Here is a 55,655-nt window from a genome sequence, read left to right as displayed (position 1 = left end):
GAGGGGGTCGCGGCGGTTGATCTGCGTGCCGGTTTCCTTCTCGTAGCCGCGCACGAAGGCGTCGCTGGCCTCCTCGGCCCAGCGCGCGGCCCGCCGGCGGCGCTCCTCGGTGCTGCCGCCGCCCTCCTCCGCCATCACCGCGACGGAGGCCGCGTAGTCGATTGAGCGGAGCATGCCCACGACGTCGCGCAGCGGGGCGTCGGGGACGCTCCGCTCGGCGGCGGGGCGCAGCGGCTCGCCCTCGAAGTCCAGTACCGTCCAGCCGCGGTCCGCGGACCACAGGACCTGGCCGAGGTGGTAATCGGCGTGGATCCGCTGCAGGTCGGGCAGGGACTGCAGGGCCTCCACCCGGCGGACCAGGTCCTGGACGTCGGCGTCGTAGCCGCCGACGTCGGGGCCTGCCTCGCTCCAGGCCCAGCGGATCCGGTCGGCCAGCGAGTGCAGGAAGGCCCGCCGCTCCGCCGCGTCAGGGGCGTGCGTGTCGAAGGCCCGGGCCAGCTGCCGGTGGATCCGCCCGGTGACGGCGCCCAGCTCCTCGGCCTGGCCGGTGAAGTCCCGCCCCTCCAGGGCGGCAGCGGAGGCCAGCCGCCAGGCATCGCGGCTGCCGGGGATGAATTCGCGCAGCACGGCCAGCTGGCCGGACACCCAATCCCCGCCCTGTGGGTCCTGCCAGCTGCCGGTGACCCAGCCGAGAGTCTCCGGAACATCGCGGGAACCGGTCTCGGTAAGCCGGGCTCCGACCACCACGTCGGGGCTCTCCCCGGCGGCAAGGACCCGGAAGAACTTGAGGATCAGCTCCCCGCGGTCGGTGCCGACCACCACTGAGGTGTTGGACTGCTCGCCGCGCAGCACCTTGGTGGGCAGCGGACTGACGAACGGCGGCCAGTCGGGGAAGCCGGCCTCGGCCACTCCGCTGGTGCGCTCATCGGCAGTTCCGGACTGGGAGCGCATCAGTTCCAGCCAGGCCGTGACCAGCACCGGATCGGCGGTGCCGTCATACAGCCAGCGCTCCCCCAGCGTCGCATGGGTGGCCCGGCCGATGAGGTGCTCCTCAAGCTCCGGGACGCTCTCCGCGTAAACCGTCACCGGCACGGACACCACGTCGGTGCCCTCGGCGGACTGCAGCGCGATCAGGTGCACCTCGAGTCCGGCCACACCCGCCGGGTCCTCCAGGCGCACCCCGCCCACGCGGCTGAGCGTCAGCTCACGCCCCCTGCCCGGAAACCACCGCTGCCGAGGCAGCCACGCAGTAAGCAGTTCGGGCAGGGCGGGCGTGAGCTGGCTCATTTCTTCGAGGCCTCCGATACGGTCACCAGCGGAATTGCTTCGGTATGCGGGGACGCCATGTTCGACTTGGCCGAACGCAGCCGCAGCCAGAAGAAGTCATGGCTGCCCAGAGTGATCGTCAGCGTGCCGTCCTCACCGAATGCCGGGAACGGCATCCCGCCAAAGGCATCCCGCAGGCCGCGGCCGGCGAACTCCGGCAGGTTGACCGTGGTGGCCACCGGGTGCTGGGAGAGGTTGAAGATGCAGAACATCGTCTCGCCGGGCTCGCCCTCGGGATTGTCGTCGGGCAGCTCCCGCAGGAAGGCGAGCACCGACTCCGCGTCGGTGGGCACGTTCCGGTAGCTGCCGAGCCCGAACGCCGGGTGGGTCCGCCGCACCATGATCATCTGCCGCACCCACTGCAGCAGCGAGCTCGAACTCGCCAGCTGGGCCTCCACGTTGACGTGGTTGTAGTGGTAGACCAGCGACTGGACCACCGGCAGGTACAGCTTGCCCGGATCGGCGGTGGAGAACCCGGCGTTGCGGTCGGGGTTCCACTGCATGGGGGTACGGGAGGCATCCCGGTCCTCCAGCCAGATGTTGTCGCCCATGCCGATCTCGTCGCCGTAGTACAGGAACGGACTTCCCGGCAGCGACAGCAGCAGCGCGTGGATCAGCTCGATCTCGGCCCTGGAGTTGTCCAGCAGCGGAGCCAGCCGCCGCCGGATGCCGATGTTCGCCCGCATCCGGGGATCCGGGGCATACCAGCCCAGCATCGCCTGGCGTTCCTCGTTGGTGACCATTTCAAGGGTCAGCTCATCGTGGTTGCGCAGGAAGGTGCCCCACTGGCTGCCCGTCGGGATCGCCGGGGTTTCCTCCATGGTCTGCACGATCGGCGCGGCCTTCTGGTCCCTGAGGGCGTAGAACAGCCGCGGCATGATCGGGAAGTGGAAGCACATGTGGCATTCCGGTCCGGTCTCGTCGCCGAAATACTCCACCACTTCATGCGGCATCTGGTTCGCCTCGGCGATGATGACCCGGCCCGGGTAGTTCTCATCGACCATGGTCCGCAGGTCCTTGAGGAACCGGTGCGTGGCGGGCAGGTTCTCGCAGTTGGTTCCGTCCTCTTCGAAGAGGTAGGGGATGGCATCCGCCCGGAATCCGTCGATGCCCTGGTCCAGCCAGAAGCGGACGACGTCGAACACCGCCTCGACGACCTTGGGGTTCTCAAAGTTCAGATCGGGCTGGTGGCTGAAGAACCGGTGCCAGTAGAACTGCCGGCGCACGGGATCGAACGCCCAGTTGGATTCCTCGGTGTCGACGAAGATGATCCGGGCGTCCTTGTACTTCTCGTCGGTGTCGGACCAGACATAGAAGTCGCCGTAGGGCCCGTCGGGATCGTTGCGGGATTCCTCGAACCAGGGGTGCTTGTCCGAGGTGTGGTTCAGGGGCAGGTCGATGATCACCCGGACGCCGCGGGCGTGGGCCTCGGCCACCAGCCGCTTGAAGTCGCTGATGGTGCCGAACTCATCCAGCACGTCGTAGTAGTCGGAAATGTCGTAGCCGCCGTCGCGCAGCGGCGACTTGAAGAACGGCGGAAGCCACAGGCAGTCCACGCCGAGCCACTGCAGGTAGTCCAGCTGGGATATCAGGCCGCTGAAGTCCCCGTTTCCGTCTCCGTTGGAGTCACGGAAACCGCGGACAAGGACTTCGTAGAAGACGGCCTTGCGGTACCAGTTCGGATCATTGGTCAGGCCCGGTGCGTGCAGCTGGAACGGGTTGGGCACTAGGAGCTCCTCCGTACGGACAGGATGTGGGCGGGTTCGTAGTGCGCGTCAAGGCGCACATAGTTGTATTGTCCCCACCTCCAGCTGTTGCCGCTGATCAGGTCGTCCACCCAGAAGGTTCCGTCTTCGTTGAAGTCCTCCGGATCCAGGTGCAGGGAATCCAGGTCCAGGGTCACCGTGCACTCGCGTGCGCTGTGCGGGTCCGTGTTGACGACGATGATCAGCGTGTCCTTGCTGGTCGGATCGCCCGGGCGGGTCTGCTTGTGCTTCGAGTATGCGACGGTCGCCTCGTCGGTGGTGGACTGCACCGTGAGGTTCTGCAGGTCCCCCAGCGCCGGATGCAGCCGCCGGATCTCGTTGAGCCGGGTGAGGTAGGGCGCGAGGCTGCGGCCCTCGGCCTCCGCCAGCGCGAAGTCCCGCTGCTTGTACTCGAACTTTTCGTTGTCGATGTACTCCTCCGCGCCCGGCCGGGCCACGTGCTCGTACAGCTCGTAGCCGGCGTACACGCCCCACAGCGGGCTCGCGGTGGCGGCCAGGACGGCACGGATCTTGAAGGCGGGCGGGCCGCCGTACTGCAGGAACTCGGTCAGGATGTCCGGAGTGTTGACGAAGAAGTTCGGACGGAAGAACGCCGAGCTTTCATGCGAGACCTCGTTGAAGTACTCCTCGAGCTCGCCGCGGGTGTTCCGCCAGGTGAAGTAGGTGTAGGACTGCTGGAACCCCGCCATCCCGAGGGCGTGCATCATCGGCGGCCGGGTGAAGGCCTCGGCAAGGAACACGACGTCGGGGTGCTGCTCGTTGACGGTGCCGATCAGCCACTCCCAGAAGCGCAGCGGCTTGGTGTGGGGATTGTCCACCCGGAAGATCTTCACCCCGTGGTCGATCCACATCAGCACGATCCGCAGGATTTCCCGGGACAGGCCCTCGTAGTCGTTGTCGAAGTTCAGCGGATAGATGTCCTGGTACTTCTTGGGGGGATTCTCCGCATAGGCGATCGTGCCGTCGACGCGCGTGGTGAACCACTCCGGATGCTCGGTGACCCAGGGGTGGTCCGGGGAGGCCTGCAGCGCCAGGTCCAGTGCCACCTCAAGGCCCAGTTCCCGGGCCCGCGAGACGAAGTGGTCAAAGTCCTCGAAGGTGCCCAGATCGGGATGGATCGCGTCGTGTCCGCCTTCGGGTGCGCCGATCGCCCACGGAGATCCCGGATCCTGCGCGCCGGCCACGAGCGTGTTGTTCGGCCCCTTGCGGTGCGCGGTTCCGATCGGGTGCACGGGCGGCAGGTAGATAACGTCGAACCCCATAGCCGCCACCCGATCCAGGGAGCGTGCGGCGGAACGGAAGGTGCCGCTGGTCCACTCGCGGGTGGCCGGGTCCAGCACGGCGCCCTCGGAGCGGGGGAAGAACTCGTACCAGGAGCCGCGTCCGGCGCGCTCACGCTCCACCTTGATCGGGAACCGCGGCGAGCTGGTCACCAGGTCCCGGATCGGATTGCGTTCCAGCACCTCGGTGACGGCGGGCGCGGCGGCCGCGGCAAACCGCTGGTCCACCGGCAGCGCCGTGTCGGCGAGCGCCGCGGCGGCCTGGGCCAGCACACGGGCCTCCTCCGGGGGCCGCTCCGCTGCCGCGGCTTCGAAGATCACGGCGCCTTCCGCCAGCATCAGCTCGACGTCGATGCCGGCGGCGATCTTCACCTCGGCGTTGTGGTGCCAGGTGCCGTAGACATCGGCCCAGCCTTCGACGGCGAAAGTCCAGTTCCCCTCGCTGGTGGGGCGCATCAGCCCTTCCCACCGGTCCAGCCCGATGCCCTTGGGCTTCAGCCGGGTCCGGGCGGCCAGGTTCCCGTCCGGACCGTACAGCGCCACGCTGGCTCCGACCAGGTCGTGGCCCTCGCGGAACACGGTGGCTCCGACCACCAGGTCCTCCCCGGGGATGGCCTTGGCCGGAAAACGGCCGCACTCCACCACGGGGGACACATTCATCACGGGAATCCGGCCGAACCGGAGTTCCCTGGCGGTCTGATCACGGGCTGGCGAGGCACTATGAGCGGTCACAGACAAGACGTTAGCGACAAACAGGCCGAAATGCTAAGCCAGCGTACTTTCGCCACTTGGGCCCTGATCTGCGGCAATGTGAACGGATCGGCAGGATTAACCCGGAGTTAACGCTTTCGCCCTCCAGACCCGGCGTGCCGTGCGCTAGCCTTTCCGGGGTGAAGGCCATACGCAGATTCACCGTACGCACTGTCCTGCCGCAGAGCATTGCCCCGCTCTCGAAACTCGCGGCCAACCTGCGCTGGTCCTGGCACCGGCCCACTGCGGAGCTGTTCCGGGACCTCGACCCGCAGGGCTGGGCGGCGAGCGGGCACGATCCGCTGAAGTTCCTGGGGTCCCTGAGCAGGGAAAGCCTGGAACGGATGGCCCGCGATTCGGGGCTGGCCGGGCGGATCCAGGAGCTCGGCCAGGACCTGGACCGCTATCTCACGGCGCCGCGCTGGTATCAGTCCCTCGGCGAGGACGCTCCGCGTTCCATCGCCTATTTCTCCCCCGAGTACGGCATCAGCGCCGTGCTGCCGCAGTACTCCGGCGGCCTCGGCATCCTGGCCGGCGACCATCTGAAATCCGCCTCCGATCTGGGGGTGCCGCTGGTCGGCGTCGGCCTGCTCTACCAGGCCGGCTACTTCAAGCAGTCGCTCTCGCGGGACGGCTGGCAGCAGGAAACCTACCCGGTGCTCGACCCCAACGGGCTGCCCCTGACGCTGCTGCGCGAGGAGGACGGGACGCCGGCCCGGATCAGCCTGCCGCTGCCGAACTCGCGGCGGCTGATGGCGCAGATCTGGCGCGCCGACGTCGGCCGGGTACCGCTGCTCCTGCTGGACTCCGACGTCTCCGGGAACGACGACGCGGCGCGCGGGGTCACCGACCGGCTGTACGGCGGCGGCGGCGACCATCGGCTGCAGCAGGAGCTGCTGCTGGGCATGGGCGGGGTGAAGGCGCTGCGCACCTTCCAGCGGCTGACCGGCGCGCCGGCTCCCGAGGTGTTCCACAGCAATGAGGGCCACGCCGGGTTCCTCGGGGTGGAGCGGATCCGCGAGCTGATGGATGCGGGCATGAGCTGGGACGAGGCGCTGACCGTCACCCGCGCCTCCACGGTGTTCACCACGCACACCCCCGTGCCGGCCGGCATCGACCGGTTCGAGCAGGCACAGATCCGCCACTTCTTCGCCGCCGGACTGGCGCAGTCGGTGCCCACCGACAAGATCCTCGCCCTCGGAGCCGAGAACTATGACGGCGGGGATTCCTCCAAGTTCAACATGGCGGTCATGGGGCTCCGCCTGGCCCAGCGGGCGAACGGTGTGGCGAAGCTGCACGGCGAGGTCTCCCGACGCATGTTCGCCGGGCTGTGGCCCGGCTTTGATGCCTCCGAGGTGCCCATCACCTCGGTCACCAACGGCGTCCACGTGCCCACCTGGGTGGACCCCGAGCTGACCGCCCTGGCCGCGGAGAAGTTCGGCGTCGCCGCCGTCCACGACCGCGACTGGGGGCGGGCCTACGAAATCTCCGACGACGACCTGTGGGCGCTGCGGCGCCGGCTGCGCCAGAACCTCATTGACGACGTGCGCCGCAGGGTCCGTGCCGCCTGGCGCAAGCGCGGATCCGCGGACGCGGAACTGGGCTGGACCGATTCGGTGCTCGATCCGGACGTGCTGACCATCGGATTCGCACGCCGCGTGCCGACGTACAAGCGGCTGACGCTGATGCTGCGGGACCCGGCACGGCTGAAGAAGCTGCTGCTGCACCCCACGCATCCCGTCCAGATCGTCATCGCCGGCAAGTCCCACCCCGCCGACGAGCAGGGCAAACGGATGATCCAGGACCTGGTGCAGTTCACCGATGACCCCGCCATCCGGCACCGGATCGTGTTCCTTCCCAACTACGACATCGCCATGGCCCGGACCCTCTTCCCCGGCTGCGACGTGTGGCTCAACAACCCGCTGCGCCCGCTGGAGGCCTCCGGCACCTCCGGCATGAAGGCAGCCATCAACGGGGGCCTGAACCTGTCGGTGCTCGACGGCTGGTGGGATGAGATGTACGACGGCGACAACGGGTGGGCGATCCCCTCGGCCAACCCGACCGACGGGCCCGAGACCCGGGAGGTCTACAGCCCTGACCAGCGGGACGACATTGAGGCCGCCGCGCTGTACGACCTGCTGGAGAACCAGGTGACCCGCCTGTTCTACGGGGGCACCCCGCCCATGGAGGCCGGCGCGGCCGGCCCCTCCGACCCCAGCCCGGAAGGGCCTCCGCGCGAATGGCTGGAAATGGTCAAGCACACGCTGGCGGAGCTGGGGCCCAGCGTCTCCGCGAACCGGATGCTGCGGGACTACGTCAACCGGCTCTACCGGCCCGCCTGCTCCTCCGGCCGTGCCGCCGCCGCGGACAACCACCAGGCGGCCAGGGAGCTCGCGGCGTGGATCGTGCGGGTCCGGGACGGCTGGTCGGGTGTCAGCGTGGAGCATGTGGACTCGATCGGCATCACCGACGAGCCGCAGATCGGCGACCAGCTGACCGTCCAGGCCTACGTCAACCTCGGGTCGCTGCGCCCCTCCGACGTCAGCGTTGAGGTGGTCTACGGCAGGGCCCTGGAGAACGACCAGCTCGCCGACCACTCCGTGCTTGAACTTGAGGAAGCCCAGGATCTGGGCTCGGGCCGGCATCTGTTCTCCGGGGTGATCTCCATTGAGCAGGCCGGACCGTTCGGCTATACCGTCCGGGTGCTCCCGGACCATGCGGGGCTCGCGTCCAAAGCCGAGCTGGGCCTGGTGGCCAACGCCTGACCTCTCCGGTCCCCGCATTTGCCTGCTCCCGGGCCCTGTTACGGGTTTCCCCAGGTGCCATGGCCTCTTGTCCGGTGCTGCGCGTCCGGCGACGAGTAGGATCGTCGCCAGACTAACCGGAGGGAATTATGCCTGAGCGAAGCGCTGGTCCTGAGTTGTCCGACCTGGACCTTGCCCTGGTCAACGTCCTTCAGGTGGCGCCCAGGATTGCCTGGGGCGATGCCGGAGAGATCCTCGGCGTACACCCGACAACGCTGGCTGCCCGGTGGGAGCGGCTGCGGGACTCGGGCACCGTCTGGCTGACTGCCCAGCCCAAGACCACCACCACTCCCCCGGGGCTGGCGTTCGTCGCGCTCGTCTGCCTGCCGGGCCGCCAGGACGAGGCGATCAGGGCCCTCTCCGCCATCCCCCAGGTCGTCGCCCTGGACATCTGTTCGGGGGACCCCGACCTCAGCCTGCTGGTCGCCGCCGAGAACTTCGCCGCGCTGACCCAGCTGCTGGAAGAGCGCATCGCGTCCGCTCCGGGTGTCCGGCATGCCACGATTGGGCTCTGCACCCGGCTCCACACGGGTAACCGGCAATGGACATTGGACGTGCTGTCACCGGAGCAGCTGGCCCGCGCCGCGGCGGTGGCGGCCTCGACGCAGCCGGCCGTCCCCGGGCAGGCCGTTGCCCTGCAGGAGGAACATCTCCCCGTGGTGGAGGTCCTCCTGCGGGACGGCCGGGCCACCGCCGCCGATGTGGCACGGGCAACCGGGCTGCACCCGGCCACGGCCCGCCGTTACCTGCAGAAGGTCCTGGCCAGCGGAGAGTTCCAGATCCGCTGCGACCTTTCCCAGCCGTTGACGGGCATGCCCGTCAACGTGCAGTGGGCTGCCCGGCTGGACGCCGCCGACCATGAAGCCGCAGCAGCCCTCCTCGCCAAGGACCAGCGCACGCAGGTCGTGGCCTCGCTCACCGGACGGGCGAATTTCCTGGTGATCATGTGGATGCAGTCCCCGTCGGATGCCCTGGATGTCGAGCAATCGATCCAGGAACGGGTGCCCGGCATCAGGTTCCTCGAATCGATGGTCACCCTCCGGCCGGTCAAGCGCCTCTGCCGGGTGTTGGACCAAAACGGCGTGGCCGTGGAACAGCTCGTACCCAGGATCCCGCCGGTCCAGCTTCCCGTGCCGGCCCCTTGATCTTGACGCAGCGTCACGTCCTAGGCTGAACCGGTGGAAGGGAGGCCGGGAGTGGACTGGACCATTCAGGAGGTGGCACGCAGAACCGGCGTCACCTCCCGCACGCTCCGCCATTACCATGCGGTCGGCCTGCTGCTCCCGGCACGGGTGGCCGGCAACGGGCACCGGCGCTACGGCCGCGGGGAGCTGTTGCGGCTGCAGCGGATCCTGCTGCTGCGCGGGCTGGGCCTGGGGCTGCCACAGATCCGCCGCATCCTGGACGGGCAGCAGGACGACGCCGCCGCGCTGGCCGAGCATCTGACGCCGGGCGGAAGGAGGGCTTCCACGCCGAGCACGCCGCTCTGCAGGACGCCTGGGATGACCTGCAGCGCCGCGGCCTGGCGCCGGACAGCGCCGAAAGCCAGGAACTCGCCGCCCGCCACGCGCAGTGGATCGGGGCGGGAACCGGTAACCGGCAGCCAGACCCGCAGATGCTCATCGGCTTGGCGGAAATGTACGTATCCGACGAACGGTTCGGGGCGAACTACACCCGCGAATTCGAGGCCGGTGCCCGGTACGTGCGGGACGCACTGGTATACCGGGCGCGAACCCTGCCCGGCCTAGCCTGAGGCTCCGCCGCTGAGCTTGTAGACCGTGAAGGAGTTTCCCGGCACCCTCTCCCGGTCGCCGCCGGCCAGCCGCGAGCCCCGGCGGTCAGCGGCGGACGCCGTGCAGAACAGCGGCTCGTAGCGGCGGCCGGGCCCGAGGTCCGCACCGGAGGAGCGCAGGGCCGCGGCGTCGGGCAGGGCGATCTGCTGTTCCTGGAGATGCCCGTTCAGCACCAGGAGCCCGGCCAGTTCGCCGCTGGCCGCGGCGATGACCAGCTGCAGCACCCGGTTGTCCGGGTCTTCCCACTTTTCCGGCACCATCGGCTGCCCGTCCGCGTCAAACCACAGCAGGTGCGAGGACCCGCTGTCCTCGGGGAAACGGAACGGCTGCGTCCGCAGGTACTGCTCCCGGAGCCGCAGCAGCCTGCGGGTGTCCCTGAGCAGCTCCTGCCCTTCCTCGTCCAGGTTCCAGTCCACCCAGGAAACCTCATTGTCCTGGCTGTACGCGTTGTTGTTACCGTGCTGGGTCCGGCCGAACTCATCGCCGGCGGTAAGCATGGGCACGCCGACGGAAAAGGCCAGGGTCGCCATGACGTTGCGGGCGGTCTGCAGGCGGCGCTGCCGAATCTCCGGGTCCTCCGACGGGCCTTCGACGCCGTGGTTCCAGCTTCGGTTGGAGTCGCTGCCGTCGCGGTTGCCTTCGCCGTTGGCTTCGTTGTGCTTGCCGTTGTAGCTGGTCAGGTCCCGCAGGGTGAACCCGTCATGCGCCGTGACGAAGTTCAGCGACGCCAGCGGCGTGCGGCCGGAATTCGCGAACAGGTCCGCCGAACCGGCGAGGGCCCCGGCGATGCGGGCCACCGATCCGCCGCGCCCGCCGCCGGACAGCGCTCCCTGGTCGGCAATCCAGAAGTCGCGGACGCTGTCCCGGAACCGGTCGTTCCAGTCCGCCCACCCGGGCGGAAAGTTGCCGGTCTGCCAGCCGTCGGGTCCGATATCCCAGGGCTCGGAGATCAGCTTGACCGACTGGAGCGTCTCGTCGGCGGCGCAGGCGACCAGGAAGGGGTGCCGGCGGTCGTAGCGATGGTCGGCGCCCCGGGCCAGGGCGGGTGCCAGGTCGAACCGGAAGCCGTCCACGTGGTACTCGTTCACCCAGTACCGGAGGGAATCGAGAGCCAGCTGCACCACACGCGGCTCACTGAAGTCCAGCGTGTTGCCGCAGCCGGTGACATCGAAGTACCGGCCCTCATGGTCGTGGCGGTAGTAGGCGGACTCCCCCAAACCGCGGAAGCTCAGCGCCGGCTCGCCTTGTTTTCCTTCGGCGGTGTGGTTGTAGACGACGTCCAGGATCACCTCGAGGCCGGCGCGGTGCAGGTCCCGGACCATGGCCTTGACCTCGTCCTGCACGCCCTGGGCGCCCCGGCGTCGGGCTTCCTCGGTGGCATACGCGGCGTGCGGCGCGAAGAAGCCGGCGGTGTTGTATCCCCAGTAGTTGGTCAGGCCCAGTTCCTTCAGGTGCGGTTCATCCGTGTGGAAGTGGATGGGCAGCAGTTCGACGGCGGTGACGCCCAGGTCCCGCAGGTACCGGGTCACGGCCGGATGGGCCAGCCCGGCGTAGGTGCCGCGCAGTTCCGGGGGCACCTCGGGGTGCAGCATGGTCAGGCCTTTGACGTGGGCCTCGTAGATGACGCTGCTGCGCCACGGCACGTGCGGCCTGGGGGCGCCGTCCCAGTCGAACTTCGGGGACGTGTGCACCGAGAACAGCAGCGGGCTGCCGTCGGGGCCGGGCGCGGTTTCGATTCCCCGGGCATAGGGGTCGATCAGCAGCTGGAAGGAGCCGGGCTCCCCCGGCAGGTCCTGCCCCTGGGGCCAGAACCCGTACCGCGCGCCGTACCGCAGTCCGGGCACGGGGGCGTGGTGGATGCCCGCGTGACCGTCCGCGAGGTGGCGGCGGTGCCAGCGGCCGTCAGCCTCCCAGAACACGTCGACGGCCACCAGGCCGGGCGCGAACACCGAGACGTTGGTGCCGCCGTCGGGCAGCTGCGGCAGGCCGCTGCGTACGCCCAGCGGAAAGGGCAGGGAGGATCCGCGCGGGTAGTCCGCGCGGATCGGTTCGCCAACCGTTGGTTCCGCCATGCTGCCTCTCGCCGCTAGTGTGGCCGGCCCGCCACGGTCAGGCCGTGCGCTGCCGTGCTACCTCGTACAGGGTGATGCCCACGGCCATCGAGGCGTTCAGGGACTCCATGGCCGAGTCGATGGGAATGGACACGATCTGGTCGCAGTTCTCGCGGACCAGGCGGGACAGGCCCTTGCCCTCGGAGCCGACGACGATGCAGATGGGTTCCTTCGCCAGGGCCAGGTCCGGCAGCGAGACGTCGCCGCCGCCGTCCAGGCCCAGGACGAACATGCCCATCTTCTTGAACGTGTTCAGGGTGTTGTTCAGGTTTCCGGCGCGGGCCACCGGCACGCGGACCGCGGCGCCGGCGCTGGTCTTCCAGGCGGAGGCGGTCATGCCCACGGAGCGGCGCTCCGGGATGACGACGCCGCTGCCGCTGAAGGCGGAGGTGGAACGGATGATCGCGCCCAGGTTGCGCGGGTCGGTGATCCCGTCCAGCGCCACGAACAGCGGGGCATGGGCGACGTGGCCCTTCTTCCAGGCCGTCAGTGCGGCCTCGGCCAGGTCGATCGGGTCGGCGTAGTCGTAGGGCGGGATCTGGAGGACCAGGCCCTGGTGCACGGCCTCATTGGTCATCCGGTCCAGTTCGGGCTTGTGCGCCTCGAGCACGGGAAGGCCCCGCTCGGAGGCGATCTTCAGCGCCTCACGGACCCGGTCATCCATGTCGATGCGCACGCCGACGTAGAGCGCCTTGGCCGGGATCTCGGCCCGCAGCGCCTCGAGGACGGAGTTGCGGCCGGTGACGACCTCCTCAGCGACCTTGCCGCGGACGTTGGTGCCCTGGCGTCCGCCGGCGTGCTTGGCAGCGCTGCGGTCGGAGAGCTGCTTGGCGCGGTAAGCCTTGTGGTACGGCCGATCCTCAGCCTTGGGGGTGGGTCCCTTGCCTTCCAGGGCCTTGCGGCCGTGGCCGCCGGTGCCCGTGGTGGGTCCCTTTTTGTTCTTGCGCACAGCGCCGGGACGTCCCTTGTTGGCCATGAATTCACCTTAGGTAGAGAAAAAAGCAGTACTTCCAGTTTACGCAGCCTGCCCGGCGGCCGGAGCGCGGCGGGTGGCGGCCGGCCCGCAGGCCCCGGAAGGGCCCGATCCACCGGCTCCGTGCGGGGGCTCAGGAGGCGTCGATGCTCCAGGTGGCGCCGTCAGCGGTGTCCTCGACCACGATCCCGGCGGCGGAGAGCGCGTCGCGGATGGCGTCCGCCCGGGCCCAGTCCCGCTGGCTGCGGGCCTCGGCCCGTTCCTGGAGGCGCGCCTGCACCAGTGTGTCGAGCGCAGCCCGTTCCGGGCCGCCTGTGCCCGCCGCGGCCGATCCCGCGTCGTCCAGGCCCAAAACCATGGTCATGGCCAGCACGGCGTGCAGGGCCGATTCCGCTTCCTGGGCCTCCCCCGCAGCCAGCGCGGTGTTGCCGGCCCGGACCGTCTCGTGCAGCACGGCCAGGGCCTGCGGCACGTTGAGGTCATCATCCATGGCTTCGGCGAAGCCCGCCGGCATGGAGCGCTGGATGTCCAGGACAAAACCGTGATCGTCGGTTCCATAAACCTTGGCCCGGGCCTTGGCGATGAACCCGTCAATGCGTTCGACGGCGGCCGCCGCCTCCTGAAGGGAGGTGGGCCGGTAGTCCAGGGTGGAGCGGTAGTGCGCCTGGCCGAGGTAGTAGCGGACCACCCGAGGAGAGGCCTGCGCCAGCATTTCCGCAGGACTGATGGTGTTGCCGATCGACTTGGACATCTTCTCGCCTTCGAAGGTGACCATGCCGTTGTGCATCCAGAAGTTGGCGAACCCGTGGCCGGCGGCCTGGGACTGCGCCATTTCGTTCTCGTGGTGCGGGAAGCGCAGGTCCAGCCCGCCGCCGTGGATGTCGAACTCGGTTCCCAGGTACCTGGTCACCATGGCCGAGCACTCCAGGTGCCAGCCCGGCCGGCCCCGTCCCCAGGGGCTGTCCCAGGCGGCCGTCTCCGGCTCGCCCTCCTTGTGGCCCTTCCACAGCGCGAAGTCCCGGGGATCGCGCTTGCCGCGCGGGTCGGCGTCGGGCGCTGCCTGCATGTCGTCAATGTTCTGGCGGGTCAGGGAGCCGTACTTGTCCCAGGAGCGGACGTCGAAGTAGACGTCTCCGGAGCCGTCCGGAGCCGGGTAGGCGTGTCCGCGGTCGATCAACCGCTGGATGAGCGCGTGCATTTCCGGGATGTGGCCGGTGGCGCGCGGTTCGTAGGTGGGCCGCTGGACGCCGAGCGTGTCGTAGGCCTTGGCGAATTCCTGCTCGAACCGGTAGGCCAGCGCCCACCACGGTTCATCCGGGACGACGCCGGGAGCCTCGGCGGCGCCGATGGATTCGGCGGACTTGGCGAGGATCTTGTCGTCAATGTCCGTCACGTTGCGCACCACGGTGACGCGGTAGCCGCGGAAACGCAGCCAGCGGGTCAGCTGGTCGAAGGCGATCGCGGAGCGGATGTGGCCCACATGGGGCATCCCCTGCACGGTGGCGCCGCAGTAGTAGAGGCCGACGTTGCCCTCCACCAGCGGGGTGAAGTCCCGAACCTGCGCGGTTGCCGTGTCATAGAATCTCAAGCTCACCGCTCTAGGCTAGCAACTGAGAGTTGCACCCAAGGTGCCTGCCGGTGGAAGCGGTCAGGCGGCCGTCCGGCGGTCCCGCCGTCCGGCGTCAGCCCCGGGCGACGACCAACGCGGTGGCGACGGCGGCGATGCCCTCGCCGCGTCCGGGAAACCCGAGCCCGTCGGTGGTGGTGGCGGAGACGCTGACCGGCGCGCCTGCCGCCTCGCTGAGCACCGCTTCGGCTGCCGCCCGGCGCGGCGCGAACTTCGGCCGGTTGCCGATCAGCTGCACCGCGATGTTGCCGATCTCGAAGCCTGCCTCGCGGACGATCCGTGCGGCCTCGCCCAGCAGCTGCAGCCCCGATGCCCCGGCATACTCCGGCCGGTCGGTGCCGAAGTGGGTGCCCAGGTCTCCCAGACCGGCGGCTGAGAAGAGGGCGTCGGCGGCGGCGTGGGCCACAGGGTCGCCGTCGGAGTGCCCGGCCAGGCCGCGCTCCCCTTCCCAGAGGAGGCCTGCGACCCAGAGCGGGCGGGGCGCGTCGTCGGCGGCGAACGCATGGACGTCGACGCCGATGCCGGTTCGGGGCAGCATGCTCATCAGGACTCCTGGTCGGGCGTGGAAGGCTTCGGGCCGGACTGGCTTCCGGCGGTGGGCAGGCCGCGGGCGAGCAGCGCCTCGGCAAGCAGCAGGTCCAGCGGCGTGGTGATCTTCAGCGACTCCTCCGCGCCGGGAACCAGGTGCACGGCGGCGCCCAGCGCTTCCACGAGCATGGCGTCATCGGTGGCCGCCTGCGGATCCGGCCCGACACCGGCGTGGGCCCGGCGCAGCAGCGCGGCGTCGAAACCCTGCGGCGTCTGGACTGCGCGCAGCCGGGACCGGTCCGGGGTGGCCGCAACGCGCTCCAGCCGGTCGGGGGCAGGACTCCCGGCTCCGGCGGAGCTGTGGGCACCCTGGTCGTTCGGGGACGGGGCGGCGGCCGGGGCGGCCTGCTTGACGGTGTCGACCACGGGAACCGCCGGGATCACCGCTGCGGCGCCGGCGGCCAGTGCGGCGGCCACCCGCTTGAAGACCTGCGGGGGCGTCAGCGCGCGGGCGGCGTCGTGCACCAGGACCGCGTCGAGGTCCTGCGGGAGGGCTGCCAGTGCGGCGTTGACGGATTCCGAGCGCGTCGCTCCGCCGTCCACAACGGCGACGGGGACGTCGAACCCGGCCTCCGCGCAGACCTCGCGGAGCACGGTATCACCGGCGGGAACCGCGACGGCGACGGCGGAGGCGATCCCCGACTCGAGCACCCCGGCCAGGGCGCGGGCCAGCATGGGGACGCCGGCGACCGGTACCTGGGCCTTGGGGACGCCGTAACCGAGGCGCTGCCCGGACCCGCCGGCGACCACGATCACGCCGATGCGCTGGGCAGATGCTGTGGAAGACACGCCCTCCAGCCTACCGCCGCGCGATCTTCTCCCGCCCCCGAACGCACGGAAGGCCGGTCCGCAGTGGACCGGCCTTCCGTCGTGCAGTTGCTCCTAGCTGGCCAGGACTTCGTCCAGGACAGCCGCAGCGTGGTCTTCGTCAGTCTTTTCCGCCAGGGCCAGCTCGGAGATCAGGATCTGCCGTGCCTTGGCAAGCATCCGCTTCTCGCCTGCGGACAGGCCGCGGTCGTGGTCGCGGCGCCAAAGGTCGCGAACCACCTCCGCAACCTTGACGACGTCACCGGAAGCGAGCTTCTCCAGGTTCGCCTTGTAACGCCGCGACCAGTTGGTCGGTTCCTCCGTGAGCTCGGCACGAAGGACGTCGAAAACGTGCTCGAGGCCTTCCTTGCCCACGACATCCCGTACACCTACGAGGTCGACGTTCTCAGCCGGTACTTCAATGGTCAGATCACCCTGGGCCACCTTGAGCTTGAGATACATTTTCTCTTCGCCCTTGATGGTTCGCATCTTGATCTCTTCGATCTTCGCAGCACCGTGGTGAGGGTAAACTACTGTTTCGCCAACCTCAAAAACCATGTGGATTTTCCCCTTTCCCGCGACCAAGTCTAGCATGCAGGCGACACGCCGAGAAGAGTTTTCGCAGGTCAGGTAGGTCCTCCCGCTGTTACTAGGTATTATTCCGCTTCCCGCGCCGGTTTTCCCCCCTCCGCAGGCGCCCCGGGCACGGATCCGTACCACCCCTTCCTGCCCCGCGGAAAGGGCCGCCCTGGCCGCCTTTCCGCCGCACCTCCGCGCGCCGTCGATGCCGCCCCGCGCCGTCATCGACGCCGGGGAAGCGGCAGCGGAGTCCACGATTCCGGCGCCGAGCCGATAGGCTATGGGCAAACGGAAGCCCCCGGTCTCCTCGACCGCAACACCCCAGGAGTTTGTGCTGTGAGATTCACACTGAAGAGCCGCACGCAGCGCGCCGCTGCCGTCGGCGTCGTCGCGCTGTCCATGCTGGCCGCGTCCGGCTGCAGCGCCGTGAACGATCAGGCAACCACCCAGCCGTACTCCCCCTCCGACGGCATCGTCGAGAACCTGGGCGACCTGCAGCTGCGCAACATCATGGTTGCCAGCAACGGCGACGGCGATCCCGGGCGCCTGCTCGGCACCCTGGTCAACGGCGGCACCGAAACGGTGACCCTGGACCTCGAAGTCGGCGAGTCCGACCTGTCCTGGACCATCCCGGCCGGCGGCAAGGTCGTGTTCGAGGACGCACCCGAAGCCGAAGTTATGGTCGCCTCGGTCGAGGTCCTCCCCGGCACCGGCCTCAAGGGCCAGGCCGACATCGGCTCCGAAAGCACCGAGCTGAACATCCCGGTGGTCAATGCCTCGCTCGAGGAGTACGCCGACTACGTGCCCTCCCCCACGCCCGAGGTCACCGAGCCCACCGACCTGGGCACGGCCACCATGGAGCCCACCGAGACGGGCGACCAGACCGGCATCGACACCGGCACGGCCGACCAGGGCTAACCGAACCGAAGACCACAGCCCAAAGGGGCGCCGCCGGATTCCTCCGGCGGCGCCCCTTTTGGATGTGCAGCGGCCGGGACGGCGTGCCGGGCGGGCTAGGGCTCGAACTTGTAGCCCAGCCCGCGGACAGTGACCAGGTGCCGTGGGGAGCCCGGGTCCGGCTCGACCTTGGCCCGCAGCCGCTTCACATGCACGTCGAGGGTCTTCGTGTCGCCGACGTAGTCGGCGCCCCACACCCGTTCGATCAGCTGGCCGCGGGTCAGCACCCGCCCGGCGTTGCGCAGCAGCATCTCCAGCAGCTCGAATTCCTTCAGCGGCAGCTGGACGGGTTGGCCGTCGATGCTCACCACGTGGCGGTCCACGTCCATCCGCACCGGGCCGGCCTGCACCGCGGCGGGCAGGAACTCGGCGGCGTCGCTGCGCCGGCGGAGGACGGCGCGGATCCGGGCCAGCAGCTCCCGGGAGGAATACGGCTTGGTGACGTAGTCGTCCGCCCCCAGCTCCAGGCCGACCACCTTGTCGACCTCGGCGTCGCGGGCGGTCAGCATGATGACCGGGACGTCCGAGCGCAGCCTCAGCTGCCGGCACACCTCCGTGCCGGACAGCCCGGGCAGCATCAGGTCCAGCAGCACCAGGTCCGCGCCGCTGCGGTCGAACTCGGCGACGGCTTCGAGGCCGTCCTCGACCACCGTGACGTCAAACCCTTCGCGCCCCAGGAGGTAGGACAGCGGGTCGCTGAAGGACTCCTCGTCCTCCACGATCAGGATCCTGCTCAAGCATCCGCTCCTTGCCGGCGGCCGGTGTGCGGGCCGCCCTCACCGCCGGGGACCTCTTCCTCGGCGTCCATTTCAGGCAGCCGGACGGTGAAGGTCGAACCCTGTCCCGGCTGGGACCACAGGCTCACCTCGCCGCCGTGATTGGCCACCACGTGCTTCACAATGCTCAGTCCCAGGCCGGTTCCACCGGTGTGCCGCGAGCGCGCCTCGTCAATACGGTAGAAACGCTCAAACACCCGCTCCTGCTCTTCGGGCGCGATTCCCGGCCCCTGGTCGGTGACGGTGACCTGGGCCAGCCCGTCCCGGGAACGCAGGCCCACCCCCACCCGGCTGCCCTCCGGCGAATACCGGACGGCGTTGTCGATCAGGTTGCGGAAGGCCGTCGTCAGCATCGGCGCATCGGCGTAGACCTTGCCGGACACCTCGCCCCCGGCCACCACGGTGATGCCCTTGAGTTCGGCCGAGAGCCGGTTGGCCTCGATCGCATCCGCCACCACCCGGTTCACGTCCACCGGTTCCGCACGGTCCACCACGTCGGCGCCCTGCAGCCGGGACAGCTGGATGATGTCCTGCACAAGGGCGCTCAGGCGCCGGGACTCACGCCCCAGCTTCCCGGCGAACCGGCGGACCGCCTCCTCGTCGCCGGCGGCATCCGCGAGAGCCTCGGCCAGCAGGGAGACCGCACCGACCGGCGTCTTCAGCTCATGCGAGACGTTGGCCACGAAATCGTTCCGGACCTCCTCGGTGCGGACGGCGGCGGTGCGGTCCTCCACCAGGATCAGCACGTACTCCTCCCCCAGCATCGCCACGCGCACCTGCAGAATGGTGTCGCCGTGGCCCGGAACGGTGCCGCGGGCGAGCTCCAGGCGGCGCTCCTCGATCACCCCGTCCCGGCGGACCAGCGCGGTCAGCTCCAGCAGGTCGGGGTTGGTCACCGTGTGCCCGCGCACCAGCCCGAAGGCATACGCGCCGGGACTGGCGCGGACCACGCCGTCGATGGCGTCCACCACGATGTACCCGCGGCCGACGACGGACAGGACCTCGGCCGCACCTTCGGGGAGCGTCGGTTCCGGCACGTCGGCCAGGTCCCGGCGCCGTCGCTCGCTGGTGATGTAGCCGAGCATGCCGAAAACGCCGACGGCCAGGCCGAGGATGCCCGCGATCAGGCCCAGCAAGACAGGATTCACGCTTCCAGCTTAGGCCGCACCGCCCGGTCCCGGTCCGGTGCGCGGTGGCATCGGACCAAACGTTAAACTAACGTTCATCTTGAGAGACCCCGCGGTTCACCTGCAGCTGCGATCCTGCCCATAGGCCCGGAACGCGGCCTGCGGCCCGGCCGCGAGCGGATAGCCCCACCGAAAGGACGCAGCAAGTGCGGAAGGTATTTCAGGCCGAACTCCACCAGATCGGCGAGGAGCTGACCCAGATCTCGCAGCTGGTTGCCGAAGCCATGCAGAAAGCTGTGATGGCGTTCGAGGAGGCTGATACCGAGCTGGCCCAGGAGGTGATCGCCGCTGATGCGAGGATCGATTTCCTGCAGAACGACCTCGACGAGCGCGCCATTGACGTCCTTGCCCTGCAGGGGCCGGTGGCCAGCGACCTGCGCATGATCGTCGGTTCGCTGCGCATGAGCGCTTCACTGGAGCGGATGGGCGACCTCGCCCGGCACATCGCCCAGCTCACCCGGCTGCGCTACCCGGCCAACGTGGTTCCCGACAATCTCGCCGGCACCTTCCGGGAGATGGCCCGCCTGGACATCCGGATCGCCGAGCTGCTCTCCGAGCTGCTCGACACGCGCAACCTGGAGCTGAGCAAGGAAATCTATGCGGCGAACACCCGCATCAACGAACTGCATGCCGGTGTCTTCAAGGCGGTTGCCTCCGCCGACTGGGATGTGTCCGCGGTGAGCACCGTGGACATCACCCTCGCCAGCCGTTACTTCGAGCGGTTTGCGGACCACGGCGTCTCGGTGACGCGCAAGGTCAACTACCTCGTGACCGGTGAGTGGCAGGCTACTGCCGAGAGCGGCGCCTAGCAGCGCTCCCGGGCAGACTGCCCGGAACGGCGAAGGGGGAGGACACCGGACGGTGTCCTCCCCCTTCGCCGTTCGGCAGGGCCTGTCCTACTTGCGGCCCTGGTTGGCGACCGCCTGGATGGAGGCGGCGGCGGCCTCGGGATCGAGGTAGGTGCCGCCGGGCTTGACCGGCACCAGGTTCTCGTCCAGTTCGTACACCAGCGGGATTCCGGTGGGAATGTTCAGGGCGGCAATGTCGGTGTCGCTGATGCCGTCCAGGTGCTTCACCAGCGCCCGCAGGGAGTTGCCGTGCGCGGCGACGAGCACCGTCTTGCCGGCCCGGATGTCCTCGGTGATATCGGACTCCCAGTACGGCAGGAACCGCTCGAGCACGTCCTTGAGGCATTCCGTGCGCGGCACGTCGCCGCCCAGGTCCGCGTAGCGCGGATCGTGGGCCTGGGAGAAGTCGCTGTCGTCCGGCAGCGGCGGCGGCGGGGTGTCGTAGGAGCGGCGCCACTCCATGAACTGCTCCTCGCCGTATTCGGCCAGGGTCTGGGCCTTGTCCTTGCCCTGCAGCGCCCCGTAGTGGCGCTCATTGAGCCGCCAGCTGCGCTTGACGTCGATCCAGATGCGGTCCGCCGCGCCCAGCGCCAGGTTGGCGGTGTTGATGGCGCGCTTCAGGCGGGAGGTGTAAACGATGTCCGGCAGCAGACCAGCCTCCACCAGCAGCTCGCCGCCGCGGAGGGCCTCCGCCCGGCCCAGGTCGGTCAGATCCACATCCACCCAGCCGGTGAACAGGTTCTTCTCATTCCATTCGCTCTGGCCGTGGCGCAGAAGGATCAGTTTGTAGGTCATATCAGCATCGTAACGGAGCGCACAGGCCCGTCGGGAGGCGGAACCGTAACCTGGGCCCGTGAACGGAGCACTCGCTGCACGACACTAAAATTGATCCGTGCCAAAGCCGTCCAGACCCGTCGGAAGCCTGACCCGGGGAACCACCCACCCCAACCGCCTGCGCCGGGTGGACCGCTGGCTGGCCGGCCCGCACGGATGGCGGCTGCGCCGCGCCGTCGACCCGCTGATCGTGGACCTGGGCTACGGCGCCTCCCCCGCCACCGCCGTCGAGCTGCATGCCCGGCTCGGTGCCGTCCGCGCCGACGTCGACGTGGTGGGCATTGAAATCGACCCGGAACGGGTACGGACCGCCAAACCGCTGGAACGCGCGGGACTGAGCTTCCGCCAGGGCGGCTTCGAGCTGCCGCTGGACGGGCGCCGGCCGGTGATGGTGCGGGCCTTCAATGTGCTGCGCCAGTACGACGAGAGCGAATACGCCGCGCACTGGGACCTGGTGCGGTCCCGGCTGGCACCGGGCGGCATCTTCGTGGACGGCACCTGCGACGAGATCGGCCGGCGGGCCACCTGGGCCGAGATCGGCCCGGACGGACCCCTGTCGCTGAGCATTTCGGTGCGGTTCTCCGCGTTCGAACGCCCGTCCGACGTCGCCGAGCGGCTCCCGAAGGCGCTGATCCACCGCAATGTCCCCGGCGAGCGGGTGCATGCGTTCCTGCAGGCGATGGACCAGGCGTGGCTGGCCAGCGCGCCGCTCGCCGCGTACGGGAGCCGGCAGCGCTGGCTGGGCATGTGCCGCGCGCTGCAGGCACAGGGGTGGCCGCTGCTGACAGGGCCGGCCCGCTGGCGGCTGGGCGAGATCACGGTGGCGTGGAGCGCCGTCGCCCCGGGCTGATTCCACCGGCGGCGCAGGGATCGGACCGTGGGGCCCGGTGTTACCAGGGGCCGTACGGCCCGGCACCCCGGCGGGGCTCGTTCAGGGCGGGGCGGACGTCCGCGAGGTAGACGCAGGCCGCAATCACGGCGGCCAGCTGGAACAGGAGCAGGCCGACGCCGCCGCTCAGGGCGCCCAGCACGCCGACCGCCGCGGCACCGGCGGTCAGGGCCGTCCAGAACGTCTTGGTGCGCTTGAATGCCCGTTCGAAGTCGGACGGACGGCGGCGGACGCAGTCGATGAACGCCCACAGCTCAATGCCCAGGGCCACGAAGGCCAGCGCTCGGTACAGCTGGTTCTGAACTTCAAGAACGAGTTCCACAGGGATCAGCCTACCGTGCCAGCGCCTGCTCGAGGTCAGCCCAGAGGTCCTCCACGTGCTCGATGCCCACCGAGAGGCGCAGGAGGTTCTCCGGAACCGTTTTCGGCTCTCCCGGCTGGCGGCGGCGGCGTTCAATGAGCGACTCCACGCCGCCCAGCGACGTGGCCGGCACCCACAGCGACACGGCCTCCGTCACCTTCTCCGCGGCGGCGGCGCCGGCGGCCACCTCGATGCAGACGATGCCGCCGAATCCGTCCATCTGGGCCGCAGCCCGGCCGTGCCCGGGATCCTCCGGCAGCCCCGGATACCGCACCGCGGCCACGGCGGGGTGGGCGGCCAGCCGGCGGGCCAGCTCGCCGGCGTTCTCCTGGGAGCGCTGCATGCGCAGTGCCAGGGTCCGCAGTCCGCGCAGCGCCAGCCAGACCTCGAAGGGACCGGCGACGGCGCCGTGCAGGGTGCGGTGGGCGGCCAGCCGGGCGCGCAGCGCCTCGTCCGAGGTCACGGCGGCGCCCAGCACGACGTCGGAATGCCCGGACAGGTACTTGGTCACGGAGTGCACGACGACGTCGGCGCCCAGCTCCAGCGGGCGGGTGACCAGCGGGGTCGCGAAGGTGTTGTCCGCGACCACCAGCGCTCCGGCGGCATGCGCGGCGTCGGCCAGAACACGGATCTCCGCCACCTCGAGCATGGGGTTGGTGGGGCTCTCGATCCAGAGCAGGTCCGCGCCCTCGAGTGCGGCCACGGCGGCGGGCGTGTCGGCAATGTCGACCGTGCGCAGCGTGAACCGGCCGGCCTCGGCCTGCTCGGCGGCGAGCGCCAGCGACCCGGCATAGCTGTGGCGGGGCATGACCAGCACTCCGCCGGCGGGCACCAGGGACAGCGCGGCGGCGATTGCGGCCAGGCCGGAGGAAAAGACGAGCGCCGGCTCCCGCGCGGATTCCAGCCGGGCGAGGGCTTCCTCGAAGGGATCCCAGGTGGGGTTGGAGTAGCGGCCGTAGATCCGGTCCCCGGGGGCGGCGGGCCCGGTGCCGCGGTAGGTGGAGGTCAGCACGATCGGCGGGTTCACCGCCGCATCCTGTTCGGGAGCCGGCCGGCCGGCGGCGACCACCACCGTTTCCGGGGACAGGACGCCGTGGGGGGATGTGGTCTCTGCGCTCATGGGCCCAGCGTATCGGCCGGCGGGGGCCGCGTCCCTCCGCCGGCCCGGGCCACGGCGCAGCGCCGCGGAGTGTGACGCGCCGCCCGGCGTCGAACCGTTAGACGAAGCTGCCGCCCGGGGTCGGATCGGGGTTCCGCGGGCGGGTCAGCGCCACGACGGCCAGCACCAGGGCGAGCAGGGCGGCGAAGGCCATGGACGCGCCGTCGAACCAGCGGTCGGCGAGGTAGCCCAGACCCCCGCCGGCGCAGAAGCCGAGCAGGACGAGGAAGAACACCCCGGACCAGAACAGGTTCGGCTCCCCGTTGATGCCCTTCTTGGACAGGGCCGACTGCATGAGGAAGTTGAAGGCCATCTGCACCACGAAGGTCACGGCGACAGCCCCGTAGAGCATCCCGTGGTTCTTATGGAAGGCGTTGCCCACGCCGCCGGCCACGAAGCTGACGCCGAAGGCGATCCAGCGCGGATCCGCGTCGGTCAGGGCCGCCAGCAGGGTCAGGAGAACGAGCAGGCCGAAGATCGCGAACAGCATGGCCGGCGTGAAGGACCGGCCGCTGCGCAGGAAAGCGGTCATCAGGATCCCGGACAGCGCCGATCCGAGGCCGAAGCAGACCACCGACACGATCGCGGGCGTGAACCGCTCCCAGTCTCCCTCCACCAGGTAATAGCCGCTGGAGACCACGTTCCCCGACTGGACCGTGGCGAAGGTGCCGGCATGCCCGAAGGTCCAGGCATTGAGCAGGCCGGCCAGGAAGGCCAGCAGGAATCCGATGAACGGTTCCTCCATCAGCGGCAAGCGGATGACTTCCGGATGCTTGCGCACATACTGCACATCCGAGGGCTGGTGAGCGGAGGCACTCATGGGCGGCTCCTTCTGAAAGCGCCGGGAGGCGTGGCTGCGGCCTGCCCGTCCAACGCTAGGGGCCGGCAGCCCGCCTGTATATCGGTCCCGCATCCCGGCGCGCCCGCACGGCGGGATGCAGCCCCAGCCCGCTGTCAGGGGAACTGGGTAGGCTAGGCGGGTGAGCACTTCCAGACCTTCCGCCCGCGGACTCTTCATTGCCTTCGAGGGCGGCGACGGCGCCGGGAAGTCCACCCAGGCGGGCCTGCTGGCCGCCGCGCTGCAGGCGCAGGACCGCGTTGTCCTGCGCACCCGCGAGCCGGGCGGCACGCCGATCGGCGAGAAACTGCGTTCGCTCGTGCTCGAACACGGCCAGGGCGACATCGACGCGCGCACCGAGGCGCTGCTGTTCGCCGCGTCCCGCGCGGCCCACGTCCGGCAGGTCATCGCCCCCGCCCTGGCGCGCGGCGAGGTGGTGATCTGCGACCGGTTCATCGACAGCTCCGTCGCCTACCAGGGCGCCGGGCGCAGCCTCGGCACCGACGTCGTCCGCCGGCTCAACGAGTGGGGCACCGACGGGCTGCTGCCGGACCTGACCATCCTGCTCGACGTCGATCCCCGCACCGGCCGCACGCGGCGCACCTCGGGCCAGGCAACCGAAGACCGCATGGAATCCGAGCCCGACGAGTTCCACCGCAGCATCCGGCAGGCCTTCCTGGAGCTGGCCGGGCGGGATCCCGCCCGGTACCTGGTGCTGGACGCCGCCCTGCCGCAGCAGGACCTGGCCGGGCGGATCGCAGCGCGGGTCGCGGAGCTGCCGGCATGAGCGTCTGGGACGACCTGCAGGGCCAGGACCCCGTGGTCGACCAGCTGCGCAGGGCGGCGGCGCAGGAGCGGCCCAACCATGCGTGGCTGTTCACCGGCCCGCCCGGATCGGGGCGCTCCAACGCCGCGCGTGCCTTTGCCGCCGCCCTGCTGTGCGAGCAGGAAGACCCAGCGGCGCGGGGCTGCGGCAGCTGCCGCGCCTGCCGGACGGCGCTGGCCGGCTCACACGCCGACGTGACGTCCGTGACCACGGAGAAGGTCACCATCAGCATCGACGAGGCCCGCGACCTGGTCCGCCGGGCCCAGGACCGCCCGTCCACGGGACGCTGGCGGGTCATCATCGTGGAGGATGCCGACCGCATGCAGGAGCGCAGCACCAACGTGCTGCTCAAGGCCATCGAGGAACCGCCGCCCCGGACCGTCTGGCTGCTGTGTGCGCCCAGCCCCGGCGATGTGCTGGTGACCATCCGGTCCCGCTGCCGGGCCGTGGGCCTGCGCCTGCCCCCGGCGGACGACGTCGCCGATCTGCTGGTGCGCCGGGACGGAATCGATCCGGAGCTCGCGCGGCAGGCGGCCCGCGCCGCCCAGTCCCACATCGGCATCGCCAAGCGGCTGGCCACTGACAGCGGAGCCCGGGAGCGCCGCGACCGGATTGTCCGGCTGCCGCTGTCGCTGCGCAGCGTTCCCGGGGCAATGAAGGCCGCCGCGGACCTGGTCGCGCTGGCCGAGGCGGAGGCGCAGGCCTCCTTCGAGGAACGCGACGCCGCCGAACGAGACGCGCTCCTGTCCTCCCTCGGCGTCGAGCCCGGCGGCACGGTCCCGGCCGCGCTGCGCAGCCAGGTCAAGCGCCTCGAGGAGGACCAGGCGCGGCGGGCCAAGCGTTCGAAGAACGACTACTTTGACCGTGCCCTCACCGACCTGCTTTCCTTCTACCGCGACGTGCTGCTGCTCCAGCTGGACGCCGGCGGCACCGACCTGGTCAACGCCGGGCTGCGCGCCGAGCTGGAGGAGTTCGCCGGCAAGGGCTCGCCGGAGCAGACGCTCGCCCGCATGGAGGAGATCAACGCCGTGCGGCGCCGTCTGGTCACCACCAACGTCCAACCGCTGCTGGCCATCGAGGCCATGGCGCTGAGCCTGCTCTGACGCCGCATCCCGACCTGTCCCGACCGCCGGAGGAACCGCGCATGACCTTGTACCCCCGTTTACGACGCAGGGCCGCCGGCGCTGCCCTCGCCGTGGCGCTGCTGGCCTCCGCGGGCTGTGCCGTCGCCCCCGCCGGCAGCCCGGGGGACGCACCCCGGCCCGGCGATCCCGCCGCCGTGGGGGACGTACCGGATGAGCTGCGGGACTACTACAGCCAGGACGTCGACTGGGCCGACTGCGGAGAGTTCCGCTGCGCCACGGTGGAGGTTCCGCTGAGCTATGACGAGCCGGAAGGCGAACGCATCGACCTGAGCGTCATCATGGCCGAAGCGGACGGCACCCCCCGCGGCACCATCCTCATCAATCCCGGCGGGCCCGGCGGAAGCGGCTACACCACGGTGGAGGAAACCCTCGAGCAGGTCACCACCGACCGGCTGCGGGGCGAGTACAACATCCTCGGCTTCGATCCCCGCGGCGTCGGACGTTCCACCCCGATCGAATGCCTCACCGACGAGGAAATGGACGAGGCGCGCGCCGAGTCCTTCGACCCGGAGACGGAGGAGGGCCTGGCCGCCGCGCAGGCCAGCGCCGCCGAGCTTGCCGACAAGTGCGCCGAGAACACCGGCGCCCTGCTCGGGCACGTGGACACCGGCTCCGCTGCCCGCGACATGGACATCCTCCGCGCGCTGGCCGGCGACCCGGAGCTGAACTACCTGGGCTTCTCCTACGGAACGTTCCTCGGCGCCACCTACGCCGAGCTCTTCCCGGAGCGCGTCGGCCGGCTGGTGCTGGACGCCGGCCTGGATCCCGCCGCCTCCAACGAGGAGATCACCCTCGGGCAGGCCGCGGGCTTCGAACAGGCCATCCGCACCTACGTCGCGGACTGCCAGACGGGCAGCGCCTGCCCGCTTCGCGGCGACGTCGACGACGGCGTCCAGGCGATCGCGGACCTGTTCGCAAAAACCGAGGCCAGCCCGCTGACGGCCGGTGACGGACGGACGGTCACGGCGTCCATGTTCGTCAGCGGGTTCATCCTGCCGCTCTACAACGACGCCAACTGGCCGGTGCTGACCCAGGCCCTGTCCGATGCCCTGGACGGCAATCCCGACCTGATGCTCTACCTCTCCGACCTCAGCGCCGACCGCAACGAGGACGGCAGGTACGAAACGAACAGCACGGTCGCCTTCAACGCCATCAACTGCCTGGACTACCCGATGGAGACTGATCCTGCGCAGATGCGCGAGGATGCCCGGGAGCTGGAGGAGGCCTCGCCGACCCTGGGCAGCTACCTCGGCTACGGAGGGCTGACCTGCGCGGCCTGGCCCCATGAACCCGTCGGGGCCCCGCATGAAATCAATGCCGAGGGCGCCGCGCCGATCCTCGTTGTCGGGACCACCGGAGACCCCGCCACACCGTATGAGTGGTCGGTGGCGTTGGCGGAGCAGCTGGACTCCGGCGTGCTGCTGACGTGGGAAGGCGAGGGGCACACCGCCTACGGGCGCGGCAGCGACTGCATCGCCGACGCCGTGGACGACTACTTCATCGACGGCACGGTGCCCGAGGACGGCACGATCTGCCGGTAACCGCTGAGCGGTCCTTTTGACCGCCCGGGGCGGCTCCGTATAGAGTTGTCCCTTGTGGATTCCGGCCCGTGCCGGATGATGCAGGCCTCCTTAGCTCAGTTGGTAGAGCGTCTCACTCGTAATGAGAAGGTCGCCGGTTCGATTCCGGCAGGAGGCCCCGGCAGGCCCCGAACCCTTGGGTTCGGGGCCTTTTGCGTGCCTTTTGGTGTTGCCCGGTGCAGGCCTTCCTCAAGCCGTCTTGAGCCTTCCTTGAGCAAAAGCTGGGCCAGCCGTGCGCCCGCCCTGCACTTTCCTTGACCCGGCGTCGATATCGTCGTCTCAGCCGCCACAGGCACGAGAACGCAGCAACAGCAGGGGGACTGAGACAGTGAGTGCAGAAGCAGCCGGCAACGGCCTGATGATCAGGCGCTACACCGAGGTGCAGCGCGATTCCTACACTCCTGCCCCGTGCGGCGAATGCGGCAGGCGGCTGGTTCCCAACTGGGCGGACGACACCCGCCCCGGAGAGCTTGGGTCACGGTGGATCATCCGCAGCTACCGCTACCCCGGCCTTCGCTGCAGCAACCACGAACGGCGGCTCCTGGCAGAGTACTTCGGCTCCGTCCAGCCGAAGCAGCCGGTCCACCGGGTTGCGGGCGGACGGCCGGTGGCCCCGGCTCGGGAGCGCTTCACGCTGTTCCGGCTGTTCCCTTCAGGCCGTAAGCAGCGTACGGGCGCCGCGGGCTAAGGCCGGCACCAAGCGGAAAGCCCCGCCGCGTCCTCTGGATGCAGCGGGGCTTTTCGTCGTTTTGGGTGCCGCGGCCCAGCTGACGGACGGGTATCGGCCGGCGTCGGGCCTACTCTGCGGCGGGGCTGCTCTGCGTCGGGCCTGCGTCGGGCCTGCGGGCCGCGGGGCGGGCCGCCGCCAGGAACGCCTTCATGCGCTCCTCGGCGTCGGGGCCGGCCTCGGCGGCGGCAACGTTTGCTTCCTCCACCGCACGGACAACCTCGCTGCGCTGGATTTTCACGCCGCGGGGAGCATCGATGCCGATCCGGATGCCGTCTCCGCGGGTCTCAAGGATCGTGACGACGATGTCGTCACCGATCATGACCTGCTCTCCGGATTTGCGTGTCAGCACCAGCATTGGATCACTCTACCGCCTCACAGCATGACCGAGGAGGAAGGCCCGCCGTCCACCCAGCCGATGGGCAGTCCCAGCCCGTTCACGGTGTGCGGGGTGGCGGTGGCCGCCAGCCCCTCCACGGCCACGGCCGTCACGTCGGCGGTGCGGCGGACCGCGGCCACCCAGGCCGCGGTGTCCTCCGCCTTCCGCCCGGCGTCCACCGCCGCCCAGACCTGGTCCGGGGCGAGCGCGCCGATCAGCGTCGCGTGCCGGGAGAGCTCCTCGCCGCGGCCCAGCCCGTACGCCAGGTAAATGGCGTGGTCGGCCAGCACGCCTGCGGCGCGCGCCGTCGCGGCGCTCCTGCGGTCAGCGGCCCGCCCGTAGGAGGTGTCCTCCAGGGCTCCGGCGCTGCGGATGGCCGCCGCACCTGCGCCCGCAGCGGCGGCCATCGACTCGCAGACCGCCAGCGGATCGGCGCCCAGCCCGACGACGAGCACCAGGTCGCCGGCGCCCGCCAGCGGAACCGGCGGCAGCGGCAGGGCGGCGCGCTCCGCCGCCGGAAGCGGGACCGCGGCGACGGGCGGGGGCACCACGGGCACCGGGTCCGCACCGGTGCTGTGGGTGAGCCGGTCCATCAGGTCAGCAAAGGCATGGCTGTCCGTCGAGACGCTGACCGTGGCGCGCTCCTCGACGGAAGCATTCCGGCGGGGCGCGCCTTCGGCGGCCTCGGCCCGGGCCAGCAGCTCGCTGATCCCCGCTCCGCCCTGCCGCGGGGCCCCGGACGCCGGGTATCCGTCCGGGGGGACGTCCGCGGCGCGCCGTCCGCGGGGCGGCAGCTCCACCGTCACCTCATAGTGGTGGCGTGCCAGGAAACCGCCGATGCCTCCGACGCTGACCTTCTCGGCGGCGATGATCCGGGCGCGGGGGCCGTGTTCGTCGAAGACCCTCTTTTTCAGCGCATCAAGGGACGGCCCCTCAAGCTGAAATCGTCTCGGTTCCACGAACCACTCCCACTGTCTCGATGTTCACGTTTCCTGCGGTCGCCTCCTGATAGGACAGGACCGGAAGGCCCTGGGCCTGGGCGGCGACCAGGCGGCGCACCGCCGGCCGCAGCGCCGGCGCGCAGACCAGGACGGCGCTGGAACCGGTGTTTTCCGCTGTGGCCACTGTAGCCAACAGATTCCGCACCACCGCTTCGATCCGGTTCGGATCCATCAGGATCTGGTTGCCCTGCTCGGAGGGGCGCAGCGCCTCCAGCATCGACTGCTCGAGGGCGGGATCCAGCATGATGACGCGCAGCACCGTGCCGTCCAGATGCGGGGCGGCCAGGGCCGGGCCGAGCGCCTGGCGGGCGGCCTCGATCAGCCCTTCGGGGTCGGTGGACACCTTGGCGCGCAGCAGCAGGGACTCGTAGATGCGCGGTAGGTCGTTGATGGCGACCCGCTCGGCCAGCAGGCCCTGCAGCACCCGCTGCACCTCGGCCAGCGACAGCACGCCCGGCACCAGCTCCTCCACCGCGGACGGGTTGACCTGCTTGACCCCTTCGGTCAGCACCCGGACATCCTCGCGGGAGAGCAGCCGGGCGGCGTTCGCCGTAATCACGGCGGACAGGTGGGTGACCAGGACGGAGACACGGTCGATCACCGTGGCTCCGGCCATTTCCGCCGCATGGCGCATCTCTCCGGGAACCCACTTGCCGGCCAGCCCGAAGACCGGCTCCACCGTGGCGGTGCCCGGGAGGGAATCGAGGAAGTCGCCCAGCGCCAGGACCTTGCCCTGTGGTGCCTCGCCGCGTCCTGCCTCGACGCCGGCAATGCGGATCACGTACGTCGACGGCGGCAGTTCCACGGAATCGCGGGTGCGCACGGGCGGCACCACCACGCCCAGTTCCAGGGCAATCTTCCGACGCAGCGCCTTCACCCTGGCCAGCAGGTCATCCGGTCCCCCGGTCACCACGTCCACGAGGTCCGGGGCCAGGAGGATCTCCAGCGCGTGCACCCGCATCTGCTCGATCAGGTCTTCCGTCGTGTCCCCTGAAGGTGCGGCCGTGCCGGCCTCCGCCGCCCGCTGTTCCTCCTCGACGGCCTGGTCGCGGGCCTTGACCCGCTGCGAGGCGAAGATCAGCAGCCCGCCGACCACGATGAAGGGCAGCTTCGGCATGCCGGGGATCAGGGCCATGACCAGCGCGGCCGCGCCGGCGATCATCAGGGCGTTGCGGGACTGGCTGAGCTGGTCCCCCGCCGTCGAGCCCATGTCGGCCTCGGCGTTGGAGCGGGTGACGATCATGCCGGTCGACACGGCCATCAGCAGGGCGGGAATCTGGGTGACGAGCCCGTCGCCGATGGTCAGGAGGCTGTAGGTGTTCACGGCCTCGCCGACGGACATGCCGCGCTGCAGCATACCGATCGCGATCCCGCCCACGACGTTGATGATGATGATGATCAGTCCGGCGATCGCGTCGCCCTTGACGAACTTGGAGGCGCCGTCCATCGCACCGTAGAAGTCGGCTTCGGCCGAGACCTGCGCGCGGCGCTCCCGGGCCTCGGAGTCGCTGATGAGCCCGGCGTTGAGGTCGGCGTCGATGGCCATCTGCTTGCCGGGCATGGCGTCCAGGGTGAACCGGGCGCCGACCTCGGCCACGCGTTCGGCGCCCTTGGTCACGACGACGAACTGGATGACGACCAGGATCAGGAAGATGACCGCGCCGATGATCAGGGACCCGCCCACCGCCACGTGCCCGAATGCCTCAATGACCTGCCCGGCGTAGCCGTCGCCGAGGACCAGCCGGGTGGAGGCCACGTTCAGGCCGAGCCGGAACAGCGTGGCGACCAGCAGCAGCGAGGGAAACACCGAGAAGTCCAGCGGCTTGCGGACGAACATCGTCGTCAGCAGGATCACCAGGGCCAGCAGGATGTTGATGATGATCAGCACGTCCAGCAGGGCCGCCGGGATCGGGACCACCAGGAGCAGGATGATGCCGATGACGCCCACCGGGACGGCGAGCTTGAGCAGGTTGCGGTTTTTCACGATGCTGCCTTATGTCGGGGTTCGGAGGGAGCGGGCATCAGGCCCGGTGCGGGTTCCATGGTGTGGACGCCGGCTGCCGCGCCGCGCCGCTTCAGCGCCATGACGAAGGCCAGCAGGCGGGCGACGGCGTTGTACAGGTCGGGCGGGATCTCCTGACCCACCTCGCAGGCCGAGTGCAGGGTCCGGGCCAGCGGCACGTCCCGGACCATGGGGACCCGGTGCTTCTCCGCCTCCTCGCGGATGCGGGCGGCGATGATGCCGGCCCCCTTCGCCGTGACCCGCGGGGCGGAGCGGCCGGGTTCGTACTTCAGCGCCACGGCGACGTGCGTGGGGTTCACCACGACGACGTCGGCGTCACCTACGGCGGCGATCATCCGGTTGCGGCTGCCGGCCAGCTGCCGGGCCCGCCGCTGGGAGCGGATCAGCGGGTCGCCTTCGCTGTTCTTGTTTTCGTCCCGGACTTCCTTCTTGGTCATCCGGGTCTTCTTGCGGTTGCGGCGCATCACCACGAGGATGTCGGCCGCGGCGAGGATCAGCCCGGCCGCGACGGCGGCCTGCAGCAGCGACGCGACCCCGCCGCCGGCGGCGTCGAGCAGCGCCGAGACCGGCAGGCCGCCGGCCGTCATCAGCACCGGCATCAGTCCCTGGATGACCATGTACAGCACCAGGCCCAGGGCCGCGGTCTTCAGCAGGGCCTTCGCCCCCTGCCACAGAGCCTGCCCGCCGAAGGTGCGCTTGACGCCCTTGACCAGGTCGAACTGCTGATACTCGCCCTTGAACTTCTTGAAATGGATGCCACCCTGCAGCGCCGCCGCGGCGAGGACGGCGACGGCGACCACGGCCAGCAGCGGCCCGAGGACGCCGAACATGGCCGCGAGGCTGTCCTGGAAGATCCGCAGCGCCGCCTCGGGGTCCGGGGACGCGGCGATCTCCGCGGCCCGGAACAGGCTCTCGGTGCCGGCCTGCGACCCGCGTTCCAGGGTGCCGGGTAGCATCAGCGCGGCTGCGCCGACGCCGATCCAGGCGGTGAGGTCCTGGGACCTGGACAGCTGGCCCTTGGACCGGACCTCCTTCATGCGTTTCGGGGTCGCCTGCTCGCTCCGTTCGCCGGAGTCCTGCTCGGCCATCAGCCGCCCACCCCCGTCACGGCTTCGAAGGCGTCCTGCGCGAGAGCGGACACGATGCGGGGCAGGGCCAGGAACACCACGGAGGCCAGGGTCAGGGTGAGCAGGATCTTCAGCGGGAAGCCGAGCGCGAAGGCGTTCAGCTGCGGCGCGACCCTGGTCAGCAGGCCGAGGCCGGCGTCGGCCAGGAACAGCACCACCAGCAGCGGGCCGGCGATCTGCACGGCGGCGAGGAACATCTGGGTGGCTGCGGCGATCAGAGCCTGGGCCGGTTCGGCCAGGTCCACGCCGCCGCCCAGCGGCAGGGCGGTGAAGCTGCGGACGAGGCCGGCGATGACCAGCTGGTAGCCGTCCGACGCGAACAGCAGGGCCAGGGCGGTGAGCTGGAACAGGCGGGTGAACTGGGCGCCGTTGACCATGGACTGCGGGTCGAAGGCCTGGGCCAGGGAGAAGCCGCCGAAGAGGTCGATCAGGTACCCGGCGGATTGGATCGCCGCGAAGACGACCATGACGAGGAAGCCGAGCAGCCCCCCGACCAGGATCTCCAGCACCAGCGCCGTGAAGTAGTCGGCGGTGCCCTGCATCTCGTAGCCGTCCGCCGCGGCCGGGGCGACGGCGAGGGCCAGGCCGATGCCGAGCATCGCCTTCACCCGGATCGGGAACGCGTTGTAGGAGAAGGGAGGGGCGATGACCAGGAAGGCCACCATCCGCACGGAGGCCAGCATCACCGCTTCGATCCAGGCCTGGTCAAGGGTGATGGACACATTAGCCCCCGCCGAGCAGGGAGGGAATCCTGGCGAACAGCTCCTGGGTGAAGGCCACCATTTCGGAGATCATCCAGTGCCCGCACACCAGCAGGGCGATCGCCACGCCGACCGCCTTGGGCACGAAGGAGAGCGTGACCTCCTGGATCTGGGTGATGGACTGCACCAGGGACACGGCGAAGCCGATGGCCAGGGCGGTGAGCAGCACCGGGGCGGAGAGCTTGGCTGCCACCCACAGACCCTGCAGGCCGATGTCGAGAACGGCGTTGGTATCCATCAGCCGCCCCCGGTGACCTGGTAGCTGTTGATCAGGGACGTGATGATCAGCGACCAGCCGTCCACCAGCACGAAGAGCAGGATCTTGAACGGCAGGGAGATCATGACCGGCGGCAGCATCATCATGCCCATGGACATCAGCGCGGCCGAGACGACCAGGTCGATGACCAGGAACGGGATGAAGATGACGAAGCCGATGATGAACGCCGAGCGCAGTTCCGAAATCATGAACGCCGGAATCAGCGTGGTCAGCGGAACGTCCTGCGGGGACTCCGGGTTCGGCCGGTCTGCGGCGCGGGTCATCAGCGCGATGTCCTCGTCGCGGGTGTGGGCGAGCATGAACTGCTGCAGCGGGCCCGCGCCCGCGTTGAGCGCGCCGTCGAACGTCGTCTCGCCGTTCAGGTACGGCTGGACGGCGATTGTGTTGATCTCCCCCACCACCGGGGCCATGATGAACAGCGACAGGAACAGGGCCAGGCCCGCGAGGACCTGGTTGGGCGGGATGCTGGGCAGCGAGAGCGCGTTGCGGGTGATCGCCAGCACCACGAAGATCTTGGTGAAGCTGGTGAGCATCAGCAGCAGCGCGGGAGCCACCGACAGCAGGGTGATGCCGATCAGCGCGGTGACGGTGGTCGAGGGCCCGCCGTCGGCGCCGAAGATGTCGATCGAGAGACCGCCCTGCCCGGCGTCGGGATCCGCCGGGTCCTGCGGAGGAGCCGGCGGGGCCGGATCGAGGGTCACCGCGTGGCCGGCGGCCGCCCCGGCGAGCTGCGCCGCGAGCAGCACCAGCAGCAGGACTGCGGCGGCAGCGGCGGCGCGCAGCGCCCGGGTGCGGCTGTGCGCCCCGGTCACCGCTGCCGTCCGCGCAGCGCAGCGGCCGACTGCCGCCAGGTCTGCGGGGAGAGAATGGACCCGGCCAGCATGGAGGTGCCCTCCCCCGGTTCGGTCCGGCGCAGGTCACGGCGGCTGGGCAGGGCCTCGGCCGTGCCGCCCGCAGCCGCCAGCGACGCGGCGAACCCGCCGTCGCCGGCCTTCGGACCGTCCGCGTCCGCGGCGTCCATCGGCGTCGCGTTGAGGACGTTGACCGAGGCCTCGGTCACACCGAGCATGAACCGCTGGCCTTCGGCCTCGACCACCACCACCGACGCCTTCGGGCTGATGGCCTGGCGGCTGAGGACCCGGACGGGGGCGGTGTCCCCGGTGCCGCCGGTGCGGGCGGCGACGCGGCGGGACAGCCACCACAGCAGCGCCAGGACAACGCCCAGCGAGACCAGGACCCGAAGTCCCAGTAAGCCGGTCTCCATGGCTACGCGAGCCCTTCGGCGACGTCGAGGATCTTGGTGATGCGCACGGCGTAGTCCTGGTCCAGGACCACGATCTCGCCGTTGGCGATCAACCGGCCGTTGAGCAGGATGTCGGCCGGAGCCCCGGCGGAGCGGTCCAGCTCGATGACCCGGCCGGGTTCGAGGTTCAGCACGTCGCGGACGGCCATCCGGGTGCGGCCGATCTCCACGGTCAGGGCCATTTCGACGTTGCTGATCCGGCCCAGCTTGCCGACCACGGAGGTCTCCGCCGGGGCGGCCGCCGGAACGGCGGAGTCCTCTCGGCTGCGGATGGCGAACCAGCCGGCGGTGCCGCCGGCGGCCGCGCGCAGCTCGTATACGGAGGTGGAGGGGTGCGCGAACAGGGCCGCGGCGTCCTCCACGCGGGTGTCGCCGAGGACGCCGGGGCCCAGGGTTCCGACGGCGGCTTCGATGGCCGGGCGCAGGACATCGGCGGTGGAGACCAGCGCGGAGTCGGTGCCGGCCAGGGTGGAGACCGGCTCCGAGGCGGGCAGCACGAGGGCCACGTCGACGGACGCGGATCCGACGTAGGAGGCCGTGACGGCCTCCTGCAGCGCCTCGGCCGGGATGGCGGCGCCGGAGGCCGGAACGGCCTCGAGTGGAAACTGGGTGGGCAGCAGCTGCACGAGGGAGGACGCGGCTTCGCTGTGCAGGGCCTGGATGGTGCTCATTTAGTGGTTCTCCTCGGTGCTGACGATGACGCCGGCCAGGCGGGATCCGCTGGCTCCTACGGCTGCCTGGGCCACGATGTGCCCGTCGACGGTGACATTGAGCGGACGGTGTCCCGGGTGCAGAAGCCGCAGGACGTCGCCCTCGGCCAGGTTCAGGACCATGCCGGGCTTGACCCGGATCGGTTCCATCTGCAGCGAGACGTCCACCGGGGTCGTGGCAAGGTGCCCCTGGATCAGCTCGGCCGGGGTCGCCTCGGACGAGGACGGCACCACCGGCCCCAGCTGCGGGAGCACGGCCTCGGCCGGAATCGCCACCGACGCGGGCGCCGTCGTCTCCCCCACCACCATCTCGAAGGTCGCCACCAGCATCGGATCGCCGGAAGCGGCGGCCTGGGCGAACTGCGAGTTGTACTGGATCGAGGCCGCCGTCATGGGCGCGGCCAGGAGGCTGCCCAGCGAGTAGTGCAGATCCTCAAGGGCATCGTCCATGATCCGCCCGAGCAGCGCCTGTTCGATGTGCGTGAACTTGCGCTCGGGGATCTCCATGGTCCCGGTGCCGCCGAGCATGTGGCCAACCCACGACAGCGCTGCCGCCATCGGGAACTGGATCACCGCCTTGGCGGACACGTTGGGGATGTCGAAGAGCACCATGCCGGTGTTGTCCGGCAGGCTCGAGGCATACTCGTCGTAGCTGAGTGTCTGCACCTGCTGGCTTGTCACCTGGGACAGCACCCTCACCTTCGCGGTGAGCTGGGTGCCCCATTGCCGGGCAAACGTGTCAAAGGCCATCTCCAGGACCCGCGCATGATCGCGGGCAAGGGTGGTGGGCCTGCTGAAATCGTAAAGCTCCGCCGCATCGGCACCCGATTTCGGGCGCACTGCGGGAGAGTCGTGCTGGTGGACCGTCACGGGCGCCACTATCGGCAGCCGGGCCCCCCGCGTTAGCAGCAGCGCAGGTCAGCCGGATCCCGCCTGCTGTTCCTCCAGCAGCCCGGGAATCAGCTGGCGGACCTGCTCGCTTTCGCCGGAGAGCACGATGATGTCCACCCGGCGGTTCATCGCCAGTTCCTCGGCGGTGGTCCCGCCGGTCAGCGGCCGGGATTCGCCGAGGCCCACGGCCTGGAGCCGGGTGTAGTCCACGCCGCCGGGCTCGGACAGGTAGCGCAGCACGTTCACGGCCCGGGAGGAGGAGAGTTCCCAGTCCAGGGCCTCGTCCGTGAGCTGGCGGACCTGGGCGGTGTGCCCCTCGACGGAGACCCGGTAGTCGGTGGGGGCGAGGATCGGGCCGATGGTGTCCAGGACGGACACCGCGTCAGCGGTCAGGACGGCCCGGTCCGGTTCGAAGAACATTTCGGAGCTGACCAGGCGGATGGTCAGGCCCCGCTCGTCGATTTCGAAGCGGACGTGGCTGGCCATGCCGCGGTCCTCGAGGCCCAGCTCGATGCGTTCCTTGAGCTCGGTGAGCTCTTCGATCTCCTTCGCGGCCGCCTCCACGGCGTCCGGTTCGAGGGTCTCGGTGTCGTCGACCATCTCCGGCGGCACCACGACGCCGACGGCGGTGTCCACCGTCGCGGTCTCGACCTGCCCGAAACCGGTGGCCAGGGAGGACTTCAGCTGCGCGAATTTCTCCTGGTCGACCGTGGACATCGCGTACAGCACGATGAACATGCACATCAGCACGGTGACCATGTCCATGTAGGACGCCATCCACCGTTCGTCCGGGTGCTCTTCCTCTTCCTCCGGGCGGTGCCGGCGCCGCGGGCTCACGCGGCCTGCTGCTCGCTGTCGGCGGACAGCGCATGGGCCGGGACCATGGCGCGCAGCCTTTCGTTGAGCAGGCGCGGCTGGCTGCCCGCCTGGACCGAGAGGATGCCCTCCATGAGCAGGTTCATCTGCTCAAGTTCCAGGTCGCTGAGCCGCTTGAGCCGGTTGCCGAGCGGCAGCCAGATGAAGTTGGCCGAGAGCAGGCCCCACAGGGTGGCGACGAACGCCGCGGCGATCATGTGGCCGAGCTCGTCCGGCTGGGAGAGGTTCTCCAGCACGTGGGTCAGGGACACCACGGTGCCGATGATGCCCACCGTCGGGGCGTAGCCGCCCAGCGTGTTGAAGAACCTGCTGGCCACTTTGTCGGAATTGGCCTTGCTGGCGATTTCGTCCTCAAGGAGGGTGCGCAGCTCTTCGGCGTCGGTGCCGTCGGCGATGTTCTGCAGCGCGGTGCGCAGGAACGGGTCCTGGGTTTCCCCGGCGTCCTGCTCCAGGGACAGCAGGCCTTCGCTGCGGGCCTTTTCGGCGAGCGAGACGACGTTGTCGATCGTCTCCTGGGGCTTGGGGGTGCGGCCCAGGAAGGCGCGCGGCAGGGACTTGAAGGCGTGCAGGGCATCCTTGAGCGTCACGCCCGCGACGCCGACGGCGATGGTGCCCACCAGCACCAGGATCATCGGCGCCGGCAGCAGGATGGAGCTGACGTGCGCACCCTCGAGGAAGATCATGGCGTACAGGGCCCCGAAGGCCAGGACCAGGCCGACGATTGTTGCTGGATCCATTACTTGTTCCTCGGGCGAAGGGGCACGGGACGGCCGGCGGCGTTTCCGGCCGGGTCGGGAGTGGAGCCGACCGGCGGCACCAGGCCGAGCTCGGGTCCGGGCCGGTGGAGGACGGGCGGAACCTCCTGCGCCATCAGGATGATCCGTGAGCGCCACTCGGCAATCCTGGCGATGACTTCGTCCATGGATTCGGTGACGATGTATTTGGCTCCGTCCACCATGACCAGCGTGGTGTCCGGGTTCGCCTGGATCCGCTCGATCAGGTCAGGGTTGATCGCGAACTGTGCGTCGTTCAACCGCGTAAGAACAATCATGGGTCCGTCCCGTGTGGAGGAAGGCCCCCGGCGGGCCTCCGTTCCTACTTTCGGCTCCGGGCCGGTTTTCGTTAGGCCGTTAAGCGGCAGCGGGGCCCGGCATTTGGCCGGACCCCGCTGATGCGCCTGGCGGATCAGCGCTTGAGGTTGGTCAGCTCCTGCAGCACCTCGTCGGAGGTGGTGATGATGCGGGCGTTGGCCTGGAAGCCGCGCTGGGCGACGATCAGGTTGGTGAACTCCTGCGACAGGTCCACGTTGGACATCTCCAGGGCGCCGGACACGAGGCCGCCGACGCCGGCTTCTCCGGGCGCGCCGATCACTGCCTCGCCTGAGTTGGCCGAAGCGGTGTAGGAGGAGTTGCCGGCCTTCTCGAGGCCGGCGGGGTTGGTGAAGCTGGCGAGCACGATGCGGCCGAGGGCGATCTTGTCGCCGTTGCTGAAGCTGCCGACGACGGTGCCGTCCGGGGACAGTGCGAAGGACTCGATGGTGCCAGCGGGTGCGCCGTTGGAGGCGGTGACGGCCATGTTGTTCACCCCGGCGTAGCCGGTGACTGCGGACAGGTCCACGGTGACGCTGACACCGTTCGCGGCGGCGGTCAGCGTCTTGGTGCCCTCAAGGGTGCCGTCGGCGGCCAGTGTCAGGTTCACGGGGGTTCCACCGGCGCCGGTGGCCGTCCAGCCGGTGGCGGTGCGGGTGAAGGTGACCGCCACGTTGGTCTCCCGGCCCTGCGCATCAAAGGCCTTGATGTCGCGGACCAGCTTTTCGCCTTCCGCCGTCTCGGAGGGGATGTTGCCGCCCAGCGACGCGGTGGTGGTGGGCTGGGCCGGGGAGACCGCGCCGTCGGGCAGCATGATGTCGCCGATGGCCGCGCCCTGGTTCACGACTCCGTTATCCGCGCTCCAGCCCTGCAGGATGCTGCCGTCGGTGGTGACGAGGCGGCCGGCGGCGTCGACGTCGAACGCGCCGGCGCGGGTGTACAGGTTCTGGTTGCCCTGCCGGGTGACGAAGAAGCCTTCGCCGGAAATCATCAGGTCGGTTCCCCGGCCGGTGGCCTGGGAGGAGCCCTGGGTGAAGTTCGTGGTGACGCCGGCAACCTGCACGCCGAGGCCGACCTGCGCGGGGTTGCGGCCGCCGGCGTTGGCGGCGGGCGCGGCACCGCCCTGGGTCATCTGGGACAGAGTGTCCTGGAAGACGACGGCGTTGGACTTGAAGCCGGTGGTGTTGACGTTGGCGATGTTGTTGCCGGTCACGTCGAGCATGGTCTGGTGGGAGCGAAGCCCGGAGATGCCCGAGTACAGGGAGCGAAGCATGGCGGGGGCCTTTCTGGTGGCTGAAGTGGGTCAGGCGGTGGCGGACGCGTCTGCGTCCTGGGTGGTGTCCTTGTTGATGCCGGTGACGGCATCGAGCGGAACGTCGACGCCGTCGACGTTGACGGTGGGTACGGGCCCGGCGAAGGAGACGGACCGGGCGGTGCCGGTCACTTCGACGCCGTCGGCGTTGAGGTAGCTGATTTCCTGGTCGATCAGGGCGGCAGCGGAGGTGCGCATCTGCAGCGAGAAGTTCTCCTCGTCCAGCCCGGCCATGGTGGTGAGCTGCTCCATCATGGCCAGCTGGGTGGTCTGGGAGATCATCTGGTTGGTGTCCATCGGGGAACTGGGGTCCTGGTTACGCAGCTGCGTGACCAGCAGATGCATGAAGACCTCGCTGTCCATCACCTGCTTGGGTGCGCGGGCGGGCTGCGTCGGCAGCGTGGTGGCTGCGTTGACCGCTTCAACGGGCATGGGATTCTCCTTCTCAGGCCAGGACATCGATGCCGGCATGGCCCGGCAGCTCGGAAATGGGGGCAGGGGTGGTCCGGGGGTTCGGGGCAGGGCCGCCGCCGGACGCTGCGCCGCCGCGGGCCTCGAAGGCCCGCCGCCCCTCACCGTCGCCGGACCAGCCGCGGGTTTCGGGCTGCTGGTCCTGGCCGGGCTGGCCCGGCGGCCGGTCCTGCTGGGACAGGGTGAGGGACCCGGCCGTTCCAGTGCCCGCGAGGTCACGGCGAAGCTCGCCCAGGATGGCGCGGACCGCTTCCCGGCCCGCCTCGTTGGGGGCGAACAGCTCGATCCGCAGCCCCTCCGGACCCACCTGCGCCCGCACCGTCACCGGCCCCAGGTTCTCCGGGGCGACCTTCAGGATGAGCGTGTGCTCTCCCGGTGCGGCCTGGGCGAGGCGGATGATCGGCTGGCCGATCTGCTGCTGCAGCGGCGTCTGGGCGGCCGGCGGCGCGGCGGCCGGCGGCGCGGCGGCCGGCGTGGCCGCTGCCTGCACGGACGGAGCCGGGCTGGTGCCGGGAAGCGCCGCAGCCGCGGTCGGCGGGAGCGCAGCGGCCGGCTCCGGTGCGGCCTGTGCCGCGGCGGGGTCAGCTGCGGCAGCGCCCGGCGTGCCCTGGGCGGGCGGCGCCGTGGCGCCGGCAGCGGCAGGTACAGCGGACGGCGGGGCAGCGGATTCCGGGGTGGCTGCCGGGGTCGCGGCATCTACCGGGACTCCGGCCGCCTGGATCGTGGCCGCCGGGATGGCAGTTGCGGGTGCAGCGGACGTGGCAGACGCGCCCTCGGCCGGCACAGCGGCGGGCAGCGCCGACGTCGGAAGGGTGTCCCGGCGTCCTGCGGTGCCGGCGCGTACTGAAGCGGAGGCGAGGTCGAGACGGATGCGGTCGGTGATGCGCAGTTCCGGCGCCAAGGCTGCGGCTTCCGGGTCTGCCGCCGGAACCGCGGCCGGACCGATCGCGGGGACCACGTCGAGCTGGATGCGCTCCGTGACCGGCAGTCCCGGAGCGGCTGCTCCGGAGGCGGGCCCGCCGGCTGCGGCCGGGACCGCGCCGGCAGCCGCAGCGGCCGCCGTCGGGCCCGTACCTGCGGTGGCGCCGCGGTGGAGGCCGGCGCGGGCCGGCTCCTCCGGTGCGTGGCCCGTGCCGGGCACGGTGTCTCCGGCCGGCTCCTCCGGCGTGCGGCTTGTCTCGGGAACGGAGCCCTCGGTCGGCCCCTCCGGTGCGGCGGTGAAGGCCGCCGGGCGGAGGTCCTCCGCCGGCTGCCGGGCAGCGTCGGAGCCGGACGCCGGCGCCGGGAGGGCCGCGGCGGCCGGGGTTCCGTCGGCGTCGGCCGCGGCGTTGCTGTCGGCGCCGGCGTTCCGGATGGAACCGGCGTCAGTTTGGGCCGTGCCTGCCAGCTCGGCGGCCAGCGCCGCACCGAACAGCGCACTGTCGCCGGTATCGGCCGAGGCGCCGACGGCGCGGGGGCGGGCGGCCGGCCCGGCCGGGGGAAGCGGGGACGCCGCGTTCAGGCTCATGCGCCGGCTCCGAGCAGGGCGGCCTGGGCCATCCGCGCCGAGGCCACCAGATCGGTGACCGCCGGGGCCGCCGTCGCCGCCTCGGCGGCGGGCAGCACGCGGCGGATGGTGGTCAGGTTGCCGTCGTTTTCCCAGGCATCGCGGATCTGGATGCTCTGTCCCGGCTGGGGCGCGTCCACGGCCTTGCCGCCGCCCAGGTAAATGGCGACATGCCCGCCGTCGTGGCTGAAGAGCAGGTCGCCGGGCTGCGCCTGGGCCATGGACTCGACCTTGGTGCCCACGTTCATCTGGTCCCAGGTCACGCGCGGCAGCGAGTAGCCCAGGTCCTTGAAGACGTTCTGCACGAAGGAGGAGCAGTCCAGGCCCACGGACGGGTCGTTGCCGCCCCAGACGTAGGGCAGCCCGAGGTACTTCTGCACCGCGTCGAGCACCTGTCCCGGCGCTGCCCCGCCCCCGGCGGCCCCGCCCGCGGCGGACGTGCCGGCAGCGGCTGTGCCGCCGGAGAGCGCGCCCAGGGCGGCGGCGAACTCCGCGGAGGACGCGGCGGAGCCGGACGACGTCGACGGCGCGGCCTGGGTGGCCGGTGCGGCCGAGGTGAGCTGGTCGAGGGTGCTGCGAATTTCCTGGATGCGGCCCAGGGCCTCTGGCATGGACATCGGTCAGCCCTCCGCTCTGTTGTGCCGGGTGCCGGCCAGTTCGTCCAGCACCACCTGCTCGGCGCGCAGCTCCTCGGCTGCCGCCAGCCCGGCGTGCCGGTCCTCCAGCTTGCCCAGGACGGCGGCGCGTTCGCGTGCCGCCCGGTACTGTTCCTGGGCGGCGTCGGCTTCGGCCCGCCGGGCCTCCTCCACGGCGCCCAGCTCGGCCAGCATGCTGCGGGCCGACGCACGGGCGGCGGCAATCGCCGTCAGGGTGGCGCGGTCGACGGCGCCGGCGGGCAGGTCGTGCAGCGCCGCGTACGCTTCGGTGCGCGCGTCGTCGGCCTCGCGCAGCCGCCGGTTCGCGGCGGCGAGGCCGCCGGCTGCCTGTTCCTCCTGCAGCCGGCGCACACGCAGCAGCCCGGCCAGCGGGAATTGACGTGCCATTGCTACCCCTCCCCCAGGGTCCGTGTCAGTTGCTGCAGCATCCCCCAGGCCGTTTCGGCCGGAGTCTGTTCATCCATGCCCTGCTGCAGGAAGGCATTGATGTCGTTTTCGTGATCCACCGCGGCGTCCACCATCCGGTTCGATCCGCGCTGGTAGGCGCCGACGTCGATCAGGTCCTGGGCTCCACGGCGGGCGGCGAGCACGCGGCGCAGGGCCGCGGCGGCGCGGGTCCGTTCCGGCGGGTTCACCCGTGAGGCAACCCGGGAGATGGAGCCGAGGGCGTCCACCGAGGGGAAATGCCCCGAAATGGAGAGCCTGCGGTCCAGGACCACGTGCCCGTCCAGGATGGAGCGGGCGGCGTCGGCGATCGGTTCGTTGTGGTCGTCGCCGTCGACCAGCACCGTGTACAGCCCGGTCACCGAGCCTGCCGCTCCGGTGCCGGCGCGCTCGAGCAGCTGGGCAAGCAGCGAGAAGGTCGACGGCGGGTAGCCGCGGGTTGCCGGCGGCTCGCCGACGGACAGGCCGATCTCCCGCTGGGCCATGGCCACCCGGGTCAGGGAATCCATCATCAGCACGACGTCGGCGCCCGCGTCGCGGAAGGACTCGGCGATGCGAGTGGCGGTGAAGGCCGCCCGCAGGCGCATCAGGGCCGGTTCGTCGGAGGTGGACACCACCACGATGGAGCGGGCCAGCCCCTCGGGCCCAAGGTCGTCCTCGAGGAACTCGCGCACTTCACGTCCGCGCTCGCCCACCAGCGCGATCACGGAGACCTGCGCATCGGTGCCGCGGGCGATCATGGACAGCAGCGAGGACTTGCCCACCCCGGAACCCGCGAACAGGCCCATGCGCTGGCCGCGGCCGACGGTGGTGAGGGTGTCCAGCACCCGCACGCCGAGCTGGAGCGGCTCGGTGATGCGCTGGCGCTGCATGGCCGGGGGCGTGTCGTTGTCCAGCGGCACCCGGGCCGCGGCCGCGAGCGGGCCCTTGCCATCAATGGGCCGGCCCAATCCGTCCAGCACCCTGCCGAACAGGCCCTGCCCGGTGGGCACCAGCAGGCTGGAGCCGTGCGCGTGGACGGGCGTGCCGGCGGTGATGCCGGTGAGCCGGCCAAACGGCATGCAGCTGACGGAGCCGCGGGAGGCGGCCATGACCTCGGCGTCCACGCCGGTGTCGGGAGAGCCGATCCGGACCAGTTCCCCGACGCCGCACTCCAGGCCGGTGACCTCGACTCCCAGGCCCAGCACGGAGGAGACCCGGCCCACCCGCTCCGGGGCGGCGGCCCGCAGCGCCGCGGCGAAGGCCTGACCGCCGGGCCGCCAGTCGACGGACGGGCGCACTGCGCCGGACGCGGCGGCGGCAGCGGTTTCGCTGCGCCGGCGTTCGCGCCGGGACACGGCGGTGCCGGCGCTCATGCGCCGTCTCCCAGCAGGGCGCGGCGGGCACGGGCCAGTGCGCTGCCCAGCGTCGCGTCGAGGTAGCCGTCGGGGAACTCCGCGACCGCGTCGCCGCGGGAGAGACCGGCGTCGGGCACCAGGCGCACCCCGGCCCCTTCCGCCGCCGCACCGAGCAGTTCCAGGTCCCGCGGGTGCATCCGTACGCTCTGGATCAGTTCGGGTTCGGCGGTGTCCAGGGCACGCAGCAGGGCCGCCTGCGCGGACGCGTCCGAGGAATCGAGTTCACGGCCGAGTACCGCTTCGGCCAGTTCGAGGGCGGCGACGGCGGCGGCTTCCTGCAGCTGCCGGGCCTGGGGCACGGCCAGGGACCGTACCCGGTCCGCGGCCTGTGCCAGGGCGGCGGCCGCCAGCCCGAAGTCCTCGCGCAGCTGGGCCTGGGCGGCCTCATGCTCGGCCTGCAGCCGGGCGCGCAGCCGCCGGGTCTCGTCCTCGGCGGCACGCAGCCCGGTGGCGTAGCCGGCGGCGTGTCCGGCCGCGCGGGCCCGGTCGCGGGCCTGCGCGGTGTCCTCGTCGCGGTGCAGCGACGGGTAGTCCAGGCGGGTGAAGACGGCGTCAGTAGACATACTCGTCCTCGTCGGCATGGCGGATGGTGATGGCCCCCTGGGCCTCCATCTCGCGGATCACCCGCACGATCGTGGCGCGGGCCTCCTCGACCTGCGACAGGCGGGCCGGACCGGAGTTGGCGACCTCGTCTTCGAGCATGAGCCGGTTGCGCTCGGACACGTTGGTCCGGATGGCTTCCAGCACCGCTTCCGGGGCGCCCTTCATGGCCAGGGCCAGGGTGCCGACGTCAATGCCGCGGAGCACCAGCTGGACGTCGCGGCGCTCCAGCTTGACCAGGTCGGCGAAGGTGAGCATGCGCGAGCGCACTTCCTCCGCCAGCTCGGGGTCCCGTTCCTCGAGGGATTCCAGCAGGGCCCGCTCGGTGGCGGCGTCGGCCCGGTTGATGATGTCCACCAGCGGCTGGATGCCGCCGACGGCGTCGGCGGTATCCCGGGCGGCGCCGACGGCGGTCGCACGGACCTTGAGCGTTTCGGCCACGATCCGGACAGCTTCGGGCGTGGCCCGCGACATGGTGGCGATGCACTGCGCAATGTCGGTCCGGATCCGCTCGGTGAACCCGCCCAGGACGGCGGAGGCGCGCTGCGGGCGCATGTGCGCCAGGACCAGGGCAATGGTCTGCGGCAGTTCGCCCTCCAGCAGCGAGACGACCTGGGCCGGTTCGGCGCGTTCCAGGAACTCGAAGGACTTGCCCGCCATGGAGGAGGCGAGACGGTCCATGACGCCGCTGGCCCGTTCGGTGCCGAAGGAGGCTTCGAGCAGGCCCATCGCGACGTCGCGGCCGCCGTGCGCCCGGAGCCGGCCCTCGACGGTCATGTCATAGAACTCGTTGACGGCGGATTCGGCCAGGGAGGCGTCCACGCGGCGCATCCGCACGATTTCGGCGGCGATCTCCTGCGCCTCGGCTTCGGTCAGCTGCTGCATGACCGTCGCGGCGCGCGCGGTCTCCATCTGCATGAGCACCAGCGCGGCTTTCTGCGTGCCGGTCAGCTTGGGGGCGGCGTCGTCGTTGCGGGACGGCGCCTCGGCCAGGGTGGTTCCGGTGGTTTCGCTCATACCCGGGTCTCATCCATGAGGTTGCGCAGGTAGTCCGCGGTGCGGACCGGATCCTGCGCGGCCAGCGCGTCGAGTTCGGCCCGCTTGCGTTCGATGTCGGTGTCCGGGGGCGTGAGGGCCCGCAGGGCGGCGGTGTCCACGGGCGGTTCGATGGCCGTGGTGGAGGGCGGCGTGCTGCCCATGAGCGCCAGGTTGGTGGCCGGGGCCAGCGGATCCAGTTCGGGCAGTTCGCCGAGGTCGACGGCCTGTCGGTTCTGCCGGCGTGAACGCATGGCGTAGGCGATCAGGGCGAGGATGACGGCCAGCACGATGCCGGCGGCGAGGATGCCGGTGCGCAGCAGTTCCGCGCGCTGGGCTGCCTCTTCGGCGGCTTCCGCCGCGGCCAGGGCCTCCTGCGCCGCCTGCGCGCCGGCGTCGTTGAAGTTGAGCATTTCCACGGTGAGCTGGTCGCCGCGTTCAATGTTGATGCCCGCGGCCGAGGACACCAGGGCGCGCACGTCGGCGACGTTCAGGTCCGCGCCGGCGGCGGCGTTCAGAGCCACCGAGACGGTCTGCCGGGCCAGGGCGCCGGCCGGGATCTCCCGGGTCTCGGTGACCTTGTTGACGGCGTTGTTGCGAGTGCTGGATTCGGACGTGTAGCTGCCGTCCTCGTTCCCGCCGCCGGGCACCGCGATGTTGTCGGGGCCCAGCACTCCTGCCGCCGTGCCGCCGTCGCCGCCGGCGTACTCCTCGGTGGTGGTGGACTCGTTCAGCGCGGGCGTGTTCTCCGGGGAGGTGAAGGTTTCCTCGACCCGGTTCGCGGATTCGTAGCTCATGTCCGCGGCGACGGCCACGGTGGCGTTCCCGGGCCCGACCACCTGGTCCAGCATGGCCTGGACGGAGGCGACGATGCGCTGTTCATATTCGGAGGCCTGCTGGTTGCCGGTGCCGCTGGCGCCCACGCCGACGGCGGACAGGACGTTGCCGCCGGCGTCGATCACGGCCACGTTTTCGGCCGGCATGCCGTCGATGGAGGCGCTGGTCAGGTGCACGATCGCCTGGACCTGGTCGGAGCTGAGGTTCACGCCGTTCTCGGTTTCCACAAACACGCTGGCCGTCGGGTCCCGCTGCTCGGAGACGAAGACGGTGTCCTCCGGCAGGGCCAGCTGCACGCTGGCGGCACGGACGCCCTTGAGGGCGCCGATGGTGCTGGCCAGTTCCCCCTCGAGGGCGCGCTTGTAGGTGACGTTCTGCTGGAACTCCGAGGAGGTCACACCCATGTCGTCCAGCAGCGAGTAGCCGCCCGAGGAGGCGGACGGCAGCCCGGCGCCGGCGGCCTTGAGCCGCTGGTCGTAGACGTTCTCCTCGGGGACGAGGATGGTGCCGCCGCCGCCGACGATCTCGTAGGGCACGCCGTCGGCCTGCAGCTGCTCGACGATCGAGTTCGCGTCCGAGGCCTGCAGCCCGGAGAACAGCGGCGTGTAGGCGGGCCGGGTGAGCCAGCTGCCCAGGGCGACCGCCCCGAGCACCACCGCGGCCACGCCGATCAGGGCGATCGTCTTCTGCGCGACGGAGAAGCCTTTGGCGGTCTCGCCCAGCCGGGTGGTCAGTGAACCCATGCGCGATGCCATCAGGCCTGCATCCTCATGATCTCGTTGAAGGCCTCAACTCCCTTGTTCCGCACCGCCGCGACCAGTTCCAGGGTCATCTGCGTGCGGGCGGAGGCGATCGAGGCGTTGTGGATGTCATCCAAGTCGCCGGTGACGGCCTGGACGGCCAGCGTCTTGGAGTCGGACTGCAGCTGCGAAAGGTTGTCCACCGCTCCGGTGAGGGACGCGGCGAACTCGCTGCCGTCGGTGACGGGCGCCGGGGCGGACGTGTCCTGGAGGTACCCGGTGGGCATGACGCCGGAAACGGCGGGAAGGGCGGGAACGGGCATCAGGAGCGTCCGATCTGCAGAGCTGCTTCGTAGGTGGCCTTGGCGCGGTCGACGACGGCGGCATTGGCCTCGTAGCCCCGCTGCGCCATGATGAGGGCGCCCATCTGCTCCGACATGTCGATGTCGGGATAGCGCACGTAGCCGTCCTCATCCGCGAGCGGATGGTTGGGTTCGTGGACCATGCGGCCCTCCGGATCGCCGTACTCCACGCCGGAGACGTGGACGCCGCTGGTTCCCTCGCCCTCGCGGGCGACGATGTAGCGCGCCTGAAAGGCGGCGCCGTCGGTGGCGGAGACGTTGTTCTGGTTGGCGAGGTTGTCGGAGACCGCGTCCAGCCACTTGCGGTGGGTGGTCAGGCCGGTGGCGGCGATGCCGATCGCGTCGAAGGTCATGACTGCATCCTTAGGGCGGTGCGCAGGGAGTTGGCTTCTCCACCGACGGCCTGCGAGGCGAACTGGAAGCGCAGCACGGTGTCGATGTTGGAGAGCGTTTCGGTATCGAGGTTCACGTTGCTGCCGTCGAGGCGGGTGGGCTCCAGGGAGCGTTCCGTCGTGGGCGCCACGACGCCGTCGCCGGCGCGCACCGACTTGGCCAGCTCGGCCTCGAAACTCACGCGCTGGGCGCGGTAGCCGGGCGTGTTCACATTGGCGATGTTGTTCGCAATGGCGCGCTGACGGGCCGAAAGCCCGTTGAGGGCACTTTGAAGGGCCAGGGACGACACGGAATCGAACACAGCAGAAACCAACCCGCTTCTCACAGAGGGACAAAGCGGCCAATCCGTGGCCTGTTCAGCGAGCGATCCATGCTCGTCCGTGATTATCGGCCCGCAAACCGAGTAGGTAAGCAGATGACGCAGGTATTTTTTGACTTCCGGGCAGGTATCCGTTAGTCAGCCTGCTGAGCATCGAACAGGACGTGGCCCGCCCCGCGGGTCGTCCGGTCGGTCAGCCGGCGACGTCGAGGTAGACGGCGCGCTCCGTGGGTGCGGCGGTGCGCAGCAGTTCGGCCTGTTTGCGCACCACGCGCGCTTCGCGGCGCAGATGCTTCAGGGCCCGCTGCTGCGCCTGGGCCAGGCGCACGGCGCGGGCCGCCAGCTCGGGCGGGAGGGGGCCGAGGTCCAGTGGCGGCTGCCAGCCGCGGGCCACCGCCTCGGCCTGCTCGGCGAGGGTGCTGCCGTCCAGGGACGCCTCGAGGTTGTCCTCGAGCTGGGTCAGCACGGCGTCCCAGCGGGCAAGCTCGGCCGGGTCGGAAGCGGTCCCGCCGTCGGTCGGCATGGGTTCAGCCGACACCGAGGGTACCGCCGCTCGTCGTCGTCGCTCCGGCAGCGGGCTGCTGGGCGGACGCTTCGTGCCAGGCCTGGCGCAACGGCTCGAGCACGTCGATGCACTGCCGGGTCAGGGCGGGGCTGCGGGTGATGTTGGCTTCCACCATGGTGGTGAGCGCGAAGGCGTAGAGGGCCTGCAGGTTGTCGGCGCCGTCCCAGGCGTCCGTCTTCAGGGTTCCGCTGAGCTCGGCGATGATCGCCTGCCCGTGGACCAGGTTCTCCGAAGCGGTGATCCAGTCCCCCGCCTGCTGTGCGAGCTCGGCGCGCCCCAGGTCCAGCAGCAGCCGGTCGTAGAGCATGGTCAGCAGCCGCGCCGGCGACGCCGAAAGCACAGACTGCTTGAGATATTCGGCCCGCTTGGCCTGCATTCCATAGTTCACGACGGTCATTTCTTGCTGCCGGAGTTGTTGAGCGCGGCCAGCTGGCCGGTGAGCCAGTCCTGCTGGCTCTGCAGCTGGCTGAGCTTGACCTCCAGGTTGGTCCAGACGAGCTTGAGCGTGGATTCCCGGGAGGCCAGGCGCCGGTCCCAGTCCTCGATCTGGGTGGTCAGTTCCCGCAGTGTGGATTCCTGGCCCTGGATCCGCTTGGTGAGCATGCCGTCGTACTTGTCGGAGGCCGTGGTGCCGGCGGCGGCAACGCGGTCCGCGACGGCGCGCAGCATGTCCTGCGTCTTGGCCGGATCGGCGGCCAAGGCCTCGGCGAACTTCTCCGCGTTGAACTCGACGGTCCCGTACTTGGTGAGTTCGATGCCGATGGCGGACGGTGAGACACCGTCCAGCGGGCCGGTGGCCGCGTCCATCAGGAGGCGCTTGATGTCCCGGACGCCGGAGTCGCCGGTGAACAGGCCGCCCGTGGCGCCGGTGGTGCCGTTGGTGGTGGTGACGGTGACGGCGCTGTTGCGGTTGATGTAGTCGAAGGCGTCGGCCAGCGACGCGACCAGGTCCTGGGCGACCTTGCTGATCGCGGCATCGTCCCGGCTTACAGCCAGGGTGGCGGTGGCGCCGGCCGGGGCGTCGGCGGCCAGGGTGAGGTCGACTCCGGGCATCAGCCCCGCGAACGTGTTGGTGGAGGAGGTGATGTCCTGCGCGGCGGGCGTGCCGGCCCACAGGGTGATCCGGGCGTCCCGCGCCGCGTGCAGTTCCTGCAGCGGGGTGCCGTCCAGGCTGGCTTCGAAGGCGCCCTCCGTGCCGGTCTTGGTGGCGGTGAACTGGATCCGGTACTGCTGGACGCCGTCCACGGAGCCGGCGGCGATCTTGACGGCGGCGACGCCGAGGTTGGCCTTGTTGACCTCGCTGACCACCTCGTCGAGGGACTTGTTGGCGGTGTCGATGGTGGTGATGTCGCCGGCGGCGGAGATGGAGAGCGCGGCGCCGTCGGGCCAGGCGGACAGCGCTGCGGAGAGGGAGACCTGCGCGCGGGCGGTCTGGGCGACCTGGAAGTCCAGGGATCCTGCGGCGGCACCGGTGGTGACGGCTGCCGTGGCCTTGTCGGAGCTGACGGCGGCGGTGTAGAGGTCGGTGCCGGCGGGCTTGGCCGTGCCGGCGGCCTTCTCGGCGAGGGCGGCGATGCGGGTGTTCAGGCCCTGCAGGCCGCTGACCAAGGTGCGGGCGCCGGCGGCCCGGTCCTTGAGCTGGACCTGGGGACGGGCTTCGATTTCCATGAGCTGCTTGATCATGGCGGTGGTGTCGATGCCGCTGATGAGGCCGTCAATGCCGAGTGCCATGCAGATGCTCTCCTGGAAGGGGCCGGGAAATCGGGTTATTCGGGTGCTGCGGTATTTAGGCGGGCGGATGCCCCGGCGGCGGAAGTGTGAGGTCCAATTCAGTGTTCCCGCCGCCGGAGCTTTTCACCTGCCGGTACTACGTGGAGCGTATTACTGCAGGAGCTGCATCACGCCGGAGTTCATCTGGTTGGCCTGCGCCAGCATGGCGGTGGCGGCCTGCGAGAGGATCTGAGACTTGGTGAAGGAGGCCATTTCGGCAGCCATGTCGGTGTCACGGATGCGCGAGTTGGCGGCGGAGAGGTTCTCCACGGACACCGCGATGGAGCGTGCGGTGGACTCGAGGCGGTTCTGCTGGGCACCGAGGGTGGCGCGCTGGGTGGAGGTGGAGGCAATTGCCGTGTCCAGAGAGGCGATAGCCTTCTGTGCGCCTTCTTCGGTGGAAACGGAAAGAGCGGTGTCACCCTCACCCTCCAGAGCCTTCATGGTGGCGGCTACGTCGGCCAGATCGATGACGATCGTATCCTCGGCAGCGGCGCCCACCTGAATGCTCACGGTTGCCTTGTGGTCATCCGGAACGGCCGCAGGGTCGGCTGCATTGTTGGTGTTGTCAAGCAGCTTAATGCCATTGAAGTTGGTCTTCTCAACGATGCGGTTGAGCTCATCGGTGAGGGCGGTGACCTCGGACTCAATGGCTTTGCGGGACTCTTCGTTGTTCGTGTCGTTGGCCGACTGAACAGCCAGGTCACGCATGCGGTTCAGCAGGTTGTGGACCTCGGTCAGGGCGCCTTCAGCGGTCTGGATGAGGCTGATGCCGTCCTGCGCGTTGCGGCCGGCGACCTGCAGGCCGGAAACCTGGTTCTTCAGGCCTTCCGAGATCGACAGGCCGGCGGCGTCGTCGGCTGCACGGTTGATGCGGAAACCGCTGGACAGACGCTCCACGGCCTTGGCCTGGTTCGCCTGGTTCAGGTTGAGGTTACGCATCGCGTTCAGCGACGAGGTGTTGGTGGCGATAGTGAAACCCATGAGAAATTCCTCCGTGATTCGGGTACTTGCAGCGGCCCGTCCGTGGGCCTCCACCCAGTGTTATCGGCGGGGCCCGGAGGGCTGTTAGCAATCCGTCGAAGAAATTTCCGTGGGGTCGTGCTCGCCCCGGTTTCCGGCCTCAGGAGGCGGGGTTCAGCGATCCGTAGCCGCCTCCGGCGACGGCCGCATGCCGCGTCAGGCCGCCGATGCTCCGCTCGGCCATGGAGGCCAGGTACGCCGCCCGGCGCGCCGGGGACACCCGGGAGGTGACCTCGGGTGCGGCGTTGTCGTCGTCGGCGTAGTGCGCGGCCAAGCCGTCACGGAGCAGGCGCACCGCCTCGGCGCGCTGCTGGGAGACGGCGGAGTGGGTGGCGCCCAGCTCCGCGGCCAGGTCCTTGACGGAGCGCTCGTGGAAGTAGACCTGCTCCACGATGTACCGCATCTTTTCCGGCAGCGCCTCCACGGCGGCCTTCAGGTAGCCCGCGCCCTCCGCGGCGAGGGCGGAACCCTCCGGGGACGGCAGGGCGGAGGCGATGAAGTCGATTCCGCCCTCGTCCAGGCTGGACACGGTGCGGGCGGCGTCGGCGAGGGCGTCCTCCGCGACTCCGCGGTCCACGCCCATGGCGGCGGCAATCTCGTCGACGCTCGGCGTCCGGCCGAGCGCGCCCGTGAGAGTCTCGCGGACGGCCAGGGTCTCCTTGATGCGGCGGCGGGCCGAACGGGTGGCCCAGTCACTGGCCCGCATTTCATCGGCGAAGGCACCGACAATGCGGCGTCGGGCATACGCGCCGAACGGAACGCCCAGATCCGGGTTGAAGGAATCGGCGGAGGTGATCAGCGCGATGGCACCGACCGACGCCAGGTCGTCGCGGCACAGATGAGTCGCCTTGGCGCACACCTCCGAGACGAGGTAACCAACCAGCGGCAGATTTTCGACAACCAGTTGGTTGCGCTCAATACGATTCAATTAACGGACCCCCACGCCTCGTCCCCCAGCACGACTTATTGCACCGGGAGCGACAGGAAGCTGAGACCTTCCTTTTGCAGAATCCTAAGGACCCTTACTATACTTCGCCGCTCCGAAGCAACACGCAAAAGATACCACTAACATTGGGGGTGGGAAGGCCGATAGTGCAGGGCAAGGCAAAAACGTTCATACCGGAAGCGCTTGCCGACACGAAAACGGGAGGTGAGCGAGGCATGGTTGCCCAGAGGTTGTCCGCCCTTCTATGGGAAGAGCGCGAACTGCTGGAACTCCTCGTCTTCAAGCTCGAAGAGGAACAACTGCTGCTGACATCCGGCCGGAGCCGGTGGCTGCAGCACGCCACCCGCGAGGTGGAGCAGGTGCTGGAGCGCCTGCGTGCCGCGGAACTGAGCCGAACCGTCACCGTTGCCGCGCTGGCCCGCGAATGGCACGTCAGTGAAGATGCAACCCTGCGTGAGCTTGCCGATGCCGCCCCTGCCGGGCCCTGGGCGGAGATCTTCACCGCCCACCTGCAGGCCATGACGGAACTCACATCAAAAATCCGTGAACTGCGCGACATGAATGAGCAGTTCCTGCGCGCCGCGGCCCGGTCAGCGCAGGAAACCCTCGCCGGCACCACCTCCGGGGGCGCAACCTATACAGCCAACGGCGCCACCTCCGTCGGCAGCACGGGCGCCCGCTTCGTAGACCAGCAGATCTGATCAGCAGCAAAGGACCCCTTCCTTCATGAGCACCTTCAGCGGCCTCAACTCGGCCTACTCCGGACTCGTCGCAGCACGTCGGGGCCTGGACGTCGTGGGCCAGAACGTCGCCAACGTGAACACCCCCGGCTACACCCGGCAGCGGGTGACGACGTCGGCTGCCCCGGCACTGGCCCAGGTCGGCCGCTTCTCCGCCGGCATCTCGGTGGGACAGGGCGTCGGAGTGGACGGCATTGCCCGCCTGGGCAGCCTGCAGCTGGATACCAGGGTCCGCTCCACCGCAGCGGTGGCGGGCTTCACCGCGGTCCGCGCCAATGCCTTTGCCGCGCTGGAGCAGGGCCTGAAGGAGCCGGGCAAGAACGGCCTCTCCGCCTCGCTGCAGGAATTCTCCGCCGCCTGGCAGGGCGTCGTCAGCAAGCCGGGCGACAACACCTCCGCCGCCGTCGTCATCGACCAGGCCCAGGAGCTGGCGGTCAAGCTGCGCACCGGGTACGACGACGTGGCCACCCAGTGGAACTCCCTGCACGCAGACCTGCAGGACATGACAAGTGAACTGAACGCCGCAGCCTGGCAGGTGGCCGACCTGAACGCGCAGATCCGCTCCACCCTGGCCGCCGGCGGCAACGCCAACGAGCTGCTGGACCAGCGCAGCGCCGTCATCACCACGCTGTCCGCCCTGTCCGGCGCCACCGTCCGCGAATCCCGCGACGGCATGGTGGACGTCCTCGTGGACGGCAACGCGCTGGTGTCCGGTGACTCGGCCCGCCGCCTCGAGGTGTCCGGGGACCGCACCATGGGCGCCGGCACCGGACCGGTGGTGACCTGGTCCCACCGCGGCGACGGGCTGGACGCCCGCGCCGCCGTGGGCGGGGAAATGGGCGGAGCGGTCTCCATGCTGGCCTCCTCCCGCGCCGGCGGCGGACTGGCCGCGGCCGCGGAGTCCTACAACGCCGTCGCCCGCGGGCTCGCCGATTCGGTCAATGACCTGCACCGCACCGGCCACACCACCGACGGCCGCACCGGCCTCGCCTTCTTCAGCTACGATCCCGCCGATCCAGCCCGCTCGCTCGCCGTGGTGCCGGGCGACGCCTCCGGCATCGCCGCCGGCGCGGCAGGCAAGGGCGCCCTGGACACCTCGGTGGCCGATGCAATCTCCAAGCTGGACAGCGCGGACAAGCTCTGGGCGTCGTTCGTCACCTCCACCGGTGCTGCCACCCGCACCGAACTGCAGCAGGCCAACCTGGCCTCGGTGGCCGCCGTCGGCGCCCAGGACGCACAGCTGGCGAACGCCTCCGTGGACCTGGACGAGGAAAACGTCAATCTGCTGGCCTACCAGCACGCCTATCAGGGTGCGGCCCGGGTCATGACCGCCATCGACGAGATGCTGGACACCCTGATCAACCGCACCGGAATCGTCGGAAGGTAAGGCCCGTGATCACCCGCACCACCAACGCCACGATGGCGCGCAGCGCCCAGGCGAACCTGCAGGCGAACCTCTCACGCCTGGCCAAACTGCAGGAGCAGGCCACCACCTCGGCGGCCATCACCCGCCCCTCGGACAACCCCACCGG

58 protein-coding genes, 1 tRNA gene and 1 pseudogene (2 of these 60 cut by a window edge) are annotated in these 55,655 nt (G+C 70.1%); 15 read left to right on the top strand and 45 right to left on the bottom strand.

Annotated elements, in window-relative coordinates; translation table 11 throughout:
* The 3 genes in view from glgB to AC5RV6_RS16040 are tightly spaced (each overlapping or abutting the next) and all read right to left on the bottom strand, a layout consistent with a single transcriptional unit that may run on beyond the window.
* Positions 1 to 1,287, bottom strand: partial view of a 1,4-alpha-glucan branching protein GlgB gene (gene glgB, locus AC5RV6_RS16050; protein WP_494008357.1) — the beginning only. 2,664 nt of this gene lie to the left of the window's left edge; 1,287 of the gene's 3,951 nt are visible here — the first part of the coding sequence; it begins with the start codon at positions 1,285 to 1,287; its stop codon lies off the left edge, out of view.
* Entirely contained in the window at positions 1,284 to 3,053 is a 1,770-nt protein-coding gene (treS, locus tag AC5RV6_RS16045; protein WP_494008356.1) for a maltose alpha-D-glucosyltransferase, read from the bottom strand. The genes glgB and treS overlap by 4 nt, the downstream gene beginning before the upstream one ends.
* Entirely contained in the window at positions 3,053 to 5,104 is a 2,052-nt protein-coding gene (locus AC5RV6_RS16040; RefSeq protein ID WP_494008355.1) for an alpha-1,4-glucan--maltose-1-phosphate maltosyltransferase, read from the bottom strand. Before AC5RV6_RS16040 ends, treS begins: the two co-directional genes overlap by 1 nt.
* Positions 5,105 to 5,262: 158 nt before the next feature.
* Between AC5RV6_RS16040 and glgP the strand changes: the two genes are divergently transcribed.
* From glgP to AC5RV6_RS16020, 4 genes and pseudogenes are all read left to right on the top strand, one after another.
* Positions 5,263 to 7,887, top strand: a complete 2,625-nt coding sequence (gene glgP / locus AC5RV6_RS16035; RefSeq protein ID WP_494008354.1) for an alpha-glucan family phosphorylase — start codon at positions 5,263 to 5,265, stop codon at positions 7,885 to 7,887.
* A gap of 128 nt (positions 7,888 to 8,015) precedes the next feature.
* Positions 8,016 to 9,071, top strand: a complete 1,056-nt coding sequence (locus tag AC5RV6_RS16030; protein ID WP_494008353.1) for a DUF977 family protein — start codon at positions 8,016 to 8,018, stop codon at positions 9,069 to 9,071.
* Positions 9,072 to 9,104: 33 nt separating this feature from the next.
* Positions 9,105 to 9,275: pseudogene (locus tag AC5RV6_RS16025) on the top strand (MerR family DNA-binding transcriptional regulator); the annotation flags it as partial.
* A 137-nt stretch (positions 9,276 to 9,412) separates the two neighbouring features.
* On the top strand, positions 9,413 to 9,679 hold the full coding sequence (locus AC5RV6_RS16020; protein WP_494008361.1) for a TipAS antibiotic-recognition domain-containing protein: 267 nt from the start codon (positions 9,413 to 9,415) through the stop codon (positions 9,677 to 9,679).
* Here the strand turns inward: AC5RV6_RS16020 and glgX are convergent.
* The 6 genes from glgX to AC5RV6_RS15990 all read right to left on the bottom strand — a co-directional run bounded on the left by glgX (position 9,671) and on the right by AC5RV6_RS15990 (position 16,383).
* Entirely contained in the window at positions 9,671 to 11,791 is a 2,121-nt protein-coding gene (gene glgX / locus AC5RV6_RS16015; RefSeq protein ID WP_494008352.1) for a glycogen debranching protein GlgX, read from the bottom strand. The two genes, AC5RV6_RS16020 and glgX, sit on opposite strands and share 9 nt — an antisense overlap.
* Before the next feature lie 37 nt (positions 11,792 to 11,828).
* A complete protein-coding gene (rlmB, locus tag AC5RV6_RS16010; protein ID WP_494008351.1) occupies positions 11,829 to 12,806 on the bottom strand; it encodes a 23S rRNA (guanosine(2251)-2'-O)-methyltransferase RlmB in 978 nt (325 codons plus the stop codon).
* 130 nt (positions 12,807 to 12,936) lie between these two features.
* Positions 12,937 to 14,397, bottom strand: coding sequence for a cysteine--tRNA ligase (cysS, locus tag AC5RV6_RS16005; protein ID WP_494008350.1), 1,461 nt, complete (start codon positions 14,395 to 14,397; stop codon positions 12,937 to 12,939).
* An 88-nt stretch (positions 14,398 to 14,485) separates the two neighbouring features.
* Entirely contained in the window at positions 14,486 to 14,974 is a 489-nt protein-coding gene (gene ispF / locus AC5RV6_RS16000; RefSeq protein ID WP_494008349.1) for a 2-C-methyl-D-erythritol 2,4-cyclodiphosphate synthase, read from the bottom strand.
* Positions 14,974 to 15,807: a 2-C-methyl-D-erythritol 4-phosphate cytidylyltransferase gene (gene ispD, locus AC5RV6_RS15995; RefSeq protein ID WP_494008348.1), complete on the bottom strand. Its 834-nt coding sequence runs from the start codon at positions 15,805 to 15,807 to the stop codon at positions 14,974 to 14,976. The genes ispF and ispD overlap by 1 nt, the downstream gene beginning before the upstream one ends.
* Before the next feature lie 93 nt (positions 15,808 to 15,900).
* Positions 15,901 to 16,383, bottom strand: a complete 483-nt coding sequence (locus AC5RV6_RS15990; RefSeq protein ID WP_494008347.1) for a CarD family transcriptional regulator — start codon at positions 16,381 to 16,383, stop codon at positions 15,901 to 15,903.
* A 357-nt stretch (positions 16,384 to 16,740) separates the two neighbouring features.
* On the opposite strand from AC5RV6_RS15990, the gene AC5RV6_RS15985 reads away from it, so the two are divergent.
* The gene (locus AC5RV6_RS15985) at positions 16,741 to 17,322 is read left to right on the top strand and encodes a hypothetical protein (RefSeq protein WP_494008346.1); all 582 of its coding nucleotides are present in this window, start codon (positions 16,741 to 16,743) and stop codon (positions 17,320 to 17,322) included.
* A gap of 95 nt (positions 17,323 to 17,417) precedes the next feature.
* On the opposite strand, the gene AC5RV6_RS15980 is transcribed toward AC5RV6_RS15985, so the two are convergent.
* A complete protein-coding gene (locus AC5RV6_RS15980) occupies positions 17,418 to 18,098 on the bottom strand; it encodes a winged helix-turn-helix domain-containing protein (RefSeq protein WP_494008345.1) in 681 nt (226 codons plus the stop codon).
* Positions 18,095 to 19,285, bottom strand: a complete 1,191-nt coding sequence (locus tag AC5RV6_RS15975; protein ID WP_494008344.1) for a sensor histidine kinase — start codon at positions 19,283 to 19,285, stop codon at positions 18,095 to 18,097. The genes AC5RV6_RS15980 and AC5RV6_RS15975 overlap by 4 nt, the downstream gene beginning before the upstream one ends.
* Positions 19,286 to 19,470: 185 nt before the next feature.
* Between AC5RV6_RS15975 and phoU the strand changes: the two genes are divergently transcribed.
* Positions 19,471 to 20,133, top strand: a complete 663-nt coding sequence (phoU, locus tag AC5RV6_RS15970; RefSeq protein WP_494008343.1) for a phosphate signaling complex protein PhoU — start codon at positions 19,471 to 19,473, stop codon at positions 20,131 to 20,133.
* Between the two features lie 87 nt (positions 20,134 to 20,220).
* Here the strand turns inward: phoU and AC5RV6_RS15965 are convergent, their stop codons facing one another.
* Positions 20,221 to 20,967 (bottom strand): phosphoglyceromutase, encoded by a 747-nt coding sequence (locus AC5RV6_RS15965; RefSeq protein WP_494008342.1) that lies wholly within the window; start codon positions 20,965 to 20,967, stop codon positions 20,221 to 20,223.
* Positions 20,968 to 21,064: 97 nt separating this feature from the next.
* On the opposite strand from AC5RV6_RS15965, the gene AC5RV6_RS15960 reads away from it, so the two are divergent.
* The gene (locus AC5RV6_RS15960) at positions 21,065 to 21,856 is read left to right on the top strand and encodes an O-methyltransferase (RefSeq protein ID WP_494008341.1); all 792 of its coding nucleotides are present in this window, start codon (positions 21,065 to 21,067) and stop codon (positions 21,854 to 21,856) included.
* Positions 21,857 to 21,896: 40 nt separating this feature from the next.
* On the opposite strand, the gene AC5RV6_RS15955 is transcribed toward AC5RV6_RS15960, so the two are convergent.
* The 3 genes from AC5RV6_RS15955 to AC5RV6_RS15945 form a co-directional block, all read right to left on the bottom strand.
* A complete protein-coding gene (locus AC5RV6_RS15955) occupies positions 21,897 to 22,217 on the bottom strand; it encodes a DUF2516 family protein (protein WP_494008340.1) in 321 nt (106 codons plus the stop codon).
* Positions 22,218 to 22,227: 10 nt separating this feature from the next.
* Positions 22,228 to 23,376 (bottom strand): trans-sulfuration enzyme family protein, encoded by a 1,149-nt coding sequence (locus AC5RV6_RS15950; RefSeq protein ID WP_494008339.1) that lies wholly within the window; start codon positions 23,374 to 23,376, stop codon positions 22,228 to 22,230.
* A 97-nt stretch (positions 23,377 to 23,473) separates the two neighbouring features.
* Positions 23,474 to 24,235, bottom strand: coding sequence for a YoaK family protein (locus AC5RV6_RS15945; protein ID WP_494008338.1), 762 nt, complete (start codon positions 24,233 to 24,235; stop codon positions 23,474 to 23,476).
* 160 nt (positions 24,236 to 24,395) lie between these two features.
* Between AC5RV6_RS15945 and tmk the strand changes: the two genes are divergently transcribed.
* From tmk to AC5RV6_RS15920, 5 genes are all read left to right on the top strand, one after another.
* Positions 24,396 to 25,040, top strand: coding sequence for a dTMP kinase (gene tmk / locus AC5RV6_RS15940; RefSeq protein ID WP_494008337.1), 645 nt, complete (start codon positions 24,396 to 24,398; stop codon positions 25,038 to 25,040).
* On the top strand, positions 25,037 to 26,182 hold the full coding sequence (locus tag AC5RV6_RS15935; protein ID WP_494008336.1) for a DNA polymerase III subunit delta': 1,146 nt from the start codon (positions 25,037 to 25,039) through the stop codon (positions 26,180 to 26,182). Before tmk ends, AC5RV6_RS15935 begins: the two co-directional genes overlap by 4 nt.
* Positions 26,183 to 26,223: 41 nt before the next feature.
* The gene (locus AC5RV6_RS15930; RefSeq protein WP_494008335.1) at positions 26,224 to 27,765 is read left to right on the top strand and encodes an alpha/beta hydrolase; all 1,542 of its coding nucleotides are present in this window, start codon (positions 26,224 to 26,226) and stop codon (positions 27,763 to 27,765) included.
* 84 nt (positions 27,766 to 27,849) lie between these two features.
* Positions 27,850 to 27,922: transfer RNA gene (locus AC5RV6_RS15925), tRNA-Thr, on the top strand.
* Between the two features lie 210 nt (positions 27,923 to 28,132).
* Entirely contained in the window at positions 28,133 to 28,492 is a 360-nt protein-coding gene (locus AC5RV6_RS15920; protein ID WP_494008334.1) for a hypothetical protein, read from the top strand.
* Between the two features lie 109 nt (positions 28,493 to 28,601).
* Here AC5RV6_RS15920 and csrA read toward each other — a convergent pair whose 3' ends face one another.
* The 30 genes from csrA to AC5RV6_RS15770 form a co-directional block, all read right to left on the bottom strand.
* Complete coding sequence (csrA, locus tag AC5RV6_RS15915; protein WP_494008333.1) at positions 28,602 to 28,889, bottom strand: carbon storage regulator CsrA; 288 nt, start codon at positions 28,887 to 28,889, stop codon at positions 28,602 to 28,604.
* Between the two features lie 17 nt (positions 28,890 to 28,906).
* On the bottom strand, positions 28,907 to 29,869 hold the full coding sequence (locus tag AC5RV6_RS15910; protein WP_494008332.1) for a hypothetical protein: 963 nt from the start codon (positions 29,867 to 29,869) through the stop codon (positions 28,907 to 28,909).
* A complete protein-coding gene (locus AC5RV6_RS15905) occupies positions 29,844 to 31,895 on the bottom strand; it encodes a flagellar biosynthesis protein FlhA (RefSeq protein WP_494008331.1) in 2,052 nt (683 codons plus the stop codon). Before AC5RV6_RS15905 ends, AC5RV6_RS15910 begins: the two co-directional genes overlap by 26 nt.
* Positions 31,892 to 33,022: an EscU/YscU/HrcU family type III secretion system export apparatus switch protein gene (locus AC5RV6_RS15900; RefSeq protein ID WP_494008330.1), complete on the bottom strand. Its 1,131-nt coding sequence runs from the start codon at positions 33,020 to 33,022 to the stop codon at positions 31,892 to 31,894. The genes AC5RV6_RS15905 and AC5RV6_RS15900 overlap by 4 nt, the downstream gene beginning before the upstream one ends.
* A complete protein-coding gene (gene fliR, locus AC5RV6_RS15895; protein WP_494008329.1) occupies positions 33,022 to 33,783 on the bottom strand; it encodes a flagellar biosynthetic protein FliR in 762 nt (253 codons plus the stop codon). Before fliR ends, AC5RV6_RS15900 begins: the two co-directional genes overlap by 1 nt.
* Position 33,784: 1 nt before the next feature.
* Entirely contained in the window at positions 33,785 to 34,060 is a 276-nt protein-coding gene (gene fliQ / locus AC5RV6_RS15890) for a flagellar biosynthesis protein FliQ (RefSeq protein ID WP_494008328.1), read from the bottom strand.
* The gene (fliP, locus tag AC5RV6_RS15885) at positions 34,060 to 34,911 is read right to left on the bottom strand and encodes a flagellar type III secretion system pore protein FliP (RefSeq protein WP_494008327.1); all 852 of its coding nucleotides are present in this window, start codon (positions 34,909 to 34,911) and stop codon (positions 34,060 to 34,062) included. The genes fliQ and fliP overlap by 1 nt, the downstream gene beginning before the upstream one ends.
* Complete coding sequence (locus tag AC5RV6_RS15880) at positions 34,908 to 35,363, bottom strand: FliO/MopB family protein (RefSeq protein ID WP_494008326.1); 456 nt, start codon at positions 35,361 to 35,363, stop codon at positions 34,908 to 34,910. The genes fliP and AC5RV6_RS15880 overlap by 4 nt, the downstream gene beginning before the upstream one ends.
* 2 nt (positions 35,364 to 35,365) lie before the next feature.
* Entirely contained in the window at positions 35,366 to 36,073 is a 708-nt protein-coding gene (gene fliN, locus AC5RV6_RS15875) for a flagellar motor switch protein FliN (RefSeq protein ID WP_494008325.1), read from the bottom strand.
* Positions 36,074 to 36,982 carry a flagellar motor switch protein FliM gene (locus AC5RV6_RS15870; protein WP_494008324.1) on the bottom strand — a complete coding sequence of 303 codons (909 nt, stop codon included), beginning with the start codon at positions 36,980 to 36,982 and terminating at the stop codon, positions 36,074 to 36,076.
* A gap of 48 nt (positions 36,983 to 37,030) precedes the next feature.
* Positions 37,031 to 37,840, bottom strand: a complete 810-nt coding sequence (locus AC5RV6_RS15865) for an OmpA/MotB family protein (protein WP_494008323.1) — start codon at positions 37,838 to 37,840, stop codon at positions 37,031 to 37,033.
* Positions 37,837 to 38,616: a motility protein A gene (locus AC5RV6_RS15860; RefSeq protein WP_494008322.1), complete on the bottom strand. Its 780-nt coding sequence runs from the start codon at positions 38,614 to 38,616 to the stop codon at positions 37,837 to 37,839. The genes AC5RV6_RS15865 and AC5RV6_RS15860 overlap by 4 nt, the downstream gene beginning before the upstream one ends.
* Positions 38,616 to 38,930 carry a flagellar FlbD family protein gene (locus AC5RV6_RS15855; RefSeq protein WP_494008321.1) on the bottom strand — a complete coding sequence of 105 codons (315 nt, stop codon included), beginning with the start codon at positions 38,928 to 38,930 and terminating at the stop codon, positions 38,616 to 38,618. The genes AC5RV6_RS15860 and AC5RV6_RS15855 overlap by 1 nt, the downstream gene beginning before the upstream one ends.
* 134 nt (positions 38,931 to 39,064) lie before the next feature.
* Positions 39,065 to 40,240, bottom strand: coding sequence for a flagellar hook protein FlgE (locus tag AC5RV6_RS15850; RefSeq protein ID WP_494008320.1), 1,176 nt, complete (start codon positions 40,238 to 40,240; stop codon positions 39,065 to 39,067).
* Positions 40,241 to 40,270: 30 nt separating this feature from the next.
* A complete protein-coding gene (locus tag AC5RV6_RS15845; RefSeq protein WP_494008319.1) occupies positions 40,271 to 40,711 on the bottom strand; it encodes a flagellar hook assembly protein FlgD in 441 nt (146 codons plus the stop codon).
* A gap of 13 nt (positions 40,712 to 40,724) precedes the next feature.
* Positions 40,725 to 42,257 carry a flagellar hook-length control protein FliK gene (locus AC5RV6_RS15840; RefSeq protein ID WP_494008318.1) on the bottom strand — a complete coding sequence of 511 codons (1,533 nt, stop codon included), beginning with the start codon at positions 42,255 to 42,257 and terminating at the stop codon, positions 40,725 to 40,727.
* Positions 42,254 to 42,913: a C40 family peptidase gene (locus AC5RV6_RS15835; protein ID WP_494008317.1), complete on the bottom strand. Its 660-nt coding sequence runs from the start codon at positions 42,911 to 42,913 to the stop codon at positions 42,254 to 42,256. The genes AC5RV6_RS15840 and AC5RV6_RS15835 overlap by 4 nt, the downstream gene beginning before the upstream one ends.
* Before the next feature lie 3 nt (positions 42,914 to 42,916).
* Positions 42,917 to 43,339, bottom strand: coding sequence for a flagellar FliJ family protein (locus AC5RV6_RS15830; protein WP_494008316.1), 423 nt, complete (start codon positions 43,337 to 43,339; stop codon positions 42,917 to 42,919).
* Between the two features lie 2 nt (positions 43,340 to 43,341).
* A complete protein-coding gene (locus tag AC5RV6_RS15825) occupies positions 43,342 to 44,751 on the bottom strand; it encodes a FliI/YscN family ATPase (protein ID WP_494008315.1) in 1,410 nt (469 codons plus the stop codon).
* A complete protein-coding gene (locus tag AC5RV6_RS15820; RefSeq protein ID WP_494008314.1) occupies positions 44,748 to 45,356 on the bottom strand; it encodes a FliH/SctL family protein in 609 nt (202 codons plus the stop codon). Before AC5RV6_RS15820 ends, AC5RV6_RS15825 begins: the two co-directional genes overlap by 4 nt.
* Entirely contained in the window at positions 45,346 to 46,410 is a 1,065-nt protein-coding gene (gene fliG, locus AC5RV6_RS15815; RefSeq protein WP_494008313.1) for a flagellar motor switch protein FliG, read from the bottom strand. Before fliG ends, AC5RV6_RS15820 begins: the two co-directional genes overlap by 11 nt.
* Positions 46,407 to 48,020 (bottom strand): flagellar basal-body MS-ring/collar protein FliF, encoded by a 1,614-nt coding sequence (fliF, locus tag AC5RV6_RS15810; protein ID WP_494008312.1) that lies wholly within the window; start codon positions 48,018 to 48,020, stop codon positions 46,407 to 46,409. Before fliF ends, fliG begins: the two co-directional genes overlap by 4 nt.
* Entirely contained in the window at positions 48,020 to 48,328 is a 309-nt protein-coding gene (gene fliE, locus AC5RV6_RS15805; RefSeq protein ID WP_494008311.1) for a flagellar hook-basal body complex protein FliE, read from the bottom strand. Before fliE ends, fliF begins: the two co-directional genes overlap by 1 nt.
* Complete coding sequence (locus tag AC5RV6_RS15800; RefSeq protein ID WP_494008310.1) at positions 48,328 to 48,720, bottom strand: flagellar basal body rod protein FlgC; 393 nt, start codon at positions 48,718 to 48,720, stop codon at positions 48,328 to 48,330. Before AC5RV6_RS15800 ends, fliE begins: the two co-directional genes overlap by 1 nt.
* Positions 48,717 to 49,061: a flagellar basal body rod protein FlgB gene (gene flgB / locus AC5RV6_RS15795; protein ID WP_494008309.1), complete on the bottom strand. Its 345-nt coding sequence runs from the start codon at positions 49,059 to 49,061 to the stop codon at positions 48,717 to 48,719. The genes AC5RV6_RS15800 and flgB overlap by 4 nt, the downstream gene beginning before the upstream one ends.
* 211 nt (positions 49,062 to 49,272) lie before the next feature.
* Positions 49,273 to 49,602: a hypothetical protein gene (locus tag AC5RV6_RS15790; RefSeq protein WP_494008308.1), complete on the bottom strand. Its 330-nt coding sequence runs from the start codon at positions 49,600 to 49,602 to the stop codon at positions 49,273 to 49,275.
* A gap of 4 nt (positions 49,603 to 49,606) precedes the next feature.
* Positions 49,607 to 50,041, bottom strand: coding sequence for a flagellar export chaperone FliS (fliS, locus tag AC5RV6_RS15785; protein ID WP_494008307.1), 435 nt, complete (start codon positions 50,039 to 50,041; stop codon positions 49,607 to 49,609).
* Positions 50,038 to 51,375 (bottom strand): flagellar filament capping protein FliD, encoded by a 1,338-nt coding sequence (fliD, locus tag AC5RV6_RS15780; RefSeq protein WP_494008306.1) that lies wholly within the window; start codon positions 51,373 to 51,375, stop codon positions 50,038 to 50,040. The genes fliS and fliD overlap by 4 nt, the downstream gene beginning before the upstream one ends.
* Positions 51,376 to 51,525: 150 nt before the next feature.
* A complete protein-coding gene (locus tag AC5RV6_RS15775; protein WP_494008305.1) occupies positions 51,526 to 52,398 on the bottom strand; it encodes a flagellin N-terminal helical domain-containing protein in 873 nt (290 codons plus the stop codon).
* A 139-nt stretch (positions 52,399 to 52,537) separates the two neighbouring features.
* Positions 52,538 to 53,365, bottom strand: a complete 828-nt coding sequence (locus tag AC5RV6_RS15770) for a sigma-70 family RNA polymerase sigma factor (RefSeq protein WP_494008304.1) — start codon at positions 53,363 to 53,365, stop codon at positions 52,538 to 52,540.
* Between the two features lie 164 nt (positions 53,366 to 53,529).
* Between AC5RV6_RS15770 and AC5RV6_RS15765 the strand changes: the two genes are divergently transcribed.
* The 3 genes in view from AC5RV6_RS15765 to flgL are tightly spaced (at most 25 nt apart) and all read left to right on the top strand, a layout consistent with a single transcriptional unit that may run on beyond the window.
* Entirely contained in the window at positions 53,530 to 54,084 is a 555-nt protein-coding gene (locus tag AC5RV6_RS15765; protein ID WP_494008303.1) for a flagellar protein FlgN, read from the top strand.
* Between the two features lie 25 nt (positions 54,085 to 54,109).
* On the top strand, positions 54,110 to 55,510 hold the full coding sequence (gene flgK / locus AC5RV6_RS15760; protein WP_494008302.1) for a flagellar hook-associated protein FlgK: 1,401 nt from the start codon (positions 54,110 to 54,112) through the stop codon (positions 55,508 to 55,510).
* 5 nt (positions 55,511 to 55,515) lie between these two features.
* Positions 55,516 to 55,655: the 5' portion of a flagellar hook-associated protein FlgL gene (flgL, locus tag AC5RV6_RS15755; protein WP_494008301.1), read on the top strand. Its footprint extends 757 nt past the window's final position; only the first 140 of its 897 coding nucleotides appear in the window; the start codon lies at positions 55,516 to 55,518; the stop codon falls past the right edge of the window.

This window comes from Arthrobacter saudimassiliensis (assembly GCF_059090665.1).
This window is presented reverse-complemented; position numbering and strand designations above follow the sequence as displayed.

Bases quoted from the DNA above. Each gene is read 5' to 3' on its own strand.
- AC5RV6_RS15835 (WP_494008317.1), bottom strand. From the start codon at position 42,913: ATGTCCATGCCAGAGGCCCTGGGCCGCATCCAGGAAATTCGCAGCACC.
- AC5RV6_RS15860 (WP_494008322.1), bottom strand. From the start codon at position 38,616: ATGGATCCAGCAACAATCGTCGGCCTGGTCCTGGCCTTCGGGGCCCTG.
- AC5RV6_RS15945 (WP_494008338.1), bottom strand. From the start codon at position 24,235: ATGAGTGCCTCCGCTCACCAGCCCTCGGATGTGCAGTATGTGCGCAAG.
- ispF (WP_494008349.1), bottom strand. From the start codon at position 14,974: ATGAGCATGCTGCCCCGAACCGGCATCGGCGTCGACGTCCATGCGTTC.
- fliS (WP_494008307.1), bottom strand. From the start codon at position 50,041: ATGACCGTCGTGAACTATGGAATGCAGGCCAAGCGGGCCGAATATCTC.
- flgK (WP_494008302.1), top strand. From the start codon at position 54,110: ATGAGCACCTTCAGCGGCCTCAACTCGGCCTACTCCGGACTCGTCGCA.
- fliN (WP_494008325.1), bottom strand. From the start codon at position 36,073: ATGAGCACCATCCAGGCCCTGCACAGCGAAGCCGCGTCCTCCCTCGTG.
- fliD (WP_494008306.1), bottom strand. From the start codon at position 51,375: ATGGCACTCGGCATTGACGGCCTCATCAGCGGCATCGACACCACCGCC.
- AC5RV6_RS15990 (WP_494008347.1), bottom strand. From the start codon at position 16,383: ATGGTTTTTGAGGTTGGCGAAACAGTAGTTTACCCTCACCACGGTGCT.
- fliE (WP_494008311.1), bottom strand. From the start codon at position 48,328: ATGCCCGTTCCCGCCCTTCCCGCCGTTTCCGGCGTCATGCCCACCGGG.
- AC5RV6_RS15830 (WP_494008316.1), bottom strand. From the start codon at position 43,339: ATGGCACGTCAATTCCCGCTGGCCGGGCTGCTGCGTGTGCGCCGGCTG.
- AC5RV6_RS15950 (WP_494008339.1), bottom strand. From the start codon at position 23,376: ATGAGCGCAGAGACCACATCCCCCCACGGCGTCCTGTCCCCGGAAACG.
- AC5RV6_RS15800 (WP_494008310.1), bottom strand. From the start codon at position 48,720: ATGACCTTCGACGCGATCGGCATCGCCGCCACCGGCCTGACCACCCAC.
- csrA (WP_494008333.1), bottom strand. From the start codon at position 28,889: ATGCTGGTGCTGACACGCAAATCCGGAGAGCAGGTCATGATCGGTGAC.
- AC5RV6_RS15840 (WP_494008318.1), bottom strand. From the start codon at position 42,257: ATGAGCCTGAACGCGGCGTCCCCGCTTCCCCCGGCCGGGCCGGCCGCC.
- fliG (WP_494008313.1), bottom strand. From the start codon at position 46,410: ATGAGCGAAACCACCGGAACCACCCTGGCCGAGGCGCCGTCCCGCAAC.
- AC5RV6_RS15935 (WP_494008336.1), top strand. From the start codon at position 25,037: ATGAGCGTCTGGGACGACCTGCAGGGCCAGGACCCCGTGGTCGACCAG.
- AC5RV6_RS15825 (WP_494008315.1), bottom strand. From the start codon at position 44,751: ATGAGCGCCGGCACCGCCGTGTCCCGGCGCGAACGCCGGCGCAGCGAA.
- AC5RV6_RS15845 (WP_494008319.1), bottom strand. From the start codon at position 40,711: ATGCCCGTTGAAGCGGTCAACGCAGCCACCACGCTGCCGACGCAGCCC.
- fliF (WP_494008312.1), bottom strand. From the start codon at position 48,020: ATGGCATCGCGCATGGGTTCACTGACCACCCGGCTGGGCGAGACCGCC.
- AC5RV6_RS15775 (WP_494008305.1), bottom strand. From the start codon at position 52,398: ATGGGTTTCACTATCGCCACCAACACCTCGTCGCTGAACGCGATGCGT.
- AC5RV6_RS15900 (WP_494008330.1), bottom strand. From the start codon at position 33,022: ATGGCCGAGCAGGACTCCGGCGAACGGAGCGAGCAGGCGACCCCGAAA.
- glgX (WP_494008352.1), bottom strand. From the start codon at position 11,791: ATGGCGGAACCAACGGTTGGCGAACCGATCCGCGCGGACTACCCGCGC.
- AC5RV6_RS15820 (WP_494008314.1), bottom strand. From the start codon at position 45,356: ATGTCTACTGACGCCGTCTTCACCCGCCTGGACTACCCGTCGCTGCAC.
- AC5RV6_RS15965 (WP_494008342.1), bottom strand. From the start codon at position 20,967: ATGACCTACAAACTGATCCTTCTGCGCCACGGCCAGAGCGAATGGAAT.
- AC5RV6_RS15790 (WP_494008308.1), bottom strand. From the start codon at position 49,602: ATGCCGACCGACGGCGGGACCGCTTCCGACCCGGCCGAGCTTGCCCGC.
- AC5RV6_RS15855 (WP_494008321.1), bottom strand. From the start codon at position 38,930: ATGATTGTTCTTACGCGGTTGAACGACGCACAGTTCGCGATCAACCCT.
- AC5RV6_RS15930 (WP_494008335.1), top strand. From the start codon at position 26,224: ATGACCTTGTACCCCCGTTTACGACGCAGGGCCGCCGGCGCTGCCCTC.
- AC5RV6_RS15850 (WP_494008320.1), bottom strand. From the start codon at position 40,240: ATGCTTCGCTCCCTGTACTCGGGCATCTCCGGGCTTCGCTCCCACCAG.
- rlmB (WP_494008351.1), bottom strand. From the start codon at position 12,806: ATGGCCAACAAGGGACGTCCCGGCGCTGTGCGCAAGAACAAAAAGGGA.
- AC5RV6_RS16030 (WP_494008353.1), top strand. From the start codon at position 8,016: ATGCCTGAGCGAAGCGCTGGTCCTGAGTTGTCCGACCTGGACCTTGCC.
- AC5RV6_RS15880 (WP_494008326.1), bottom strand. From the start codon at position 35,363: ATGGAGACCGGCTTACTGGGACTTCGGGTCCTGGTCTCGCTGGGCGTT.
- fliQ (WP_494008328.1), bottom strand. From the start codon at position 34,060: ATGGATACCAACGCCGTTCTCGACATCGGCCTGCAGGGTCTGTGGGTG.